The organism is Pseudomonas sp. B329, from assembly GCF_023127835.1.
Taxonomy (GTDB): Bacteria; Pseudomonadota; Gammaproteobacteria; order Pseudomonadales; family Pseudomonadaceae; genus Aquipseudomonas; species Aquipseudomonas synxantha_A.
In genome coordinates this window covers 171,753-227,610 of sequence record NZ_SPKP01000011.1, presented here as the reverse complement: position 1 = coordinate 227,610, position 55,858 = coordinate 171,753, and the positions used below count along the sequence as shown (strand labels likewise).

The window sequence follows — 55,858 nt, the reverse complement described above, 5'->3', positions numbered from 1 at the left end:
GCAATCAGCTGCCTTTGACGGCCTTACCGTCAACGGTGCCATCCTGCAGCATGATGTTGTATTCCTTGCCGTCGGTCTCAACCTGGCGCAGGGCAACCAGAATGCCGCCCTGGTCCTTGGCAAACCACATCTGCGTGATGCGCTTGCTCTGGGAGGGATCACGTACGCGTTCAACCTTGATCGCGTCAATGGAGCCTACCTTGGTCTGAACCTTTTCCGGGCCAATCACACGGAAGTCATAGGTATCGACATCAGTACCTTCGGCCACTCGGTAGCTCATGCTCTTCTTGCCGGCAGCCACGTCGCGCTGAAGGGCGAGCTGATACGTGGACTTGTCGAGCATGCCGCTTTCGAGGGTGACGTTGACCGGATCCTTGTTTTCAAAGCCGGTGATTTTCTTGTTCGCCTGGTCGAAATCCAGGTTGATCTTCTTGGCCTTGCCCAAACCGCCGCGCTCGAAGCTGTAGCTCTTGGGTTGCAGGGTGTCCTTGTCGAACAGGATCACGCTGGTTTCGGTCAGGCTGGCAATCATCATCGAGGCCTTGAAGTTCAATGTCCAGGTGCCGTCGCCGTTTTTGGTCAGGCTGCGTTCAGCCGAACCACTCATGGGCAGTTGCTTCCAGTCGGCGGTGTAGCTGACGGAGAAAGGGTGAAGGTCTGCCGCTTGTACGGCAGGCAAAGCGAACAGCGCAAAAGCGAAGAGCAGGGCGCGACGCATAAAATCTCCTAGGTTCGAATCAAGTGGCCGCTGGCCGCGAGTAACTGACCGTCCAATAATGCACCCTGGTCACCAAGAATCAACCGTCCCTCGGCAAACCAGCGAACAGCCAGCGGGTAAATCCTGTGTTCCTGGGTATGAACCCGTTGCGCAAGCGTCTGCGCCGAGTCGCCTGACTCTACCGGAACCACTGCCTGTACGACCAGAGGCCCGCCATCGAGTTCCTCGGTGACAAAGTGCACGCTGCAGCCATGCTCGCTGTCGCCGGCGTCGAGGGCGCGCTGATGGGTGTGCATGCCTTTGTACTTGGGCAGCAGGGAAGGGTGGATATTGAGCAGGCGCCCTTCGTAGTGCCGCACGAAATCAGCACTGAGGATGCGCATGAAGCCGGCAAGCACGACGAGCTTGGGTTTGAAGGCGTCGATCAGTTCGACCAGGGCGCGGTCGAAGGCCTCGCGGCCGTCGAACGCCTTGTGATCCAGCGAGCGGGTGTCGATACCCGCATCCCTGGCGCGTTGCAGGCCGTAGGCGTCGCTGCGGTTGGAAATCACCGCAGCGATGCGCACCGGGCTGTCGCCGCTGCGCGTGCTATCGATCAGGGCCTGCAAGTTACTGCCGGTGCCGGAGAGCAGCACCACGACATCACAGGTTGCAGGCATCAGTGCGCCTTAAGGTTCTTCAGTTCAACCTGGGCTGCGCCTTCTGGAGCAGTGGCGATCTGGCCGATGACCCAAGGTTGCTCGCCGGCTTCACGCAATACGTTCAGCGCGGTTTCAACGTGCTCTTGCGCCACGCAGATGACCATGCCCACACCGCAGTTCAGCACGCGGTGCATCTCGGTTTCGTTGACGTTGCCTTTCTCTTGCAGCCAATCGAAGACTGCCGGGCGCTGCCAGCTGGCCACGTCGACAATTGCCTGGGCGCCTTTTGGCAGGACGCGCGGGATGTTGTCCAGCAGGCCCCCGCCGGTGATGTGGGCCATGGCCTTGACGGCGCCGGTGTCCTTGATCAGCTTGAGCAGTGGCTTGACGTAAATGCGGGTCGGGGCCATCAGCAGGTCGGTCAGAGGCTTGCCGTCGAGCTGGATGTTCTCGATGTCGGCGCCGGACACTTCGATGATCTTGCGGATCAGCGAGTAACCATTGGAGTGCGGGCCGGACGATGGCAGGGCGAGCAGGGCGTCGCCGGCAGCCACTTTGGAGCCGTCGATGATCTCGGCTTTTTCCACGACGCCGACGCAGAAACCGGCCAGGTCGTAGTCTTCGCCTTCGTACATGCCTGGCATTTCAGCGGTTTCGCCGCCGACCAGCGAGCACCCCGACAGTTCGCAGCCGGCGCCGATGCCGGTGACCACCTGGGTTGCGGTTTCGACATTGAGCTTGCCGGTGGCGTAGTAGTCGAGGAAGAACAACGGCTCGGCGCCGCACACCACCAGGTCGTTGACGCACATGGCAACCAGGTCGATGCCGATGCTGTCGTGCTTGTTCAGGTTCAGGGCCAGGCGCAGCTTGGTGCCTACGCCGTCGGTGCCGGACACCAGTACAGGCTGCTTGTAGCCGGCCGGGATTTCGCAGAGGGCGCCAAAACCGCCCAGGCCGCCCATGACTTCAGGGCGCGCAGTGCGCTTGGCGACGCTCTTGATGCGTTCGACCAATGCTTCACCGGCGTCGATGTCTACACCGGCGTCCTTGTAGCTCAGGGAGGGTTGCTTGCTCATGATCCAGGCCTTTAGGGGGGGATTCAGGGGTAACGACCGAGCGGGCGGGCGCTTTTTAAAAAGGCCGCTGCCGTTGACGGTCTGCGAAGGCGCGCGATTTTATCAGGCTTGAAGGGCAGCGGCCATCCTCGGGCCGACGGGCAGGGCCATATAGATTAAAAAAGCCGGTTAAAAAATGCTGATCGGCTCTGCCAAGCGGCGTATTAAGGTATAGCCTTGAACCCGCTATCGTTATGACAGTACAAAAACTTACCGAGGCCCTGTGAATGTTTTGCCGGGTGCTGTGGTCACAGCCTGGCTAAACCGATTCACGCGGTCTGTTCCAGCCGCTAAATTTGTCGTTCGGGAATCTTCCATGCGTCTGTGTAAATTCTTCTTTGTGGGCTGTTTGTCGTTGGTCAGCCTGGCGTGTCATGCCGAAACCCTCAATGGCCTCTATCAAGTGCTCGAACCGGTCAGCAGCCAGTCGCCCCAGGAGCGTGACCAGGCCACCCAGCGCGCCGTGCAGACTCTGGTGATTCGCCTCACCGGCGACGCCAAGGCCGCCGATGGCCCGGGCCTGGCGGCAATCCGCAAGGACCCGCAACAAATCATCACCCAATATGGCTACGACGCGGGCCCGCCCGAGAGCCTGCAAGTGGACTTCGACCCGGTCAGCACCGATCGCGCCTTGCGTGATGCCGGCCTGTCGATCTGGGGCAGTAATCGGCCGTCGATTCTCGGTTGGTGGCTGAACGATTCCACCGAAGGCAGCAGCCTGGTCGGCGATGGCCAGGCGGTTGCCCAGACACTGCGCCGGGCCGCGCAACATCGTGGCTTGCCGTTGCGCCTGCCGCTGGGCGACCTGGATGAGCAAGTGGTTGCCACTGCACCGAATCTGGAAAGCGCGGACGCTGCGCCCTTGCGTGCAGCCTCCGAGCGCTACGGAGCCGATGCGTTGCTGGCTGTGCATGCGCGCCAGGAAGGTAATCAGTGGCAGGCCAAATGGCGTCTGTGGCTGGGCGATAAGTCTGAGCAAGGCACCGTCCAAGGCGCTGATACTGCCGCACTGGCAGATGCTGTATTGCTGGAGGTCAGCCAAAAGCTGGCGCCGCGCTTTGCGGTCAAGCCTGGTGTGAGCAGCGAGCAGCTGCTGGAAGTGCAAGGCATGAACCTGGAGCGATACGCCGCCCTGGGCCGGTTGCTGGAGCCCTTTGGCGGTCAGCCGCAGTTAGTGGATGGCAATCGCATTGTGTATCGCGTCAACGGCAGTGCCGAGCAGCTGCGTACCCAATTGAGCCTGGCCAAGTTGCAGGAAATTCCCGCAGGTGAAACCCCGGCCCAGCAACCTGTGGTCGATGGCACGCAACCGGCTGCTGTACCTGAGCCTCAGGCGCAACTGCGGTTTCGTTGGTAAATAGTGCTCCTTCTTCTATATAGAAGAAGGGCGTCGATAATAGATGGAGTGGTTTATGGCGGATACGCGTCGTTGGGTGTGGATTGGCGGGATAGTCCTGCTGTGCGGTTTTGTGTTCTTGCTGCATTCGATCCTGACGCCGTTTCTGGTGGCGCTGTTGCTCGCCTATCTGTTCGATCCCGTGGTGGATCGCCTGGAAAAAGCCGGTATGTCGCGTACTTTGGGCGTGGTCACGGTGTTCGCACTGTTCACGCTGATTATCACGGCGCTGGTGTTGATACTGGTGCCGATGCTGGCCAAGCAGCTGTTTCGCCTCTACGAGCTGGCGCCGCAGATGCTCGACTGGTTGCAGCACACGGCAATGCCGTGGGCCCAGTCCAAGTTCGGGTTGGCGGATGGGTTCTGGAAGTTCGACAAGGTCAAGGCGGCCATCAGCGAGCATATGGACAAGACCACCGATATCGTCACGGTGGTGCTCAGCCAGGCAACCGCTTCGAGCCTGGCGCTGATCGGCTGGTTGACCAACCTGGTGCTGATCCCGGTGGTGGCGTTTTACCTGCTGCGTGATTGGGACATCATGATGGCCAAGATCCGCAGCCTGCTGCCCCGTGACCGTGAAGAACGCATCGTCTCCCTTGCTGCAGAATGCCATGAAGTACTGGGGGCATTCGTTCGCGGTCAGTTGCTGGTGATGCTGGCGCTGGGGGTGATCTACGCAGCTGGCTTGATGGCCATCGGTCTGGAGCTGGGGCTGTTGATCGGCTTGATCGCAGGCCTGGCAGCCATCGTGCCGTATATGGGCTTTGTGATTGGTATCGGTGCGGCGCTGGTGGCCGGTCTGTTCCAGTTTGGCGGCGACCTCTACCCAATGCTGGGGATTGTCGCGGTGTTCATGGTCGGCCAGGCATTGGAAGGCATGGTGCTGACGCCGTTGCTGGTAGGGGATCGGATTGGCTTGCACCCGGTGGCGGTGATCTTTGCGATCCTGGCGGGTGGCGAGTTGTTCGGGTTTACCGGCATTCTGCTGGCGCTGCCGGTGGCGGCGGTGATCATGGTGCTGGTGCGTCATGTTCACGACTTGTACAAGGATTCGGACGTGTATACGGGCGTTGATGAGCCCGAGCTGTAATCGCAATGTCACAAACCCGGCCAAGGCCGGGTTTGTTGTTTCTGGCGGTGGTGCGTCAAACAATCCGCGTAAAACCGCCAAGTTAACGCAAACCTTTGATTTTGCTTGTGGTCTGCTGCATTGTGCACCCGGCGTCACGGGTATAAACTTTGCAAACTTTACACAGAGGCCACTAACGGTTCGATGGGAGCCGTTCAGTCAGCATGAAACCGATTCAGCTGCCCCTAGGTGTGCGTCTGCGTGATGACGCTACCTTTATCAATTACTACCCAGGCGCCAATGCCGCTGCACTCGGCTATGTGGAGCGGCTTTGCGAAGCCGACGCCGGGTGGACTGAAAGCCTGATCTATCTGTGGGGCAAGCATGGCGTGGGGCGTACCCACCTGTTGCAGGCCGCGTGCCTGCGTTTCGAACAGATGGGCGAGCCGGCAGTGTATTTGCCCCTGGCCGAGTTGATGGACCGCGGCATCGGCATCTTCGACAACCTTGAGCAATACGAACTGGTGTGCCTGGACGACTTGCAGGCGGTGGCCGGCAAGGCGGATTGGGAAGAAGCGCTGTTTCACCTGTTCAACCGCCTGCGCGACAGCGGTCGTCGTTTGCTGATCGCCGCTTCCACATCGCCTCGTGAGCTGCCGGTGAAGCTGGCCGACCTCAAGTCGCGCCTGACCCTGGCGCTGATCTTCCAGATGCGCCCGTTGTCCGATGAGGACAAGTTGCGTGCCCTGCAGCTGCGTGCTTCCCGACGTGGCCTGCACCTGACCGACGAAGTCGGGCACTTTATCCTGACTCGTGGCACCCGCAGCATGAGCGCGCTGTTCGATTTGCTTGAGCAGCTTGACCAGGCTTCCTTGCAGGCGCAAAGAAAATTGACGATTCCTTTTCTGAAAGAAACGCTGGGTTGGTAAGGCGTTGATTTGCCACTAATCGGCAATTTACGGGCGCCAGAAAACCTGCGTTTGAGCCCAGCGGGCCACGCAAGTGCAGCGATAATTGGAATTACGGCTTAGATGGCATAGTCCAAACAATAAGTCACATAGATCACGATTGAATTTGCAAATCGATGTGATAGAGGGCATAGTCTCGGCTTCTTTACACATCAGCCACGGTCGTGCCCATGCTAAATCGCTTCGCACCCCTCGTGCCTCTCGCACTCGTTACCCTATTGTTTGGTTGCGCCTCCCACCCTCAACAGGTGGCAGAACAGCCCAAACCACAGGTTCAAAATCAGGCCAAGTTCGTTGCTGCACAGTCTGCTTCTGTTTATGAAGAAGAGATGGCAACCGAAAAAGAACTCGCCGAGTTTTCAGACAGCAAGCCTTACCAGCTGCCCCTTCTGGCCGACAGCATTCTTGAACGCGGCAAGTCCCTGATCGGTACTCGTTACCGTTTTGGCGGCACCTCTGAAGCCGGTTTCGATTGCAGCGGTTTCATCGGTTATCTGTTTCGTGAAGAAGCTGGCATGAACCTGCCTCGCTCCACCCGCGAAATGATCAACGTGGATGCACCGTTGGTCGCACGCAACAACCTCAAGCCGGGCGATCTGCTTTTCTTTAGTACCAGTGGTCGTGGTCGTGTCAGCCACGCCGGTATCTACCTGGGCGATAACCAGTTTATCCACTCCAGCAGCCGCCGCAGCGGTGGTGTTCGGGTCGATAACCTGGGCGACAGCTACTGGAGCAAAACCTTCATCGAAGCCAAGCGCGCACTCGCCATGGCCCCGACTACGGTTACCGCTAGTAAGTAAAGTTAAAGTGATACTTGAAGTTTGACGTGTAAGCGCTAGAATCCCTGGACATTGTTGTTATCCGTTCGCGCGAGCTTTGCTTGCGCGTTCTGGTTTTCAACGTTCGGCAGCGAAAGCCGCATCCAGACCAGGATTGTTCTGCACATGTCGACCTCGGCCCGCCTGATGCTCATTGTTTGCGCCGCGCTGCTCAGCGCCTGCGCCAGCCGTCCACCGCCGCCCGCGCCTGTAGCGGTCAAGCCCAAGCCGGTATTCAACTACGCCACCCAGAATTTTTCGCCTGCTGCCGAAGACGTGCTCTTCCGTGCGCTGGGCCTGGTCGGCACGCCTTATCGCTGGGGCGGCAACACACCGGATTCGGGGTTTGATTGCAGTGGCCTGATCGGCTTTGTGTTCCGCGACGCCGCCGGCATTTCCCTGCCGCGCACCACCCGCGAACTGATCGTGATGCGTGGCCAGGACGTCAGCGAGCAGAACCTGCAAACCGGTGACTTGCTGTTCTTCGCCACAGGCGGTGGTTCACGGGTCAGCCATGCGGGAATCTATGTCGGGGAAGGGCGCTTTGTGCATGCGCCGCAAACCGGCGGTACGGTTAAGCTCGACACGCTATCCAAAGCGTATTGGCAGAATGCCTACCTGAGTGCCAAGCGGGTTTTACCGGGGAATCTGGCACGCAACCCTTGAGTCGTACATAGATCCAGTGTGGGAGGGGGCTTGCCCCCGATAGTGGTGTAACAGTCGGCACATACTCAGCTGACAGACCGCAATCGGGGGCAAGCCCCCTCCCACATTATTTGCAATGCTCTTGAGATGGGTTACTTGGCTGCAGAAACCCGCCACACCTTATTGCCCACATCATCAGCCACCAGCAAATCACCCTGCTGATCAATCACCACGCCCACCGGCCGGCCCATGGCTTTCTCGTCGCTGTTGAGAAACCCCGTCAGCACATCCACCGGCTGTCCTTTCGGCTGGCCCTCTTCAAACGGCACAAAAATCACCTTGTAGCCACTATGCGGCTTGCGATTCCACGAACCATGCTGGCCGATAAACGCGCCGTTGCTGAATTGCGTAGGCAACTTGCTGCCCTCGGCGAAGGTCAGCCCCAGTGAAGCGGTGTGCGGGCCTACCGCGTAGTCTGGCGCGATGGCTTTGGCAACCAAGTCCAGGTTTTGCGGCGTGACGCGAACATCCACATGCTGGCCGTAATAGCTGAAGGGCCAGCCATAGAAGCCGCCATCCTTAACCGAGGTGATGTAGTCCGGCACCAGGTCGCTGCCGATTTCATCGCGCTCATTGACCGCCGTCCACAGCTTGCCGCTCTGTGGTTCCCAGGCCATGCCATTGGGGTTACGCAGACCGGAGGCAAAAATGCGGTGTTGGCCGGTGGCGCGATCGACTTCCCAGATTGCAGCTCGGCCTTGCTCGACGTCCAGGCCGTTTTCGCCAACGTTGCTGTTGGAGCCGACGCTCACATACAACTTGCTGCCATCCTTGCTGGCCACCACGTTTTTCGTCCAGTGGTGGTTCAAGGGGCCACCTGGCAACTCCACGACTGTTGTGCCTGGGGATGTGATTGCGGTTTCACCTGGCTGATAAGGAAAACGCAGCAACTTGTCCGAGTCCGCCACGTACAGGTCGTTGCCCACCAGTGTCATGCCAAACGGCGAATTCAGATTTTGCAGAAATACCGTACGCGTTTCGGCCACGCCGTCATGATCGGCATCGCGCAACAACGTAATGCGGTTCGGGCTCGGCACACCGGCACCGGCGCGGCCCATGACTTTTTCCATCACCCAACCCCGCACGCCTTTGGTGTCGTCTGGCTTGGGTGGCGCATTGGTCTCGGCCACCAACACGTCGCCGTTGGGCAGTACGTAGAGCCAGCGTGGATGCTCCAGGCCCTCGGCGAATGCGGCCACTTGGGTGCCGGCGGCAGCCGTTGGCTTGGCGCCTTCAGGCCAACCGATCGCCGGGGCGATGTTGACGGTGGGAATCAGCGTCTTGTTCGGCTCCGGCAGTTTGGGCGAGGGCCCGGTGCCATCGGAGACTTGCAAGGTAGAGCTTTCGCCGCAGGCGGCGAGGCTGCCGGTGAGCATGATCAGTAAGGCCAGTCGGGTTTTAGGCATGGTTTTCTCCTTGATACCTGTAAGGGTAGAGAAGCACGCTGTACGGATGGTTCAAGTACAAGGCCAGCTTTAATTGACGCTCCACCCCCAACCCACTAACCTTCGCGGCTTGTTCCAGGTGCTCTGTGGCGTGCGCGTCGACAGGGTGAAACAGGGAAGCCGGTGAGCGAGCGCACTTGTACACAGTGCTGCCGCGATTCCGGCGCTGCCCCCGCAACGGTAAATGAGTCAAGACGGTGCTGTTTGCCACTGTATCGCCCGCGATATGGGAAGGCGCGCCCTCGGCTGCTTCGACAAGACGCGCCACTCATGAGTCCGGAGACCGGCCTTGAACATTCAACAGCATCACGGTGGGCGATGCTTGGCTGTCTGTTTTTTCTTTTTCCTGCCCGCCGTTTTTGTCCAGCCCCAACGGAGAGCTGCCATGACCGATTCCCCCGACCGCGACGAACGCCACCTGGCGCGCATGTTGCGCAAAAAAGCCGTGATCGACGAGCGCATCGCCAATTCGCCGAATGAGTGCGGCTTGTTGCTGGTATTGACCGGCAACGGCAAAGGCAAGAGCAGTTCGGCCTTCGGCATGTTGGCCCGCGCCATGGGCCACGGCATGCAGTGCGGTGTGGTGCAGTTCATCAAGGGCCGCAACAGCACAGGCGAAGAGCTGTTCTTCCGGCGCTTCCCCGAGCAAGTTCGCTTCCACGTCATGGGCGAAGGCTTCACCTGGGAAACCCAGGATCGTCAACGCGATATCGCCGCCGCCGAAGCAGCTTGGGCGGTGTCGCGGGCAATGCTCAATGACCCTTCCATTGGCCTGGTGGTGCTGGATGAACTGAACATCGCTCTCAAGCACGGCTACCTCGACCTGGACCAGGTACTAAGCGACCTGCAAGCCCGCCCGCCGATGCAGCATGTGGTGGTCACTGGCCGTGGTGCCAAGCCTGAATTGATCGAAATGGGCGACACCGTCACCGAAATGGGCATGCTCAAGCACGCGTTCCAGGCCGGTATCAAGGCACAGAAGGGCGTTGAACTTTGAATCAGCCCCGCCAATGCCCAGCCGTCTTGATCGCCGCTCCGGCGTCCGGCCAAGGCAAAACCACGGTCACCGCTGCGCTGGCCCGTTTGCATCGCAACCTGGGGCGCAAGGTGCGCGTGTTCAAATGCGGGCCGGACTTTCTCGACCCGATGATCCACGAGCGCGCCAGCGGTGCGCCGGTGTATCAATTGGACATGTGGATGGTGGGCGAGCAGGAAAGTCGTCGTTTGCTGTGGGAGGCGGCGGGGGAGGCCGACCTGATCCTGATCGAAGGCGTGATGGGGCTGTTCGACGGCACCCCCTCCAGCGCCGACCTGGCGCGGCACTTCGGCGTGCCAGTGCTGGGGGTGATCGACGGGACTGCCATGGCCCAGACCTTTGGTGCCCTGGCCCTGGGCCTGGCGCGCTATCAGCCCGACCTGCCGTTCGCCGGCGTGCTGGCCAACCGTGTCGGCACCCTGCGCCATGCCCAGTTGCTCGAAGGCAGCCTCACGGAGGGCTTGCGTTGGTACGGCGCGTTATCCCGCGAGACCGGTATCGAACTGCCGAGCCGCCACCTGGGCCTGGTGCAAGCCAGCGAACTCAATGACCTCGATGTACGCCTGGATGCCGCCGCCCAGGCATTGGGCAGCAGCTGCGAAGTGGCCCTGCCGCCCCCCGTGACCTTTGCCGCGCCCGAAGTGATCAAGGCCGAACCGTTACTTGCCGGTGTGCGTATCGCCGTCGCCCGTGACGAAGCCTTTGCCTTTACCTATGGCGCCAGCCTGGATTTGCTGCGGGCCATGGGCGCAGAGCTGACATTCTTCTCACCTATTCATGATCGCCAACTGCCGCAGGCAGACAGCCTTTACCTGCCAGGCGGGTACCCGGAGCTGCACCACCAGGCGCTGTCGGCAAACACCTCGATGCTGGAGGCCATCCGTGCTCATCACGCCGCCGGCAAGCCACTGCTCGCCGAATGTGGCGGCATGCTCTATCTGCTCGATTCGCTGACGGATGTAGAGGGCGCCCGAGCCGAACTGCTTGGCGTGCTGCCAGGCGATGCGGTGATGCAAAAGAAACTCGCGGCACTGGCCCTGCAAAGTGTCGAATTGCCGGAAGGTACGTTGCGCGGGCACACTTATCACCACTCCTTGACCAGCACCGCATTGGCGCCGATCTCCCGTGGCCTGAGCCCTAACGGCGGGCGCGGGGCTGAAGCGGTTTACCGACAAGGGCGGCTGACCGCTTCCTACGTGCACTTTTATTTTCCGTCGAATCCTGGCGCGGTGGCCGCGTTGTTCGCGCCAGACCTTGAGACCGCTATCGCAGGCAAGCCAGCTCCCACAGTTGACCGAGTTGAAACCCAATCCAATGTGGGAGGGGGCTTGCCCCCGATGAGGCCATGACTGACAACGCCTTCCCCGAGGCCGACCGCCAGGCCGTATACCGCGCCATCGCCGAACGCCGCGACATGCGCCACTTCACCGGCGGCAGCGTCACCCCGGAACTGTTGCACCGCCTGCTCCAGGCCGCGCACCAGGCACCCAGTGTAGGCCTGATGCAACCGTGGCGTTTTATCCGCATCAGCGACCGCTCATTGCGCAGGCAGATTCAACAGTTGGTGGAAGAAGAGCGCGCGCGCACCGCGCAGGCCCTGGGCGAGCGCTCCGATGACTTCATGAAGCTCAAGGTCGAAGGCATCAGCGACTGCGCCGAGGTGCTGGTGGCTGCACTGATGGATGATCGCGAGCGCCACATCTTCGGGCGCCGCACCTTGCCGGAAATGGACATGGCGTCTCTATCTTGCGCAATCCAGAACCTGTGGCTGGCGGCGCGCGTGGAAGGCCTGGGCATGGGCTGGGTGTCGCTGTTCGAACCCCTGGCGTTGGCCGAACTGCTGGGCTTGCCAGCCGGCGCGAAACCCCTGGCCGTACTGTGCCTGGGGCCGGTGGCTGAGTTCTACCCGGCACCGATGTTGCAGCTCGAAGGCTGGACCGAGCCGCGGCCGCTGAGTGACATGCTGTATGAAAACAAGTGGGGAGTGAGTCAATGAGTGTGGCCTTGCTGTGTGTCGCTGCGGTGGCGCTGGATGCGCTGCTGGGTGAACCCAGGCGCTGGCATCCGCTGGTGGCGTTCGGCAACTTCGCCGGGCGCATTGAGCAGCGTTTCAATAGCGGTGGGCGTGGCTGGCGCAGCCATGGCGTGACCGCGTGGTTTATCGCAGTCGTGCCCCTGACCTTGCTGTCCACCGCGTTATCGTGGGCGCCATATATCGGCTGGCTCCTGGAAATCCTGGCGTTGTACTGCGCCTTGGGCATGCGCAGCCTGGGTGAGCATGTGACGCCGGTGGCCCAGGCCCTGCGCAGCGATGATCTGGATGAGGCACGCAAACGCGTGAGTTACCTGGTCAGTCGCCAGACCAGCGAACTGGACCGCACCGAAGTTGCGCGCGCCGCAACCGAGTCGGTGCTGGAGAACGGCAGCGATGCGGTATTCGCCGCATTGTTCTGGTTTGTGGTGGCGGGCGTGCCAGGCGTGGTGCTTTATCGCCTGAGCAACACCCTCGACGCCATGTGGGGCTATCGCAACGAGCGCTTTGAGCGTTTTGGCTGGGCGGCTGCAAAGATCGACGATGTGCTCAACTACATTCCTGCGCGGCTGGTGGCCTTGACCTACGCGCTATTGGGCAAAACCCGCCTGGCCCTCAAATGCTGGCGCACCCAGGGCCCGACGTGGGACAGCCCTAACGCCGGTCCGGTGATGGCTGCCGGTGCCGGTGCGTTGGGCGTTGAACTCGGTGGCGCAGCGATTTATCACGGCGAGGTGCATCAGCGCCCGCAGTTGGGCGAAGGCCCGCCGGCCGATGCCGACTCCATTGATCGTGGCTGGCACTTGGTGCAGCGCGGCGTATGGTTGTGGCTGCTGGTCTTGTGCGTAGGGGCGCAAATCTATGCTTGAACACGGTGGTCGGCTGCGAAAGGCCGCGATTGAATACGGGATTGCCGAAGCGGATTGGCTTGATCTGTCCAGTGGCCTGGCGCCCTGGCCGTGGCCGATTCCCGAGATCCCGCTGCGTGCCTGGGCCCGCTTGCCGGAAACCGATGACGGCCTGGAGAAGGCCGCCTGCGAGTATTACGGCGCCGCCCAGTTGTTACCGGTGCCGGGCTCCCAGGCCGCGATCCAGTTGCTGCCGCGCCTGCGCCGCTCCGGCAAGGTCGGCGTGCTTTCGCCTTGCTATGCCGAGCACGCCGAAGCCTGGCGCCGCGCCGGTTATGTGGTGCGTGAAGTGCAGGAGCAGGAGGTCGACTTCTTTCTCGACAGCCTCGATGTGCTGGTGGTGGTCAACCCCAACAACCCCACGGGCCTGAGCCTGTCCCCGCAACGCTTGCTGGACTGGCACGCACGGCTGGTCCAGCGCGGTGGCTGGCTGGTGGTGGACGAAGCGTTCATGGACGTGACCCCTGATTCAAGCCTGGCGAGCCATGCCGATCAGGTCGGTCTGATCGTACTGCGCTCGTTCGGCAAGTTTTTCGGCCTGGCGGGTGTACGCCTGGGCTTTGTGCTGGCCGAACGCAAGTTGCTCAAGTTGCTGGCCGAACAGGTCGGGCCCTGGGCAGTCAGCGGGCCAACGCGGGTATTGGGCCAAGTGTGCCTACGCGATACGGATGGGCACACCCGCCAGCGCAATCGATGCATCGAAGCGGGCCAGCGCTTGTTCGAACTGCTTGAGCGCAGAGGCTTTCAACCTCACGGCGGCTGCGCATTGTTCCAGTGGTTGATCACGCCTCATGCCGAGCGCCTGCACGAATTCATGGCCCAGCGCGGCATCCTGCTGCGCCTGTTTGTGCACGACAGCAGCGTACGTTTCGGCTTGCCCGACACCGAAGCCGACTGGTTGCGGCTGGACGAGGCTTTGGCCGCATACAAGGAAGCCACATGAGTACACTGATGGTGCAGGGCACAACCTCCGACGCCGGCAAGAGTACCCTGGTGACCGCGCTATGCCGTTGGCTGGTGCGCCAGGGTGTTGCGGTGGTGCCGTTCAAGCCGCAGAACATGGCGCTCAACAGCGCGGTGACGGCCGAAGGCGGCGAGATCGGCCGCGCCCAGGCAGTGCAGGCCCAGGCCGCCAACCTGGCACCCCACACCGATATGAACCCGGTGCTGCTCAAGCCCAACAGCGACACCGGCTCGCAAGTGATCATCCACGGTCGCGCCGTGACCAGCATGAACGCCGTGGCCTATCACGACTACAAAGCCATTGCGATGCAGGCGGTGCTGGCTTCCCACGCACGTTTGAGCCAAGCCTACCCGGTGGTGATGGTCGAAGGCGCGGGCTCCCCGGCCGAGATCAACCTGCGCGCCAATGACATCGCCAACATGGGTTTCGCCGAAGCGGTGGATTGCCCGGTGCTGTTGATCGCCGATATCAATCGCGGCGGCGTGTTTGCCCATCTGGTCGGTACCCTGGAATTGCTGTCGCCCAGCGAGCAGGCACGGGTCAAGGGCTTCATCATCAACCGTTTTCGCGGTGATATCACGCTGTTGCAGCCCGGCCTGGATTGGCTGGAGGCGCGCACCGGCAAGCCGGTTGTCGGCGTGTTGCCCTACGTGATGGACCTGCACCTGGAGGCGGAAGACGGCATCGACCAGCGCCAGATCGACAAGGCCGCCCACGTGCTCAAGGTGGTGGTGCCGGTGTTGCCGCGTATCAGCAATCACACTGACTTTGACCCGCTGCGCCTGCATCCTCAGGTGGATTTGCAGTTTGTCGGGCCGGGCCAGGCGATGCCTGCGGCTGACCTGGTCATCCTGCCTGGCTCCAAAAGCGTACGCAGCGATCTGGCCTTCTTGCGCGCCAATGGCTGGGATGCGGCCGTGGCGCGGCATCTGCGTTATGGCGGCAAGGTGCTGGGGATTTGCGGCGGTTTGCAGATGCTGGGTGAGCAGGTGCATGACCCGCTTGGGCTGGAGGGTGTGGCCGGGTCCAGTGCCGGCCTCGGGCTGCTGGCGTTTACCACAACGCTGGAGGAGCACAAGCAACTGCGCAATGTGCGCGGACGCTTGGTGCTCGAAGATGCTGAAGTGAGTGGGTATGAGATTCACGCGGGTGTGACATCAGGCGATGCCCTGCTCAGCGCTGCGGTGCTGCTGGAGGATGGTCGCAGCGATGGCGCGCTGAGTGCTGATGGGCAGATTCTCGGCACCTACCTGCACGGGCTGTTCGAAACACCGGCGGCGTGCAGTGCCTTGCTGCGGTGGGCCGGATTGCAGGAGGTGCAAGAGGTGGATTATCACGGGTTGCGCGAGCGTGATATCGAGCGGTTGGCGGACTTGGTGGAGAACCACCTGGATACGGATTTATTGCGTCGATTGTGCGGGATTTGACGGCATGTATAGGACGCAAATGTGGGAGGGGGCTTGCTCCCGATAAGTGCTTCACAGTCACTGAGGTATCGACTGATACACCTTAATCGGGAGCAAGCCCCCTCCCACAATGGATGGTATCAATCGCAATTTTTTCGGCTGGCTGGAAAAGGTATTTGCTCATGTATCAATTAATCCTCGGCGGTGCCCGTTCGGGCAAGAGTCGCCTGGCTGAAAAGCTCGCCTGCGACAGCGCTTTGCCGGTCACTTATATCGCCACCAGCCAACCGCTGGATGGTGAAATGAATCAGCGGGTGGCGCTGCATCGCGAACGTCGCCCGGATCATTGGGGGCTGATTGAAGAACCCATCGAGCTGGCGCATGTGCTGCGTGAAAACGCCGCTACCGACCGCTGCCTGTTGGTGGACTGCCTGACGTTATGGCTGACCAATCTGCTGATGCTCGACGATAGCGATCGTCTGGTGTTCGAGCGCGATCAACTGCTGCAAACCCTGGCCTCGCTGCCGGGTGAAATCATTTTTGTCAGCAACGAGACCGGTCTGGGTGTCGTGCCGCTGGGCGAATTGACTCGCCGCTATGTGGATGAAGCCGGTTGGCTGCATCAAGCCTTGGCCGAGCGGTGTCAGCGTGTGGTGTTGACGGTTGCCGGCCTGCCCCTGACTTTGAAAGGTACTGCGTTATGACGGACTCCTGGTGGCTCAACCCCTGCAAGGCCATTGATACTGCGGCCCATGAACAGGCGCTGGCGCGTCAGCAACAATTGACCAAGCCCGCCGGTTCCCTCGGCCAGATGGAAGCGCTGGCGGTGCAGCTGGCGGGTTTGCAGGGCCAGGTCAAACCGTCGGTGGAGCAACTGTGGATCGCGATTTTTGCCGGCGATCACGGTGTGGTGGCTGAGGGCGTATCGGCGTTTCCCCAGGCGGTCACCGGGCAGATGCTGCAAAACTTCGTCACCGGTGGTGCGGCGATCAGCGTGTTGGCGCGGCAACTGGATGCGCAGTTGGAAGTGATTGATCTTGGCACGGTGACGCCCTCGCTGAACTTGCCCGGCGTGCGTCATGTGAATATCGGCGCGGGCACGGCCAACTTCGTCGATGGCCCGGCGATGACCCAGGCTCAAGGGCTGTTGGCATTGCAAGCCGGCCGAGACAGCGCGCACCGCGCTCTGGAACGCGGTGCGCAGGTGTTTATCGGCGGCGAGATGGGTATCGGCAATACCACCGCGGCCAGCGCGTTGGCGTGTGCATTGCTGGATTGCCAGGTGAGCGACCTGACTGGCCCGGGCACAGGTTTGAATGCAGCGGGCGTCAGCCACAAGGTCGCGGTCATCGAGCGCGCTTTGGCGCTGCATGCCGGGCAACGGGGTGATGCGTTGCAAACGCTGTTCAATCTCGGCGGTTTTGAAATTGCCGCGTTGGTTGGCGCTTACCTGGCCTGTGCGCAGGCAGGTATCGTGGTGCTGGTGGATGGGTTTATCTGCAGCGTTGCCGCGCTGGTGGCGGTGCGCTTGAACCCGGCGTGCCGCGAATGGCTGGTGTTCGGGCATCGCGGTGCCGAGCCGGGCCATCGCCATGTGTTGCACAGCCTGGATGCCGAACCGCTACTGGAACTGGGCTTGCGCCTGGGCGAAGGCAGCGGCGCGGCGCTGGCGGTGCCGTTGTTGCGTTTGGCCTGTGCGTTGCACGGGCAGATGGCAACCTTCGCCGAAGCGGCCGTGGCAGATCGCCCCGCATGACCTTGCACCTGGACCTGCTGCGCCACGGCGAAACCGAGCTGGGCGGCGGCCTGCGCGGCAGCCTGGACGATGCCTTGACCGCCAAGGGCTGGGCGCAGATGCGAGCCTCGGTGGTGGGGCAGGGGCCATGGGATCGGTTGATCGGCTCACCGTTGCAACGCTGCGCCTTGTTTGCCCAGGAGCTGGGAGCACAGCTCGGCCTGCCGGTCAGCCTTGAGCCGGCTTTGCAAGAACTCCACTTCGGTGCCTGGGAAGGCCAGAGCGCCGCGGCGCTGATGGAGACCGATGCCGAAGGGCTGGGTTTGTTCTGGGCCGATCCCTACGCGTTCACGCCGCCCCAAGGCGAGCCTGTCAGTGCATTTTCCGAGCGGGTGCTCGGCGCAGTGTCACGCCTGCATCAGGCTTACGCCGGCCAGCGCGTGTTGTTGGTCAGCCATGGCGGCGTGATGCGCCTGCTGCTGGCCCGGGCGCGTGGGATGCCGCGCGAGCAACTGCTGAACGTCGAGGTCGGCCACGGCGCGCTTTTCAGCCTGCAGGTCGGTGCCGACGGCGTACTGAAAGAAGGATCGTGACGATGTTGCCGTTCTGGATCGCCCTGCAATTTCTCAGCTGCCTGCCGATCCGCTTGCCGGGTATGCCGCAGCCTCAGGAGCTAGGCCGTTCGTTACTGTTTTATCCGCTGGTGGGACTGCTGTTCGGTCTATTGCTGTGGGGGTTGAACCTGGTATTGATGGGCGCGCCCTTGCTGCTGCACGCCGCGCTGTTGCTGACGGCCTGGGTGCTGCTCAGCGGTGGCCTGCACCTGGATGGCCTGGCGGACAGCGCCGATGCCTGGTTGGGTGGCTTTGGTGATCGCGAGCGCACCCTCAGCATCATGAAAGATCCGCGCAGCGGGCCGATTGCGGTGGTTACCCTGGGCTTGGTGCTATTGCTCAAGTTCAGCGCGTTGGTGGCCTTGATCGAGCAGCATAATGGCGCCGCCCTGATCCTGGCGCCGTTGATCGGACGGGCTTCGATGCTGGCGCTGTTTCTTACCACGCGCTATGTGCGGGCAGGAGGGTTGGGCCAGGCCTTGTCGGACTACTTACCGCGGATTGTCGGCCAGCAGGTGCTGATCCTCAGCGGATTGACCTGCATCCTGATCGGTGGTTTCAACGGCGGTATTGCGGTGTTGCTGGCGGCGCTGTGCTTTATGGGGCTGCGTCACTTGATGATCAGGCGCCTTGGCGGTACCACGGGCGACACGGCAGGCGCGCTATTGGAACTACTGGAAGTCGCTGTCCTGGTCGGGTTGGCGCTGTAACGCTTTCTTGCAATTCCTTAACTCCGGGTATATACACGCTCTATGCTTGCTTCCCAATGTTTATGCACCAACCTGCGACGCGCCGCCCGTGGCGTCAGCAGGCATTACGACGGCGCTCTCGACGGCTTCGGGATCAACGTCGCCCAGTATTCTTTGCTGTGTAACCTGCAGCGCCTTGACCAACCGAGCATTTCCAGCCTGGCCGAAGCCATGGGCCTGGATCGCAGCACCCTGGGGCGCAACCTGCGTGTTCTGGAGGGAGAGGGGTTGGTGCAATTGGTCGAGGGCGATGACCTGCGAAACCGCCTTGTGCTGTTGACTGAAAGTGGCCAGCAGCGATTGGCCGCCGCGTTGCCGGCATGGGAAGCGGCGCAACAGAAACTGATTGATAAGCTCGGCGCTGAAAAGCGCGAAACCTTGTTGGCCTTGCTGGATGAACTCGCCTGAACGGCGGTTTGTTCGACTACAAGCGGGTATATACCCGCGAGCGGAGAATAAAAAATGACCTCGATGTGGCGCACCAGCGGTTGGATCCTTGTGGGGAGTGCGCTGATCCTGGCGTTGTCCTTGGGCGTACGGCATGGCTTCGGCCTGTTTCTGGCGCCGATGAGCAGCGAATTCGGCTGGGGGCGTGAGACCTTCGCCTTCGCCATTGCCTTGCAGAACTTGATCTGGGGCCTGGCGCAGCCGTTTACCGGCGCCTTGGCCGACCGTTTCGGCGCAACCAGAGCGGTGTTTGTCGGCGGCGTGTTGTACGCCGTGGGCCTGGTGCTGATGGGGATGTCCGACTCCGCGTGGTCATTGTCCCTGAGTGCAGGCTTGCTGATTGGCATCGGCCTGTCCGGTACCTCGTTTTCAGTGATTCTCGGTGTGGTCGGTCGCGCCGTACCGCCGGAAAAACGCAGCATGGCCATGGGCATTGCCAGCGCCGCCGGGTCCTTCGGCCAGTTCGCCATGGTGCCCGGCACTCTCGGCTTGATCGGTTGGCTGGGCTGGTCCGCAGCGTTGCTGGCGTTGGGCTTGATGGTGGCGTTGATCCTGCCGCTGGTTGCCATGCTCAAGGACCGGCCGTTGCCGGTCACGGTCGGTCAGCAAACCCTGCGCGAAGCGTTGAAGGAAGCCTGCTCTCACTCCGGGTTCTGGCTGCTGTCTTTTGGTTTTTTTGTGTGCGGGTTCCAGGTTGTGTTTATCGGTGTGCACTTGCCGGCGTACCTTGTCGACCAACATCTGCCGGCCACGGTGGGCACCACGGTGCTGGCCTTGATCGGTCTGTTCAATGTGTTCGGCACCTATACCGCTGGCTGGCTGGGCGGGCGCATGTCCAAGCCGCGCTTGCTGACCGGCCTGTACCTGCTGCGGGCGGTGGTGATTGTGTTGTTCCTGTGGGCGCCAGTCACTGAAGTGACGGCCTATCTGTTTGGCATGGCGATGGGGTTTCTGTGGTTGTCCACCGTGCCGCTGACCAACGGCACCGTCGCGACGTTGTTTGGCGTACGCAACCTTTCGATGCTCGGCGGGATTGTGTTCCTGTTCCATCAACTCGGTTCGTTCCTCGGCGGTTGGCTGGGCGGGGTAGTCTATGATCGAACCGGCAACTACGATTTGATCTGGCAGGTGGCGATTCTGCTCAGCCTGCTCGCCGCGGCCTTGAACTGGCCGGTGCGTGAGCGGCCAGTGGCGCGTGTGCAGGCGCAGATGGAGGCGGCATGAGGGTAGCGGTGCGCTTGATGGTGATGGCGGCAGGGTTGCTTCTGTTGCTACTGGCCTGGTGGGGTTGGCAGCAAGGTGGCCTGGCGTTGATGCAACTGGGCATGGCGATCTGTTAAGTTCAATGCCTGAACTGACTCAAGGACTTTGATCATGTTGATGCGCTGGCTCGCTGTACCCGTCCTCATGGCTGTTGGCAGCGTGGCCATGGCCGCCAGCTGCCCGTCGCTGCTTACGGGCCAATTGCCCAAACTGCGGGCCAAGGAATCCATTGACCTGTGCCAGCAATTCGCTGGCAAACCCTTGGTGATCGTCAATACGGCGAGCTTCTGCGGCTTTGCCCCGCAGTTCAAGGGCCTGGAAGGCTTATATCAACGCTATAAGGGCGAAGGCCTGGAAGTGATTGGCGTGCCGTCCGATGACTTCAAGCAGGAAGCCAAGACCGGGGAGGAGACCGCCAAGGTCTGCTACGTGAATTATGGCGTGACCTTCACCATGACCGAGCCGCAGAAGGTCAAGGGGCCGGATGCGGTGCATCTGTTCAAGGTCCTTGCCGAGCAGGCCGACGCGGCGCCGAAGTGGAACTTCTACAAGTACGTGGTTGACCGCCAGGGCAATGTTGTCGCCAGCTTTTCCAGCCTGACCAAGCCGGACAGCCCGGAGTTGATCAAGGCGGTCGAGCAGGCGATAGCATCCAAACCCTGATAACCAGCCACTGAAAAGCCCCGCCTCCTTCACAGGAGAGCGGGGCTTTTTTATACGGTCGCGGTTTAGAACTTGTAGGTCATGCCCAGGCCGAAACCGTTGGCACTGTTTTCATACTTGGCGTTGTAGCTGGCCAATTGGTTGGAGCGCGAAACCTTGACGTCTTCTTCCTTCAGGTAGGAGTAGGCCAGGTCGATGGTCATGTTCGGCATGACCTCGTAGCCCAGGCCCAGGCTGAAGATCGTGCGGTCGCCGGTCGGGATGCGTGGCGAACGATCCGTGTTGTTGGTAGGCGACTGGTCGAAAGTCAGGCCGGTACGCAACACCACTTGCTTGGTGAGCTGATACGAAGTACCCACGGCATAGGCCCAGGTATCGTGCCAGTTCTGGTCTTCCTTGATAGTGCCTACCAAGGCAGGGGCGAGCGCGCCGCCTGTTGCGCCGGACACGCCGTCGTTCTTGACGGTGATGTCTTTCAAGCGGCTCCAGCGTGTCCAGGTTGCACCTGCATACAGCTTCCAGGCGTCGGTCAGGTCTTGGGTCACCGACAGGTCGTAGGACTCAGGCGTATCGATCTTCAGCGACGCATCGTAGCGATTGCTGCGCAGGGCGGCAGCGGTCGCGGCTGGTGCGGTGACTTCGGTGTGGCCGTCCAGCTTGTAGCTGACCTTGGAGTGATAGGTCAGGCCGACGCGGGTGGTATCGGTGGCTTGTACCAGCACGCCGATGTTGAAGCCCAGCGCGGTGTCGTCACCCTTGATCTTGATGTTGGTGTCTGGCGCGAGAGCGTTCAGCGTCAGGTCTGATTCCAGGGTGCCGGCGATGCGGTTGATGGTCGGGCCAAAACCAACGGAAACACGGTCGTTGAAGGCGTAGCTGACCGTTGGCTGGAAGGTGATGACTTTCACTTCACTCTTGCTGCCAAAGCCACGGCCCTGGAAGCCGCTTTCGTAGTCGGTTACCAGGCCGAACGGTGCATAGACACCGAAGCCGACAGCCCACTGATCGTTGAGTTTATTGGTGTAGAAACCGAAAGGGACGGCGGTGAATGGCACCATGTCGCCTTTGTTGCTGCCGCGGGAGCGGCCGCTGACGTCGCTGATATCAGTAGAAGCATCAATGGCTGCAACGCCGCCGGTGATCTGTTGACCTTCCAGGCGTGCCATACCGGCAGGGTTGCCGAACACAGTGCTTGCATCATCGGCAGAAGAAGATCGACCTGCAAAACCAGTACCCATCCCGCTGACGCTCTGTTCGTTCAGGGCAAAGCCGCTGGCGAATAGTTGGGAGGATGCCATGGCAACGGCGAGGCTAAGTGTGGTCTTGAGCATTACTTTTTTCATTATTAGAACTCCGAGGTGATCACCGCAGCGGAAAGTAACAATAAATTTGCGATCGCGCTATAGGGTGTAATGCAGGAGATAGAGCGGTTTTGTAGGACAATCCGACCAGATTCGCTGTTTTTTGCCGAATCTTGCAATTTACCCGGTCAGCAGATCACCTGTTTCATGGCTGGAACACAGGTTTGCCAGGCTTGGGTGAAATCCCGCAGCCGACCTTGAGGGTGGAATATTTCTTTCCAGATACGCGCCATGGCCAATACGTCGCCTGGGGCGGGGAGTGCTGGGCGATGTTGTTCTACCAGCAGCCAGGCGATTGCCGTGGCGTATCGCAGGTTTACCGTCAACTCCAACTGGGGCGCACTCAGAAACGCATGTTGGCTGGCCAGCCCGCGCACCAGGCTTGCGCGTTCCGGGTCCAGCGCCAGGTATTCGTCCCAGAGGGCACGGTGGCGGGGTTCAGTGATGCTATAGAGGCCATGGCCGCGCCGATCATGCAGGGCCGACCCCAGTTCTGACTGGCTGGCGGCGATCCCCAGTAACAAGGACTCGGCTGTTGGGTTATGGCAGCCGAGGTAGGTCAAGGTCGGCCTGATCACATAACGACACAATTCGCTGGCGGCAATACCCATACAAGCCTCAGTCCATAAATGGGGTTGACGAGCCTGAGAAGGAGGGCTTGGCAGCGGTGAATCGGATCTCAGGCCCGTCGCAAGCGGACGATGCCGCTTGAGTTGAAGTGTAGTGTCATATTCATGATGTAAAGGACTGTTTTTAAAACATCTTATCTATTCAGTTATAACGTTTATATCTATCGGTGCTTAGTAAATACCGGCCCGCGCCAAATTTCAGGCAATAAAAAACCCTGTTTTTCAGACAGGGTTTTTGTTTTCAGCGACTCGGTCGATCAGGCAGTCAGTGCCTGACGGGTACGCTCGATCACGGCCTGCAGCGGTTCTGCGCTGGAGTATTGATCGGGGTACAGGCGTTCGCTGTGACGAGCGATACCGTGTTCATTGACCAGGGTGAAGCTGAAGCAGCCTTTGCGAGCGGCCATGATCAGGCAGTTCATTGGGGCAAAAGCGTTAGTGAGGGTGCGAATGGCATCCTGAGTGTGGATTTGAGCGTTCATATTATTGGTGTTCCTACAAATGACACGGATAAGAACCGTGCAACGTTAAAACGTTCCAGTAACGCTGATCACCATTGATCAAACGAAGAACCTGACTGGAACAAAGCAGCCAGTTTGAAGCGCTAATAATTTAGGCGCGCTTGGGCTGGCAGGTAGGTACTTAGGAGGGCAGGCAACACAACAGGGGCAAAGGTTCTGGGCCCGGGGTGAAGATCCTGATCAATTTGCAGGTTGGTTCGGTCAGAGTATGTAAACTTCGCGACACCCTTTGCTTGTTCAAAGGCAGTGTCGTCGCAAGCGATACCTGGAAACCATCGAGGTGGTCGATCCCGTGTGGTTCAGGGGACTTGTTCGACCAGAATTGACTTTCAGCTTGGTACTAACGCCGCGGATAGTAACGGAATGAAGCAGGGAAGGGAAGGGGGTTGGTAAAAAATTTTAATCAGCCGCCGAGCAGTCCACGATAGACCAATACGGTCATAGACGCAGCCAGGGCGCAGCCCAGTGCGTAAGCGGCGAGCGTCAGGCGCAAGGACTGGCCGGTCTCGATCAGTTTCATGACCTCGTGAAGATCATTGATCCGGCCGTCACTCAGTTCGATGCACAGGCTCGCGGCGGTAAAGGCGGCCGAGAGCAAAATCGCGATAGCGAACAACGCGCCGTCCGGAGAGGGTAGCGCTGCATTGATTCCCAACGATGTCGCGCAGATGGCCAACAGCAGCATGGCGAAAAGCAGAATTCCTTTCATCGGCCCTACAGAGTTGCGTTGACGGTGGCGCAGTGTGGCGAGCCGGGACAGATTTGAAAAGCCCCCGGGTTTGTCCTGGCAGTAACATGTTTAACGCGTGTTGAATCAAAAAACGCCGGCGATATAACCCTTGAATAGTTACTTGTGCACATTGGTTGCGGCATGTGTAACCCTCCTGCCACTCACCGCGAAGGGCGCCCATTTGCCTGTAATCAAAATTTAAGTCAATGAAAAATCTGGCTTTTTTTTATTGGTGAAAAAATCGTCAGTTTGACCGGGGGCCCCGTTCCATGGGCCTTTGCGCGAGTTCAAGGAGGGTTGTCCACTGAGTTATCCACAGCTTCTGTGGATTGTCCCAAGCGCTTGCTCTAGGACGGGCGTGCAGGTTTTTTTCAGCTTTACCTGTACGAAAAAAAGAGTAGAGTGGCGCGCCTTCCGTTCTGTCCCACAGTGCTTTATGAAGTTTCGCTCAGTATCACCTTCTGTTACCGACACTACTCAAACTGTTACCGCACCCAAGCGTTTTTCCTTGAAGGTCGCTCTGTGGCTGCTCGACAGCCCGCGTCTGGGCCAGAGCCGCAACGTCAAGCACTTCGCTGGGCGTTTGCTCAAGCAGCCTGCCCGGGAAGGCGTGGTGGCCGCACAGAGTCGTCTCGGCCAGCTGATGTGCCGCGAGTGCGGAAACGCACGTGACCGGCGCATTGGTCATGATCTATTACGCTCGGCCGCTCGCGCCGGCGATCGTCGCGCCCAGAGTGAACTGCGCCAGGTCGAAGACTGAGCTGTCTTCGGGCCCTGTGCTTGGTTACCCTTGATCTTTTTTGGTGATGGCAGAAATGGCTATGGTTTTTGACTGGACCAGTATTGCCTTGGGGCTCGTTGGCGCAGCCGTACCGTTACTGGCGCTGTGCTGGCAGATTCAGCGGCGCTTGAACGCGCGCAACACCGGGTGGGAACTGCTGGAAGAACGCCTGGCAAACGCGCAACTGGCCCAAGAGGGGCTCGCCGCCCAGCTGGATGCCAGTCGCGATGAAATCAGCGACCTGAGCCAGGCCAACGCCGCCAAACAAGCCGACCTGGCGGCACTGGGTCGCGAAGTCGAACTGTTGCAGATCGACCGCGATAACGCCCGCGATGCCGCCCATGCCTGGAACCTCGATCGCAGCGCCAAGGAAACCGAACTGCGCCGTCTCGACGCCTTGGCCGCAGCCCTGAGCGCGGAATTGCGCGAGCAACAGGAGAGCCATCAGCAGCGCCTCACTGACCTGCAAGGCTCACGGGACGAGCTGCGTGCGCAGTTCGCCGAGCTTGCCGGTAAAATCTTCGACGAGCGTGAACAGCGCTTCGCCGAAACCAGCCAGGAACGCCTGGGCCAGTTGCTCGACCCGCTCAAGGAGCGCATCCAGTCCTTCGAGAAGCGCGTTGAAGAAAGCTATCAAAACGAAGCCCGTGAGCGGTTCTCCCTGGCCAAGGAGCTTGAGCGCCTGCAGCAACTGAACCTGCGCCTGTCGGACGAAGCCACCAACCTGACCCGCGCCCTCAAGGGGCAGAAAACCCAGGGCAACTGGGGGGAACTGATTCTTGAGCGGGTGCTGGAACACGCAGGCCTGGAAAAAGGCCGCGAATACCAGACCCAGGTCAGCCTCAAGGGCCCGGATGGCGAGCGCTTCCAGCCGGACGTGCTGATCATGTTGCCGGGTGACAAGCAGGTGGTGGTCGACTCCAAGGTCAGCTTGACCGCCTATCAACAGTACGTGGCGGCGGATGACGAAGTGATTGGCCAGGCGGCGTTGAAGCAGCATGTGCTGTCTTTGCGCAATCACGTCAAGGGCTTGGCCGGCAAGGACTACAAGCGCCTGGAAGGTTTGCACAGCCTGGATTTCGTTCTGCTGTTCGTACCGATCGAGGCGGCTTTTTCCGCGGCCTTGCAGGCTGAACCGAATTTGTTCCAGGAAGCCTTCGATCGCCATATCGTGATTGTCAGCCCCACCACCTTGCTCGCCACCCTGCGGGTGATCGATAGCCTGTGGAAGCAGGAGCGTCAGAGCCAGAACGCCCGGGAAATCGCCGAGCGTGCCGGTTGGCTGTACGACAAGTTCGTGTTGTTTATCCAGGACCTGGACGAAGTGGGCAACCGGCTGCAGCAGTTGGACAAGGCTTACAGTGCGGCGCGCAACAAATTGACGGACGGGCGTGGGAATCTGGTCAGCCGTACCGAGCAGTTAAGGTTGCTCGGCGCCCGAGCCAGCAAGAGCCTTCCGGCGGATTTGCTGGAGCGAGCGATGACAGATTCGGATGGCGTGGCGCATCTCCCCGAATAGACTTGGGGCCAAATGTGGGAGTGGGCAAGCCCCTCCCACATTTTGACCACGCACGACCCTTTTACAAGGGCAGGTGCCTGCTCAACAGTGCCCTCAACGCCGCCGGCTTCACCGGCTTGGCCAGGTAGTCCAGCCCCGCCCCATGCACCTGCGCCACCATCTCCGGGCGCCCGTCGGCACTGATCACCACGCCGGGAATAGGCTCGGCCAATTGCGCTCGCAGCCAGCCCATCAGTTCGGTGCCGGTTTCGCCGTGGTCCAGGTGATAATCCACCAGCGCCAGTTGCGGTCGCATACCGTCGGCCAGCAGCGCTGCGCACTGGGCCTGGTCGGTGGCGGTCCAGACTTCGCAGCCCCAGCGTGTCAGCAGGCTGCGCATACCGATCAGGATGCTTTCCTCGTTATCCACGCACAGCACCCGCGCACCGCTCAGGGGCAGGCCGTTCTCCACGGCGGCTTTTGGCTGCGGGCTGGCCTGGTTGCGCGCCAGCGGCACGCACACGCTAAACACGCTGCCCTTGCCCGGCCACGAGCGCACGCTCAGGCGATGGCCCAACACGCGGCACAGGCCGTCGGCAATCGCCAAGCCCAGGCCCAGGCCCTTCTCGGCGCGGGTCTGGTGGCTGTCCAGGCGCTTGAATTCTTCGAAGATCACTTTTTGCTTGTCCGGCGGAATGCCCGGGCCTCGGTCCCATACTTCCAGGCACAGTTCGCCCTGACGTCGACGTACGCCCAGCATTACGGGCCCGTCGGCATAACGGAAGGCATTGGTCAGAAAGTTCTGCAACACCCGCCTCAGCAACTTGATGTCGCTGTCCACTCGCAGGCGGCTGCCGCGCCAACGGAAGCGCAAGCCTTGCTCATGGGCCAGCGCCTTGAATTCTGCGCCCAGGGTGTCAAATAGCTCATTGAGTACAAAGGGCTGGCGTTGTGGATTGATCTTGCCGTTTTCCAGGCGCGATATGTCCAGCAAGTCGCTGATCAGGTCTTCGGCTGAGCGCAACGAGCTGTCCAGATGCTGCACCAGTTGCCGCGCCTCGTCGGACAGGCCGTCGTGCTGGTGGGAGAGGGCGGCGGAGAACAGACGTGCGGCGTTCAGCGGTTGCATCAGATCGTGGCTCACCGCCGCCAGGAATCGCGTCTTCGATTGGCTGGCAGATTCGGCCACGCCTTTGGCGTCGGTCAGCGCCACGTTGAGCTGCGACAACTCATGGGTGCGCTCGGTCACTCGCTGTTCCAGGCCCTCGTTTGCCTCGGTCAGTGCCTGTTCGGCTTCGCGGAACGCGGTGATGTCGGTGAAACTCATGACAAAACCGCCACCGGGCATCGGGTTGCCGATCAACTCGATCACCCGGCCATTGGGAAACAGGCGCTCGGAGGTGTGCGCGCGGCCCTGGCGCATCCAGTGCAGGCGTCGCGCCACGTGCACTTCGGCTTCACCCGGCCCGCACAGGCCGCGCTCGGCGTTGTAGCGAATAATGTCGGCAATCGGCCGGCCGACGCTGATCAAACCGTCCGGGTAGTTGAACAGCTCCAGGTAGCGCCGGTTCCAGGCCACCAGCTTGAGCGACTGGTCCACCACACTGATGCCTTGGGTAATGTTCTCGATAGCGCCTTGCAGCAGGGCGCGGTTGAATTGCAGCACCTCGGAGGCTTCGTCGGCGATGCGTACTACGTCCTCCAGCTGCATTTCCCGGCCTTCAATCGCGGCTTTCACCACTGCCCGCGTCGAGGAGGCGCCGAGTACGCCGGCCAACAAACGCTCGGTATGGGCGATCCAATCGTTGTCGGCATTCTGGTTGGGGTTGAAGCCTTTACCCTGGCGATAGGCAAAGCGAATGAAGCTCTGCTGGGCACGTTCTTCGCCGACGAAACGTGCAGCCAGGCTGAGCAGGTCGCTGATCTGCACCGACAACATGGAACGAGCATTGGCGCGCTGGTTGATTTCCTGGCCGATAAACCGGCCGGCCTGCCAGTGCTCGGAAACTCGCGTGCGCGACAGCATCGATACCCAGACGAAGAGGGTGAAGTTACCCGCCAGGGAGAACACTGTACCCAAGGTCAGCGACGTCACCGACAGCCCGAATGGGTGGGAGTGCATCCAGGTCAGGCCGGGGAAAAGGCTGAGCGACCAGCCAAGGCTTTTCGCCGTCACCGGTAGGACCAAGGTGTAGAACCACAGGAATGTACCGGCGGCCAGGCCGGCAAATACACCGCGCCGGTTGGCCTGCTTCCAGTAGAGCGCACCGAGCATCGCCGGGGCCAGTTGGGTCACGGCGGCAAAAGCGATCTGGCCGATGGTGGCCAGGCTGGCAGTCGAGCCCAGCAGACGGTAGCTCACATACGCCAGCAGCAGAATGATCACAATGCTCACCCGGCGTACCGAGAGCATCCAGTGGCGGAACACTTCGAACGGCCGCTCGGCGCTGGAGCGGCGCAGCAACCACGGCAACAGCATGTCGTTGGAGACCATGGTCGACAACGCGATGCTGGCCACGATGACCATGCCGGTGGCTGCCGAAGCCCCGCCGATGAACGCCAGTACGGCGAGGGCCGGGTGGGCCTGGGCCATCGGCAGGCTGATCACGTAGGAGTCGGGCAGCACCGAACCGGGCAACAGCATTTTTCCGCCCAGGGCGATCGGTACCACGAACAACGCGGCGAGGATCAAGTACGCCGGAAATACCCACTTGGCCAGGCGCAGGTCCTGCGGGTCAATGTTCTCAACGACAGTCACATGGAATTGCCGGGGCAGGCAGATGATCGCCATCATGGCGACGCCAGTCTGCACCACCATTGATGGCCAGTTGATCGTTTCTTTCCAGTATTCCTCCAGGCGCGGCGCGAGCATGGCCTGGCTGAACAGATCGCCGAAACCGTCGTACAAGCCGTAGGTCACAAACGCGCCGACCGCGAGAAATGCGAACAGCTTGACCAAAGACTCAAAGGCAATCGCCAGCACCATGCCCCGGTGGTGTTCGGTGGCATCGAGGTTGCGCGTACCAAACACGATAGTGAACAGCGCCAGCACCAGCGACACGATCAAGGCGGTGTCCTGAGCCCGGGTACCGGTGGTGTCGGGGCCTGCGCCGATCAACAGGTTTACGCCCAGCACGATGCCTTTGAGTTGCAGCGCGATATAGGGCAGCACGCCGACCAGACAGATCAGCGCGACCACCACCGCCAGGGATTGGGATTTGCCATAGCGAGCGGCGATAAAGTCGGCGATGGAGGTGATGTTTTCCTGCTTGCTGATCAGGATCATCTTCTGCAGCACCCAAGGCGCCAACACCAGTAACAGCACCGGCCCCAGGTAGATCGGTAAAAATGCCCACAGCTGCTCGGCGGCTTGGCCTACCGCTCCGAAGAACGTCCAACTGGTGCAGTACACCGCCAGCGACAAGCTATAGACCCACGCACGCACCCGGGGTGGCAGCGGCGCATGGCGGCGGTCACCGTAAAAAGCGATGGCAAACATAATGGCCATATAGGCCAGGGCAACGGCGGCGATCAGCCCGCTGGACAGCGTCATGGTAACTCCGAGCATAAGAACACCCGGGCATTCCGGGCCCGGTTGGACAGTCTCGCATGATGCCTGTTGTTAGTCAGTGTCGACCAAGGTCGCGTGGGATCTAATGTCGCAGGTGCGTTCAGCGCGGGGGCAGGGTTTTCTGGCGCAGGATGTAGATCGTCACCAGCACGGCGCTGGTCAGCATGAAGCCGCGAGCCCACGGCAAGGGCACCAGGTAACATGACAGCGCGATGCTCAGCCACATCAGGCCGATGGCGTAGACCTTACCCTTGAGTGGAATGCCGTTGCCATCCAGGTAATCACGAATCCATGGGCCCAGCCGTGGGTGTTCCACCAGCCAGTGATAGAACCGCGGGGAGCTTCGAGCGAAGCAGGCGGCGGCCAGCAGTAGAAAGGGCGTGGTCGGCAATACCGGTAGGAAAATGCCAATCACTCCCAGCGCTACGCTCAGCCAGCCGATGGCCAGCAGTACGTAGCGCAGGAGCAGTGAGCGGTTGCCCATGGGTGCCACGGGCAAGCGACTCAGTGGTGACGTGGCTTGAGGATCGCCGGTTTTTCGTCAGGCGCGTTGCACAGCAGGTACAGCGCGGTCAGGGCTTCCGGGATCTGCACGATCATGTCGTCCATCAGGTTGGCATCGGCGGCGATGTCGGAGAACTCTGCTTCTTCTTCGAACAGGCCCGAACCGACCATGATCGGCAGGAGCATTTCGCTGACTTCTTCTTCGGCGGTTTCGAACCAGGCGGCTTCACGCAGGAACACGCCTTCCATGAAACCGATGCACCAGCCGCGCAGGTCGGAGTCATCCGGGTCGTCGCCCAGGTCGAGGTCGCATGGCAGCTCGAACTCTTCGTCGGAGGCCAGTTGGCGCGCAATGTGGGCCTTGAGGGCGATCAGGGTGGATTCGATTTCTTCGCGCTGGGCGGCGTCGCTGTAATGAGGCTCTTCAGCGAACAGCGCGTCGATCCATTCACGGTCCGGGACGGTTTCGGAGCAGATCGACAGGGCGGTCAGGTAGCCGTGGGCGGCCACGTAGTCCAGCGCCTCGTCATGCAGCTCATCGGCGTCGAGGAAGGCTTGCAGGCGGGTTAGTTGCTCAGCGAAGGACATTGAAGGGCTACCTTGGGAATAAACGATGCTGAATTCTAGGCTTTCTTGAGCGCCCAGGCCAGCCGCACGGCATATTTGCCCGGTTTTAGAGCGGGCGTCTATTCGTCAGTCGCGCCCTTTGGCCGATGACGCTCGGGTATACTGCCGCGTTTTGTGATGCCCCTGCAGGCTTAGCGCCAATCCGGGAAAACTTCGCTTACGGATTATTTTCCGTGAAAGCGTATTTTTTCGGCCAGCCTGTACAGAGGGATTTCGGCACCATTTTGGAGTTTTACATGCTCGAGCAGGCTCAACGCGTCCTCAAGGACATCTTCGGCTACGACAGTTTTCGTGGCCGCCAGGGTGCGATCATTGAGCGTGTGGCCAGCGGCGGCGATGCCCTGGTGCTGATGCCTACCGGTGGCGGCAAGTCGCTGTGCTTCCAGGTACCCGCGCTGTTGCGCAACGGCCTGGCGGTGGTGGTGTCGCCGCTGATCGCGTTGATGGACGATCAGGTTGCCACCCTCGAAGAGCTGGGCGTCGCCGCCGCTTCCCTGAACTCCACTCTCAGCGCCGAGCAGCAGCGCGACCTGGCCGCACGAATCAAGCGCGGTGAAGTGAAGATGTTGTACCTGGCGCCGGAGCGTCTGGTGCAGCCACGCATGTTGGACTTTTTGCAGAGCCTTGAAATCGCCCTGTTCGCCATCGACGAAGCCCACTGTGTATCGCAGTGGGGCCACGATTTCCGCCGCGAATACCTGCAGCTTGGTCAATTGGCGGAGCTGTTCCCCGACGTGCCGCGCATCGCCCTGACCGCCACCGCCGACAAACGTACCCGTGAAGAGATCGTCGAGCGCCTGCATTTGCAGAATGCCGAGCGCTTCCTGTCCAGCTTTGACCGGCCGAATATCTTCTATCGCATCGTACCCAAGGAGCAGCCACGCAAGCAGTTGCTCGCGTTCCTGTCCGAGCGGCGCAGCGATGCGGGTATTGTCTACTGCCTGTCACGCAAGAAGGTCGATGAAGTCGCTGCGTTCCTGTGCGAGCAAGGCTACCCGGCGCTGCCTTACCACGCCGGCCTGCCCAATGAAACGCGCTCTGCGCACCAGAAACGCTTCCTCAACGAGGAAGGCCTGATCATGGTGGCGACCATCGCCTTCGGCATGGGTATCGACAAATCCAACGTGCGTTTCGTGGCGCACATGGACCTGCCCAAATCCCTTGAGGCCTATTACCAGGAAACCGGACGTGCCGGCCGTGATGGCCTGCCGGCGGATGCCTGGATGGTCTACGGCCTGCAGGACGTGGTGATGCTCAAGCAGATGCTGCAGAACTCCGAAGGGGACGAGCGTCACAAGCGTCTGGAGCAGCACAAGCTCGACGCCATGCTTTCGTTGTGCGAAGAAACCCGCTGCCGCCGTCAGACGCTGCTGGCGTATTTCGACGAAGACATGCCGCAACCCTGCGGCCACTGCGACAACTGCATCGACGGCGTGCAAACCTGGGACGCTACCGAGCCTGCGCGCCAGGCGTTGTCGACGATCTATCGCACTGGCCAGCGCTATGGCGTGGGCCATCTGGTGGATGTGTTGCTCGGCAAGGACAATGAAAAAGTTCGTAGCTTCGGCCACGAAAAACTGTCGGTCTATGGCGTCGGCAAGGCCCGTGCCGAGGGCGAATGGCGTTCGCTGTTTCGCCAGATGGTTGCCCGTGGCCTCGTCGACATTGATATCGAAGGCTATGGCGGGCTGCGCCTGAACGACAGTTGCCGGCCGTTGCTCAAGGGTGAAGTCAGCCTGGAACTGCGCCGCGACCTAAAGCCGCAGGCCAGCGCCAAAAGCAGCAGCACCAGCCAGGCCAGCCAGTTGGTGCGGGGCGAGGAGCGCGAGCAGTGGGAGGCGTTGCGTACCCTGCGGCGCAAATTGGCGCAGGAACACAGCGTGCCGCCCTACGTTATCTTCCCCGACTCCACGTTGCTGGAAATGCTCCGCGAGCAACCAACCACCATGGCCGAGATGGCTCGGGTCAGTGGCGTGGGTGCGCGCAAGCTGGAGCGTTACGGCCAGGCCTTCCTCGAAGTGCTCGGCGGCCAGGCAGAAGCGCCGAAGGAAATCGCCGATATTCGCCACGAACTGATCAGCCTGGCCCGCGCTGGCATGACCCCGATCCAGATCGCTGGCCAATTGCAATGCTCGGAAAAAAATGTGTATACCCTGCTCGCCGAAGCCATTGGCAAGCAACAGTTGTCGCTGGAGCAGGCCCTTGATTTGCCTGAGGATTTACTCGGCGAAATCCAGGATGCCTTCCTCGACGGAGAAGGCGAATTGCCACCTGTAGTGGAGATCGCTCCGTTGTTCACCGGGCGTGTTCCCGAGGGTGTTTTGTACTGCGTGCGTGCCGCTTTGCAGTCGGAATTCGAAATTTAGTGTGGCAATTACGACAATGTAACGAATCAGTACATACCGGGCCTTGCCTACTGGCATGGCTCATGCTTAGCTGACTAATAATTAGCCACACTTTATTTTCAGTCTTAAACATGAGTTTTTTATGCCGTTAACCGATCAACACCGTTTTGGCATGCAGTTGGCGCAAATGTCCCGAGGTTGGCGCGCCGAGCTGGACCGTCGTTTGGCGGGGCTAGGGTTGTCCCAGGCGCGCTGGCTGGTGCTGCTGCATCTGGCCCGTTTTGTCGAAGCACCTACCCAACGTGAACTGGCACAAAGTGTCGGCGTCGAAGGGCCGACCTTGGCGCGCCTGCTCGACAGCCTGGAAGGCCAGGGCCTGGTGCAACGCCAGGCCGTGGTGGAAGACCGCCGCGCCAAACGCATTTTGTTGTGTGATACCGCTCAACCGCTGATCGACCAGATCGAGACCATCGCCACGGCCTTGCGCCATGAGCTGTTCGTTGGGGTGAATGAAGAGGATCTGCGCGTGTGCATGCGTGTGCACGAGCACATTCTGGCGAACCTGGAAAAGTCCTGACTCCCAATTCGCCGAGAACCAAATGTGGGAGGGGGCTTGCTCCCGATTGCGGTGGGCCAGCTACAGAATTGTTGACTGATACCCCGCCATCGGGAGCAAGCCCCCTCCCACATTAGTTCTGTGCTGTGTCAGAAGGTCTGGCCCAGGTTCAGGTACACCGCCTTCTGATTATCATCATTGAACCCATAGCTGAAATTCAGCGGCCCCAGTGGCGTATCAAACCCCAGGAAAATACTCGCGGCATTGATATACCCGCTGTCGAATTCGTTGTCGTTGTTCCACGCCCGGCCCCGTTCCAGTGAGGCACCCAGGTACAACGGGAAGTCCAGTGGCAGGTACGAGCGTGGGGTCAGCCGGCGGAAGTACACCGCGCGCATCAGGCTGACGTTCTGGCCCGAAATCGCATCCTGGCGAAAGCCCGACAATTGCCGCGCCCCACCCAGCAGGAAGCTGGAGATCACCACATCGGAATTATCCAGCGTGCGTCCATAGCGACCGCCGAGTATCAGAGTGTCCGGGCCATGGCTCATGGCCTTGTCCAGTTTGAACTCCCATTGACGGTAGCGCTGGTCCGAACCCAGTCCGGGTTCGAATTCGCGAAAGGCCAGGCCTATGTCTTCGCCGCTGTGCGGGAAGTAGACGTTGTCGAGGGAGTCGAAGGAATATTTAAGCTCATAGAACCCTTCGCTGAAACTCACGCTCGGCAGGTCGCGCTCGCCGATACGCACGTCCGCCTTGCCCCACGCCTCACCTACGCCGAAGCGGATCTCGCCGCTGTTGCCGATCTGGCGTCCTACGTTCAAGCCAAAGCCATAGCGTTCCAGGCGATATTCGGAGATGGGGTCGTTGTCCAGGATCAGCTCAACGTTCTGCGCCTCGGCTCTGATGTAAGGCGCGACGAAGTAGCGCGACCCGGTGTCCATCGGTTGGTAGAACTCGCTGTACAGCTCCTGTCGATCACCGATCTGCACCCGAGTCAGCCATTCCGCGCCGAGGCGGTTGATGCCGTTCACTCGATAGCTGGCGCCAAGGTTGAAAGCGCTGTCGCCGCGCATGTCATCCGACAGGTTCAAGCCCAGGCGCAGGTAGTCGGTGCCGCTGCGCTTGCCCCGCGCGCTGATCACCAGGGTGTTGTCCTGGCCCTTTTTGACCACGCGGTATTGCACCTGCTCGAAGTAATCCAGGCCGTACAGTGTGCCCATGTCCGATTGCAGGCGCCCCAGGTTCAGCGGTTCTCCCAGCCCCTGACGGATGTAATAGCGGATCACGTCGTCGCTGACTTTGGAGTCGTTCTCCACCTTGATAGCGGTGATCACCGGGGTGCGCTCGCCCGGCGTGCGTGCAGCCACCAGTTGCGCGTCGATGGGCTCGACCGGACGCAGGTTCGCCAGGCGCACATCCAGGGCGCGGGTGGCGCGGTAACCGGCGTCGATCATGTCTTTGGCGCGGCCGAAGTCGGTCACGCCATAGGCGGCCAGAGGCGGTTGGATCAGCACATCCTTGGGGTTCAGAGCCTTGAGTTGCTCCTCGGAATTGCGCCGGGTCATCAGGGTGATGGACTGGTTGAGCACGTCCACCACGGTCGCCAATTGCTTGCGCGAGCGCAGCGGGGTGCCGATGTCGACCACGATGGCAATATCGACGCCCATCTCCCGCGCCACATCCAACGGGATGTTGTCGGTCATACCGCCGTCCACCAGCAGGCGGCCGTCCAGTTCCACCGGGGCGAACACGGCGGGGATCGACATGCTGGCGCGTATCACCTGGGGCAGGTGGCCCTTGCTGAACACGACTTTTTCGCCGGTGGTAATGTCGGTGGCCACTGCGCGGAACGGGATCGGCAGCTTGTCGAAGTTACGCGTGTTGCTGCTGTGGGCAAACATGCTTTCCAGCAGCAGCGCCAGGTTCTGGCCCTGGATCACACCCAGTGGCAGGCCGAGGCTGCCGTCGTCGCGGAAACTGAGTTTCTGCTTGACCAGGAAATCCCGGTCGTCCTGTTTGCGCCGAAATGGTACGTCTTCGCGTGGTGGGGCGTCCGACAGGGCCTGTTGCCAGTCGATGCCCAGCGCCAGCTTCTCCAGTTCGTCGATCTTGTAGCCCGATGCGTACAGCCCGCCAATTACCGCACCCATGCTGGTGCCGGCAATCGCATCAATATGGATGCCCTGTTCCTCAAGGGCTTTGAGCACACCGATATGCGCCAGGCCACGGGCGGCACCACCGGACAACACCAGGCCGATTTTAGGGCGGGGTGCTTCCAAGGCTTCGGCAAGCAGGGGGACTAGGCACAGGAACAGGCAAGACAGCAGGCGGCGCATCATCAATCTCGAGGCTGGGCGATAAAGGCCGCTATTATAGCCACTCGATTCGCTGGGCCCGTCATGTCAGGAGCCGCTTAAATTATGTCTGCAAGCAAACCCGAGATCGTTATCACTTATTGCACCCAGTGCCAGTGGTTGCTGCGCGCCGCGTGGCTGGCCCAGGAGTTGCTCAGTACATTTGCCGATGATCTGGGGCGCGTGGCGCTGGAGCCGGCCACCGGTGGCGCCTTTCGCATCACCTGTGATGGCGTGCAGATCTGGGAACGCAAAGCCGACGGCGGCTTTCCCGAGGCCAAGGTACTAAAACAGCGGGTACGCGACCAGATCGACCCGCAGCGCGATCTGGGCCATAACGATCGTACGCAATGAAAGTCACCGCCACAGAGGGGCGGTGACCCTACCGCTACTTGGCAGCGAGCTTTTGTTTGATAAAACCGACGGCCCACGTCAATACCAACCCACCGACGCCACCGCCGACAATATTGCTGCCGATCGCGGCAACATCCAGCGCTTCGCCGCTGGTGGTGCCCGTGAGTGCGGCGACAATCTGGCCCAGCACCAAGCCGCCGACTCCGCCGAGAAAGGTATTGAGCCCTGTCCCCAGGCTCTGTTTGGTCATGCCGGCGATGTTGCCACCGACGGCACCGCTGATGATCTGGACCAGCAAGCTGATGAGCATTTCCATGATGAAACTCCTGCATCGCATTGAGGGGTGACCACTCGCTTGCAGCAACTTCAGAAAGCACCATGGCTGTCGTCGAGGAGTCTTTATCCGTTGAACGACTACAGACTGTTGCGGACGTTTAAAGTATAGATCAGGCTGTGGTTGCCGGTTGTTTGGCCTGGCTGGCGCTGCCCATCAGGCCGGAAAGCACGATGGCGAGGATGATCAAGGCGCCGCCCAGCAACATGCGTAAGGTCGGGGTTTCGGCAAACAACAGCCAGGCCACGGTGATGCCGTAGACAGGTTCCATGGCAAACACCACCGAGGCGGTGCGCGCCTTGATCACGGCAAGGCTGGCGACAAACAGGCTATGGGCAAGACCAGTACAAAACACTCCCAGCAACCCGATCCACAGCCAGTCAATCCCACGTACATCCGCCAGCCCTGGTGCGGCCACCGGCAGCAGGCAGGCCGCGACCACCACGTTCTGGCACAGCGCGGCCTGTACCGCAGGAATGCGCCCGGAGCTGGCGCGATTGTTCAGCGATAACAACGAGAACAACAGCCCCGAGGCGATCCCCCACAGTAGGCCGCTGGTGGCCTCGCTGGCGAGGTTGAAATCCGGGGTCACCAGCACCAGGCCAACGGTGACCAGGGCCACTAGCAGCACTTCATTGGCGCGAATGCGCTCGCGGAAGATCAACCCTTCAAGGATCACGGTAAAGGCCGGAAAGGCGGTAAACCCCAGGGTCGCCACGGCCACGCCGGCGACTTTGACGGCAATAAAGAACGTCACCCAATGCGCGGCCAGCAACACACCGCTGACCAGCAGGCGGCGCCAGTCGCGCATCTCCAGTGTCTTCCAGGGCGCGTTGCTGGCAAAGCGGGCAAACACCGCCAGGGCGAGCACAGCAAACGCGGCGCGACCAAACACGATGATGGCAGGGGAGGCCGCCGCCAGCTTGCCGAATACGCCGGTGAGGCCAAACATCAATGCGCCGATATGCAGGGCGCCAAGGGCTGAACGGGGAGTCATTGCGATCCTTGAAGCAACGGGGGTAACAGCCTCGCAGTCTAGAGGCATGGTTTGCGGGCGTCTGTCGCCGGCCTCGCGATTTTTAGCGTGGGGCTCTTGTCAGTCGGCCCGACGCAGGGCGCTGGGCGTGGCGCCAAACTCGCGCAACATGGCGGCACTGAATGCGCTTTGCGAGGCGTAGCCGACGCGCTCGGCAACCTCACCAATGGCAAGCGGTGTGCCGCGCAAAAGCCCCAGCGCCATGTGCAAGCGACGACTGCGAAGATAATCCATCGGCGTTTGCCCGCATTCGGCCATGAAGCGTGCATGCAGGCGCGCCACGGAAAGCCCGGCGATGCGCGCCAGGTCGGCCACCTGCAACGGGCGCGCAGCATGGCGCTGGATATGGGCATTGAACGCTGCATAAGGCAGGCGCCGGCCAGGCTGCGATTTAGCCTGGGGATGATTGAGGCTGGCCAGTAACAGCACCGCACCTTGCTGGACGATCAGCGGGTCGTCCACCGGGCTGTGCGCCAGCCACTGCACCAGTTGGCTTTGCCGCGGATCCAGCGTCAGTCGCGCCGGTTGCCCCAGCAAGCGGCGACTGGCATCGGCATGCTCGCCCAGGGATTGCACCACCCAATGCTCGGTCGGCACATCCAGCACCAGGCAGCGGCTGCCATCGCGGCTGCCACAGGCATGATGGGTGGAGAAGGGCAGCACCATCACACTGCTCTCGCGCACTTGGCTGCCACGGCCATCGACTTCCAGCTCCAGGTGCCCGGACAGGCCGAACACCAACTGCGCATGGTCATGGCTGTGGGCGATGGGGGCTTCGAGGTAGTGGCGTAGCGTGAGGCTCGGGCTCATCGCAATCTCCAGGGCGGCAAGGCGCCAGTCTACAACGCTTTGCGGGCATTTAGCGCTGTCATCAGACTGACGCACAGCTGTCATGGGCTATTAATCGCCAAGGCGCAAGCTCGCGAAAACAGCGTCGAGGGATGCCCATGACCCATGCCGAGTTCACCCAGCCCAGCCGCAAGCAACGGGTGCGAACCCTGTGGATTTCCGACGTGCATCTAGGCACCCGGGATTGCCAGGCCGAGCACTTGTCGCAGTTTCTCAAGGGCTACCACGCCGACAAGGTCTACCTGGTGGGCGATATTATCGATGGTTGGAAAATGCGTGGCGGCATGTATTGGCCCCAGGCCCACACCAATGTGATCCGTCGACTGCTGACCATGGCCAAGCGCGGCACCGAGGTGATCTACGTCACTGGCAACCATGATGAATTTTTACGACGCTATTCCAAGCTGATCCTGGGCAATATCCAGTTGGTCGATGAGGCAGTGCATGTGACCGCCGACGGTCGGCATCTATTGGTGATCCATGGCGACCAGTTCGATGTGATCACCCGTTATCACCGTTGGCTGGCGTTCCTCGGCGACTCGGCCTACGAATTCACCCTCACGCTTAACCGCTGGCTCAACCATTGGCGCGCGCGCTACGGTTATGGCTACTGGTCGCTGTCGGCGTACCTGAAACACAAGGTGAAAAGCGCCGTGAGCTTTATCAGCGATTTCGAAGAAGCGATTGCCCACGAAGTCACCAGGCGCGAACTGCATGGGGTGGTGTGCGGGCATATCCACCATGCCGAGATTCGCAAAGTGGGCGAGGTGGATTACCTCAATTGCGGGGATTGGGTAGAGTCGTGCACCGCGCTGATCGAGCACTGGGATGGGCATATCGAGTTGTATCGGTTGGCGGACGTCCAGGCCAGGGAGGCGCAGCTCAAGGCTGAAATGGTCGCTGGCTAAAAGCCTCGCCTCGGTAAAAATGTGGGAGGGGGCGTGCCCCCTCCCACATTTTTGATCCCGCAGTTTTCAGTTGGAAACGTCGGCGATAGCTTGGGCCAGCAGCGTCAAACGTGTCGCATCCACCCCGGCCACGTTGGCCCGGCCTGAACTGACCATATACACGCTGTGCTCCTCGCGCAGTTGCTTGACCTGCTCGGCACTCAAACCGGTATAGGAAAACATCCCGCGCTGCGCGCCGATATGGGCAAACTTCTCGGCCAAGCCATGGGGCTTCAAGGCTTCCACCAACCCGGAGCGCAAGTGCGCGATCCGCGAGCGCATGGCCTCGACTTCCTCGCTCCACAGTTTTTTCAGCTCGGTATCACCGAGGATGGTCGCCACCACGGCAGCGCCATGATCCGGCGGCGTCGACCACAGGTTGCGGGCGATATTCGCCAGTTGGCTGCGCACATCGGTGAGCTTTTCGGCATCCGCAGCACACACGATCAGTGCGCCGACCCGGTCGCGATACAGACCGAAGTTCTTCGAGCAGGAACTGGTGACCAGCACTTCCGGCAACTCGGCTGCAAACAGGCGCACCGCCCACGCGTCCTGCTCCAGGCCATCACCAAAGCCCTGGTAAGCAAAGTCGATCAGCGGCAGCAACTGGCGTTCCCGCACAATCTGCAACACCTGGCGCCAGTCATCCTGGGTCAGGTCGAAGCCGGTCGGGTTATGGCAGCAGGCATGCAGCAGCACCACGTCACCCTTGGGTACCGTGGACAGGGTCGCAAGCATCGCCGCCACATCCAGGCGATTGTCGCTGCCTACGTAAGGGTAGTGACTGACCTTAAGCCCGGCCTTGGCAAAAATGGTCTCGTGGATCGGCCAGGTCGGGTTGCTCAACCACACGCCACGGCCAGGCAGGCTCTGGGCGATAAAGTCAGCGCTCAGGCGCAGGGCGCCGGTGCCGCCTGGGGTCTGGGTGGCGCCGGCGCGGCGTTCGCGCAACAAGGCCGAATCGGCACCGAGCACCAGCTCACTGATCAGGGTGCCGAAAGCCGCGTCACCATGACCACCCATGTAGGTCTTGGTCACCTGGGTATCAACCAGGCGCTGTTCCGCCAGCTTCACCGAGTGGGGAATCGGCGTCAGGCCCTGGTCGTCCTTATACACGCCCACGCCCAGGTCGAACTTGTTCGGGTTGGCATCCTGGGCATACAGGTCCATCAGCCCGAGGATCGGGTCACCGGGCACGCGGCCAATCGCATCGAAGTGCATTACTTGCGGCCCTCGGCAGTCTTGGCCACTTCGTCGGTGCGCGCAGCCATGATGAAGTCGTTGCGGTGCAGGCCCTTGATGGAGTGGCTCCACCAGGTCACGGTGACTTTGCCCCATTCGGTGAGCAGGCCAGGGTGATGGCCTTCGGCTTCGGAGATTTCACCCATGGCGTTGGTGAAGGCCAGGGCGAACTTGAAGTTCTTGAACAGGAAGACCTTTTCCAGCTGCATGACGCCGTCGCGCACTTCGATGTTCCAGTCAGGGATCTGCTTGAGCAGCACCGGCAGTTCTTCATCGCTGACTTGCGGGGCATCGGCGCGGCAGGCTTCGCAGTGGGCTTGGTTCAAGGTGGTCATGGGAGGTGTCCTGAATTCGAATGTTTGAAGGTCAGTGGCGTTACCCTAAAGCAACGCGCGGCCAGGGAACAGACTCACCTGGCCTAAAAAGGCACAGCTCAAGCAGCCTTGGGCTTTGGCGGGAATTTCGGTGCGTGCAAGCCCAATTCCATACCGCGCTCGACCATGCCCATGATGTCTTCCTGCGCCACGTCGAACAGGCGCTTGAGTTCGGGCAATACGAAGTACAGCGGTTGCAGGATGTCGATACGATAAGGGGTGCGCATCGCTTCCAGCGGATCGAAGGCTTGGTGCTCGGGCTCATCCGACAGGCAATACACGCTTTCTTTAGGCGAAGACAGAATGCCGCCACCGTAGATGCGCCGCCCTTGGGGCGTGTCCACCAGGCCGAACTCGATGGTCATCCAGTACAGGCGCGCCAGGTACACCCGTTGCTCCTTGGTGGCCGCCAGGCCGAGCTTGCCGTAGGTGTGGGTGAATTCGGCGAACCAGGGGTTGGTCAGCAGCGGGCAGTGGCCAAAGATCTCGTGGAAAATATCCGGTTCTTGCAGGTAGTCCAGCTCTTCACGGGTACGAATAAAGGTCGCCACCGGAAATTGCTTGCTGGCGAGCAATTCAAAAAAGGTCTGGAAGGGAATCAGTGCGGGTACACGCGCGACTTGCCAGCCGGTGGTTTCGGCCAGCACCTTGTTGATTTCGCCCAACTGGGGGATGCGATCCAACGGCAGGCCGAGCTTGTCGATGCCGTCCAGGTATTCCTGGCAGGCACGGCCTTCGATCACTTTGAGTTGGCGAGTGATCAGCGTGTTCCATACCGCGTGTTCTTCTGGCGGGTAATGGATAAAACCTTGCGCATCGGGCTCGCGGGCCACGTAGTGCGTCTGCTTCATACGGCTCTCCTGCTAGGCATTCGTTCTTGTTATGTCCTGCGATGCACCTATTGATAACCCGAACAGCGCCGGATTCCATCGCGGTCTTGCCTGGGTGCGTAGGAAAAACTACCCGTTTTCGTAAAGTATTCGTTACGGGTGTAGGCCTTATCTGTGTCTTGGGCTGTGAAAAGGTGACGCGCTGTCACATAATCTTGACGACTATCTGCGCCCAGCGGCAAAAAGACGCGGTGCCTCCCTACTTTTCGAGCCTTTCATGCGTATCAAAGTGCACTGCCAGAACCGCATCGGCATCCTGCGGGACATCCTCAACCTGTTGGTGGAGTACGGCGTCAACGTCGCCAAGGGCGAGGTCGGCGGTGAGCATGGCAATGCCATCTACCTGTTTTGCCCGAACCTGGTGAACATGCAATTCCAGGCATTGCGCCCGCAGTTCGAGGCGATTGCCGGCGTATTCGGCGTCAAAAGGGTGGGGCTGATGCCGAGCGAGCGGCGGCATATGGAACTCAATGCGCTGCTTGGCGCCCTGGAATTTCCGGTGCTGTCCATCGACATGGGCGGTTCTATCGTCGCTGCCAATCGTGCAGCGGCACAGTTACTCGGTGTGCGGGTGGATGAGGTGCCGGGTATTCCACTGTCGCGCTATGCCGAGGACTTCGATTTGCCGGAACTGGTGCGTGCCAGCAAATCGCGGATCAACGGCTTGCGGGTCAAGGTCAAAGGTGACGTGTTTTTGGCGGATATCGCCCCACTGCAATCCAGTGAGCATGACGACAGTGAGGCCATGGCCGGTGCCGTGCTGACCTTGCATCGCGCTGACCGTGTGGGTGAGCGCATCTACAACGTGCGCAAGCAAGAGCTGCGCGGCTTTGACAGCATCTTTCAAAGCTCCAAAGTGATGGCTGCGGTGGTCCGAGAAGCACGGCGCATGGCACCGCTGGATGCGCCGCTATTAATAGAAGGCGAAACCGGCACCGGCAAAGAACTGCTGGCCCGTGCGTGTCACCTGGCCAGCCCGCGAGGGCAGTCGCCTTTGATGGCCCTCAATTGTGCGGGGTTGCCCGAGTCGATGGCTGAGACTGAACTATTCGGCTACGGCCCCGGTGCTTTTGAGGGGGCGCGAGCGGAGGGCAAGCTCGGGCTGCTGGAGTTGACGGCGGGCGGTACCTTGTTTCTTGATGGCGTTGGTGAAATGAGCGCGAGATTGCAGGTGAAGTTGCTGCGCTTCTTGCAGGATGGGTGTTTCCGTCGGGTCGGCAGTGATGAAGAGGTGTATCTGGATGTGCGGGTGATCTGTGCGACCCAGGTGGACTTGTCGGAACTCTGCGCCCGGGGTGAGTTTCGCCAGGATCTCTATCACCGACTGAACGTGCTGTCGCTGCACATTCCACCCTTGCGTGAATGCCTGGACGGCCTGGCGCCCTTGGTCGAGCATTTTCTTGACCAAGCCAGTCGGCAGATCGGTTGCCCGCTGCCCAAGTTGGCGCCCGCTGCCATGGAGCGTCTTAGCCACTACCACTGGCCAGGCAATGTGCGGCAGTTGGAAAACGTGTTGTTTCAGGCGGTATCGTTGTGTGAGGGCGGCACGGTCAAGGTCGAGCATATTCGTCTGCCGGATTACGGCGTGCGTCAGCCGCTTGGGGATTTTTCGTTGGAAGGCGGTTTGGAGGATATCGTGGGGCGGTTCGAAAAGGCCGTGTTGGAAAGCCTTTACGCCGAGCACCCAAGCAGCCGGCAACTGGGTAAGCGCTTGGGTGTATCGCACACCACCATTGCGAATAAGTTGCGCGACTATAAGGTGATCAAGTAAGGGTATCGCGATGCTGGACACTGCGTCTTGTGAACGCAGTGTCCGATCTGACAACTGTCCAGTGTGTCAGCCGTAGACAATGTTGTACTGGCCTATTTCTTCAATCTTGCCTGTACTTTTGTCCCTCCAGGCCAGCGTTGTGTTTTCGTTGTCAATTTTAAAGAGCTCAATCAGGCTGTAGTTCTTGTCATGTTCCAAGTTGCTCAAACTTTTTTGAATCTCGGGAGAGAGTTTTCCGTACTTGCCGTTTTTCAGGTCCTTGGCAGTTACGCCGTAATCCTTGAATTGTTGGGCTTCGGAATTCGAATTCAACAGCTTTAATAAATCCGTACCGCTCGTTGGCGTCATATAGCCGTTTTCTGGCTGTTCAATAAATACAGGCCTGCCACCGTCGACGGGTGCCCAGAGGTAGGTCAATGCGTATCCGTTAAACTGAGTCACCATCCGGTAGTCCCTATGTTCATCCAGTTTCCCCAGTTCCTTGGTAATACTGGGGGAGAGTGGCCCATATTTGCCGCCAAGCAGATCCTTGGTGGTGATATCCATGTCCATACGGATCATGGCCTGTGGCAGTGTGTCGATAAGTTTATCCAGCGCCTTTACGGCCGGGTTCCAATGTTGATTTATTGGTGCGAATTCGTCTGCGAGCCTTGGAGAGACAAGATAACTTGGCCGCTGATCAGCATACCTGTCAGTAGGGTAGTTCCAGTCACGGCGCATGTCTGGTACGCGCCGCTCGGGAAGGTAGTCCCAGTCGCGACGCATTTGCGGCAAATCCCGGCCAGGGCGATAGTCCCAGTCTGGTTGCATGTCCGAGATGCGTCGGTCGGGGTAATAGTCCCTGGCACGGTGCATCTCTGGAAAGTATCGGTCAGGACGATAGTCTGAAACATCGGCCCTGTGCTCGTGGGTGCACGCGTGATAATGGGGCGCGGCCGATGGGTAGTTAGGTCGGTATACATCATGGTCCGGTCTGCCACCCGCTCTTGTAGGGAAGTAAGGAACACTGAAAGGCAGGGTGGGTACTTGTGAAATAGTGGACATGATACTGATCCTGTAGTTAGTGATAGGTGTGTCGCAAACACGCAACTTTAAATACTCGGGGTGGTGATGTTGCGATGGGCAGAATTTACGCAGGCAGTAGGGTGTGTTCAAGTTGTCGTTGTTTAGTAATTGTAAGCGTGTGTCGAGACGTTTTAATTTGGTGTAAGTGTCGTGAGATGTCCGAGAAAGCAAGCGTAAAAACATGTATTAACTAAATGCTCAAGCGCCTGATAAAGATGGGTTTCACTCGCTGTACGTGAATTTGAAATAATAAGTCTGGTAGTCACCGCGTGTGTATTAATAACCCATCGCAACATTTCCCTCGATAAGAGCGGCCCAGGAAGCTGAAATGGCGACGCACCGGCGTAATTCAGGCATGGGGAGGGCTTCGGGCGTCAGGTCTTGCCGCAAGCGGCATAAGTCCGCCGTTTTTTCGACTCTTGAGAGTGGGTCTGCTCGACGCTCCAGCCCTCAACCCCCCGTATTCAGGGGGCTCCTTCGTTTTTTTTAAAGTTGGTTCGCAAATTGCTTAAGCCTCCTCAGTACAGCGGTGGGCGGCAAGCGTCCGTCAGAAAGAGGAAAGAGCGTGGACAAGTACCTTTATGTGGCAATGACCGGCGCCAGCCAGAATGCACTGGCGCAGAAGGCCCATGCCAACAACCTGGCGAACATTTCCACCAACGGTTTCCAGCGCGACCTGGAGCAGGCGCGTTCGATGCCGGTGTTCGGTGACAGCTTTCCGGCGCGGGCATTTGCCATGACCGAGCGGCCGGCCACTGACTTCTCCCCGGGCGCGATGATCGAAACCGGTCGCGACCTGGATGTGGCCGTCAGCGGCGACGGCTGGATGGCCGTGCAAACCCCCGATGGCGGCGAAGCCTACGTACGCAGCGCCAGCATGAACGTGGATGCGCTGGGGGTGCTGCGTGCTGGCAATGGTATGCCGATCATGGGTAACGGTGGCCCGATTGCCGTGCCGCCCCAGCAGAAAATCGAAGTCGGTGCCGACGGCACCATCAGCATCCGCGCCATGGGCGAAGGCCCGCGGGTGATGGCGGAAGTGGACCGGATCAAGATGGTCCAGCCCGACCTCAAGAACATGACCAAGGGCCTGGACGGCACCATCCACACCAAGGATGGCCAGCCAGCCCAGGCCGATGCGAACGTCAAGCTGACTTCGGGCTTCCTGCAGGCGAGCAACGTCAATGCCGTGGAAGAAATGACCGCGGTGCTGGCGCTTTCCAAGCAGTTCGAGCTGCACATCAAGATGATGAACAGCGCTAAAGAAGACGACCAGGCCATGACGCGCGTCATGCAGATGAGCTGATTCAAGCCCATTAACTAATTTGCAACGTAGCGCCCACCACCCGGCGCACGAAGGAGAACAGCATGCTTCCGGCTCTATGGGTTGCCAAGACAGGCCTGTCCGCCCAGGACACCAACCTGACGACCATTTCCAACAACCTGGCGAACGTGTCGACCACGGGCTTCAAACGTGATCGCGCCGAGTTCCAGGACCTGCTCTATCAGATCAAGAAGCAGCCAGGTGCCCAATCGACCCAGGACAGCGAATTGCCGTCGGGCCTGCAATTGGGTACCGGTGTGCAGATCGTCGGCACCCAGAAAAACTTCAGCGCCGGTAACCTGCAGCAAACCGGCCAGCCGCTGGACATGGCCATCAATGGCCGTGGCTTCTTCCAGATCCTGCAACCGGATGGGACTACCTCCTACACCCGCGACGGTACTTTCCACCTGGACTCCAACGGCCAGATCGTCACCGCCAACGGTTTCGCCCTGGAACCGGCCGTGGTGGTTCCGGCGGATGCCAAGACCTTTACCGTGGGCAACGACGGCACCGTGTCTATCACTGTGGCCGGCAACCCGGCGTCGCAAGTGATCGGCAACCTGCAAACCGCCGACTTCATCAACCCGGCCGGCTTGCAAGCGATGGGCAATAACCTGTTCCTGGAAACTGCCTCCAGCGGCGCGCCGCAAATCGGCACCCCGGGCCTGAACGGGTTTGGCACCACGCTGCAAAGCACCCTGGAAACCTCCAACGTCAGCACCGTTGAGGAGATGGTCAACATGATCACCACCCAGCGCGCCTACGAGATGAACTCCAAGGTGATTTCCACCGCCGACCAGATGCTCTCGTTCGTCACGCAGAATCTGTAATCACGTTTATGGGGCGCTCTTGACGGCGCCTGCAACACCATGAGGTAAGGGTCATGAATCGCTATGTTTCCGTTTTGGCATTGAGTGGGATCGCCGTGCTCGCGGGCTGTGTTGCCCCAACGCCAAAGCCCAATGACCCGTACTACGCGCCGGTGTTGCCACGCACGCCGCTGCCGGCGGCGGCCAATAACGGCTCGATCTACCAGGCTGGTTTCGAACAGAACCTGTACAGCGACCGCAAGGCCTTCCGGGTCGGTGACATCATCACCATCACCCTTAACGAGAAGACCCAGGCCAGCAAGAACGCCAACTCGCAGATCGGCAAGAACAGCAAGACCAGCATCGGCCTGACGTCGCTGTTCGGCGGTGGCCTGAACACCAACAACCCGCTGGGCGGTGGTGACCTGAGCCTGGACGCCGGCTACAGCGGCGACCGTGCCACCAACGGCAAGAGTGCGGCGGGGCAGGGCAACAGCCTGACCGGTTCGATCACCGTGACCGTGGCCGACGTATTGCCCAACGGCATCATCGCCATACGCGGTGAAAAGTGGATGACCCTCAACACCGGCGACGAGCTGGTGCGCATTGCCGGGATGGTCCGTGCCGATGATATTTCCACCGACAATACCGTGCCGTCGACGCGCATTGCCGATGCGCGCATCACCTACTCGGGGACGGGTTCGTTTGCTGATGCAAGCCAGCCGGGCTGGTTCGATCGTTTCTTCCTTAGCCCGCTGTTCCCTTTCTAGGTGGCCATTTTGAATTTCAAACAGCTGATGGCGACGGCGCTCTTGCTGGCCTTGAGCACTGTGGCCCAGGCCGAGCGGCTCAAAGATATCGCCAGTATTTCCGGCGTGCGCTCCAACCAGTTGATCGGCTATGGCCTGGTGGTGGGGCTCAATGGCACGGGTGACCAGACCACCCAGACGCCGTTCACCCTGCAGACCTTCAACAACATGCTGTCCCAGTTCGGTATCAAAGTGCCGCCAGGCTCGGGCAACGTGCAATTGAAGAACGTTGCCGCGGTGTCGATCAGTGCCGATTTGCCGCCATTCGCCAAGCCGGGCCAGGTGGTGGACATTACCGTTTCGTCCATGGGCAACTCCAAAAGCCTGCGTGGCGGCACCTTGCTGATGACGCCGCTCAAAGGTATCGACGGCAACGTCTACGCCATTGCTCAGGGCAACCTGGTGGTCGGCGGGTTTGATGCTGAAGGCCGCGATGGTTCGAAGATCACTGTCAACGTACCGTCGGCCGGGCGCATTCCCGGTGGCGCGACGGTTGAACGCACCGTGCCGAGCGGTTTCAACCAGGGCAACAGCCTGACCCTGAACCTCAACCGCTCCGACTTCACCACTGCCAAGCGCGTGGTCGACAAGATCAACGACATGCTCGGCCCAGGTGTGGCCCAGGCCATCGACGGCGGTTCGATTCGCGTCACCGCGCCACTGGACCCCAGCCAGCGTGTGGACTACCTGTCGATCCTGGAAAACCTGGAGGTCGACCCTGGCCAGGCGGTGGCAAAAGTCATCATCAACTCGCGTACCGGCACTATCGTGATCGGTCAGAACGTCAAGGTCTCGCCGGCAGCGGTGACCCACGGCAGCCTGACGGTGACCATCACCGAAGACCCGATCGTCAGCCAGCCGGGCCCGTTGTCCAACGGCCAGACCGCCGTGGTCCCGCGCTCGCGGGTCAATGCCCAGCAAGAAGCCAAGCCGATGTTCAAGTTCGGCCCCGGCACCACCCTGGACGAGATTGTCCGTGCGGTGAACCAGGTGGGCGCAGCGCCCGGCGACTTGATGGCTATCCTCGAAGCTTTGAAACAGGCCGGCGCCTTGCAAGCCGACCTGATCGTGATCTGAGGCCATGGCCATGGATATGCGCAAGAGCGGCATCAGCAGCACGGCGGACTCGGGGTCTTACTCCGACCTGAATCGGCTTAACCAGCTGAAGGTCGGTGATGACAAGAACAGCGAAGGCAACATGCGCAAGGTGGCGCAGGAATTCGAATCGCTGTTCTTGAACGAGATGCTCAAGTCCATGCGCTCGGCCACCGATGCCCTGGGCAAGGACAACCCGTTGAACACCCCGGCGGCCAAGCAGTACCAGGAAATGTACGACCAGCAACTGGCGGTGTCGATGTCCCGCGAGGGCGGTGGTATCGGCCTGGCCGACGTGCTGATGCGCCAGATGCAAAAGAACAAACCGGTGGAGGCCCAGGCCGCCACCTTGCAAGGCCCGGCAGCGGATGGGCCGGTGAGAAAAGTCGATGTGCCGACCGAGATTGCTGCCGGTACCCAGGCTGAGGGCCCGTTGGGGCGCTCCAATGGCCAGCGTCCATTGTGGGCCTATCGCGTGGCCGAGCCGCAGGCCGGGGCCGTTGCGTCTCACAGCAACGACATGGAGCTGATGAACCAGCGCCGTATCGCCTTGCCCAGCAAGCTGACTGACCGTTTGCTTGCCGGCATCGTGCCCAGTACCCAGGTCGAGGCCAAGGCCGCGCCGCTGCGCAACAGTGCCGCCGATGACAACGTCATCAACAGCAGTGCGCGCACCTTTGCCGTACCGAGCGGGCGCATGCAGGTGTATGGCCGCGCCATTGCCCAGCCACCGCTGGCACCGGCGAAGAAAGCCTTCAGCTCCCAGGACGAATTCGTTGCCACCATGCTGCCGATGGCCAAGGCCGCCGCCGCACGGATTGGCATCGATCCCAAGTACCTGGTGGCCCAGGCAGCGCTGGAAACCGGTTGGGGCAAATCGGTCATGCGTGCCGAAGACGGCAGCAGCAGCCACAACCTGTTCGGCATCAAGGCCGGCCAGAGTTGGCAGGGCGGCCAGGCCCGTGCGATCACCAGCGAGTTTCGCGATGGGGCGATGGTCAAGGAAACGGCGCAGTTCCGTTCCTACAGCTCCTACCAGGACAGCTTCCACGACCTCGTGACCCTGCTGCAAAGCCATGATCGCTATAAAGAAGTTGTGAAATCAGCCGACAACCCGGAACAGTTTGTACGCGAGTTGCAAAAAGCCGGTTATGCAACCGACCCGGATTACGCCAGCAAGATTTCGCAGATCGCAAAAACCATGAACAGTTACCAGAACTACGCTGCCGCTGGCGCAACCACACATTTATAAGGTCTGAACCATGAGTTTGCTCAGTATCGGGATGTCAGGGCTCAACGCCGCTCAAGGATCGCTGTCGGTCTTGAGTAACAACATCGCCAACGTGAACACCCCGGGGTATTCGCGTCAGCAGACCACGCAGAATACCAACGCGTCGAACCCGTTCGGCGGTGTGTTCATCGGCACTGGTACCACCCTGGCCGACGTGCGCCGGGTGTACAACGAATACCTGGACACTGCCTACCAGAACAGCACGGCCCTGAACAACGATGCCAAGGCGTATCTGGATCAGGTCGGCGCCGTCGACAAAGTGCTGTCGGACAAGACCACTGGTCTGTCATCGGTGCTCAGCTCGTTCTTCGCTACCCTGCAAACTGCAGCGTCCAACCCCAGCGACCTGTCGGCCCGCCAACTGCTGGTGACCAACGCCCAGACCCTGAGCAGCCGTTTCAACGCGATCTCGACGCAGTTGACCCAGCAGAAAGAGACTATCAACAACCAACTGAGCAGCATGAGTGAGCAGGTCAATCAATTGACCGGCTCGATTGCCTCGCTCAACAAGCAGATCTCCCAAGTGCAAGGCGCGTCTGGCAATGCACCGGCCAACCTGCTGGACTCGCGTAACGAGGCGGTACGCTCGCTCAATGAGCTGATCGGCGTAACGGCCACCGAGAAGAACGGCCAGTTCAGCGTGACCACCGGCAGCGGCCAGTCCCTGGTGGAGGGCGGGATCTCCAATACGATTTCCGCAGTGCCGAGCAAAACCGATAACAGCCAGTACACCATTCAGCTGGACATGAACGGCACCACCATGGACCTGGGCGGCGTCATCAGTGGCGGCAGCATCGGCGGCCTGTTGCGTTATCGCAGTGATGCCTTGATGCCGGCTATCAACGACCTGGGCCGTATAGCCATCGCAACCGCAGACACCATCAATAACCAACTGGGCCAAGGCCTGGACCTCAATGGTGACTTTGGCGTTTCGCTGTTCAAAGACATCAACAGTGCCGCCGCCATTGCGTCGCGCAGCCAGGGCGCCTCGGGCAACAGTGCCGGGGCCGGCAACCTGAATGTGACGATCAAGGACAGCAGTAAGTTGTCCACGTTTGACTACACCGTGACCTTCAGCGACAAGACCGACCCCAACAAGGTCACGGTACTGCGTTCGGACGGCAAGGCAATGGGCACCTTTGACATGGGCTCCACACCGCCGCCGACCATGGATGGCTTTACCCTGGCGCTGGACGGCAAGGGCGCCATGGCGTTTGGCGACAGCTTCAAAGTCAGCCCGACCGCCACCGGCGCAAGCGGTATGGGTGTAGCGCTCACCGATGCCAACAAGCTGGCGTTTGCCGGCCCGCTGGCGGGTACCAGCAGCAAGACCAACAGCGGCACAGGCACATTTACCCAGCCGTCGTTGACGGTGCCGCTGGACATCCATGGCGGCACCGACACCGCACAGTTGCGCGCCGGTATTGAAAACTCGATGCCGGTGAAGATGGTGTTTGGCAAGCCCGCCGCTGACGGCACGCAGTCGTATACGATCAGCGATTCCAAGGGCAACCCGATTGGCACTGGCTCAATCATCCCGGGGCAGGGCAACAAGATCACCGTCGACGTACCGATGCGCGACGCCAGCGGTGCAGCCATCCCCGGCAAGAGCTTCAAGTTCGACACCACCGTCAATGGCTCCCCGGCAGACGGCGACAGCACTACCTTCGCCTTCAACAGCGGCGGCAAATCCGATGGCCGAAACGCCCAGGAACTGCTGAACCTGCAAACCAAGGCCACCGTTGGCATGGGCGAGGGCAACGGGGGCACCAGCCTGGTGGGGGCCAATAGCAAGCTGGTCTCCACTGTCGGCGCCAAGGCCAGCCAGGCCGGGGTCGACAGCGCCGCCACCGGTGCGTTGCTGAGCGCCAATAAAGATGCGCGCAACTCGGTGTCAGGGGTCAACCTGGATGACGAAGCCGGCGACATGATCAAGTTCCAGCAGTACTACACCGCGTCGTCGCAGATCATCAAGGCTGCGCAGGAAACCTTCACCACACTGATGAATGCTCTTTAAGGGAGGCTGGGACGATGCGTATTTCTACACAGCAGTATTTCGAGACCAGCTCTGCCAAGTACCAGAGCAACTATTCCAGCGTGGTCAAGGCCCAGGACCAGGCCAGCACCGGTGTCCGTGTGCAAACCGCCGCGGATGATCCGGTAGCGGCGGCGCGGTTGCTGATGCTGCAACAGCAGAAAGATATGCTGGCGCAATTCAACGGCAATATCGACACGTTGAAGAACTCGCTGACCACCCAGGACGGCGTGCTGGAAAACATCAATATCGCGATTCAGCGGGCCAGTGAGCTGGCGTTGAAGGCGGGTAACGTTGGTATCAGCGACGCTGACCGCAAATCGACTGCCGCCGAGATCGGCGCCATTGAAGATCAGGTGCTGGGCCTGCTCAATACCAAGGACGCCAGCGGTAATTACCTGTTCTCCGGGAGCAAGACCGACACGCCTCCCTACACCCGCAACAATGACGGCACCTATAGCTACCAGGGCGATGACACGCCATTGAGCCTGAAGGTGGCTGAGAACCTGTCGGTCGCCATGGGCAATACCGCCAAGAGCATGCTTGAAAGCTCGGCGAATACGGGCCGTACGCAAACAGCACCGATCCTCGTGCCGCCAGCGGTCGATGATGGCAAGGTCACCGTGTCTGCCGGGTTGATCGCGGCCAACACCAGCTATAACAGCAGTTTTTCCGACGGCCAGCCGTACAAGCTGACCTTCACCAGCAGCACCCAATATGTCGTAACGGACAATGCCGGCAAGGACATCACCTCGGAGATTCCGGGCAACGGCACTTTCGATGCCACCAAGGAAGGCGGTTCGAGTATCAATCTGCGCGGGGTCAAGTTTGACATCGGCTTGAACCTGGGCAAGGACGCACTGGGCAAAGACATACTGCCCGGCGCGCCATCGGACGCCATCGTCAAGGATCGCGAGTTCAGCTTGTCGGTCAAGCCGGACACCTTCAGTGTTTCACGCACCCCGAGCAATCCGTCCACTGCGCAACTGAGCGGCGGCACGGTGAGCGATCCGGCGGCATACGCCAGCACCTTTCCCAACTCGGGTGTCGTCGTCAAGTTTGGCGCGGCCGGTGCCTATGATCTGTATGCGCAGCCGTATACCGCAGACAGTAAATCCATTGCCAGTGGCACCCTGGCAGCTGGTGCAACGTCAATCACGGCGGCGGGCGTGACCTTCGATGTCACCACCGCACCGGCGCCGGCAGCCGGCGACCAGTTTTCGATCAGTGCCACCAGCAACAAGAACGAGAATGTCCTCGACACCTTGAGCCATTTGCGCAAAATCCTGGAAACGCCGTCAGACGGCAACCCGGCGGCGCAGAAGGAGCTCAAGGATGTGGTGGCCAAGTCCATTGGCAACCTGACCAATGCCTACAGTCAGATCGACCAGGCGCGCGGTTCCCTGGGTGCGCGCCTCAATGGCCTGGATATTCAGTCCAAGGAAAACGTCAGCCTGGACCTGGCCAATACCACCACCATGAATGCCCTGGGCAATGTCGACTTCGCCGAGGCCGCCATCAACCTGAGCTTGCAGCAGACCATGTTGCAGGCTTCGCAGTTGGCCTTTGTGAAAATCTCGCAGTTGAGCCTGTTCAACAAGATGTGATCGGCGCTGTGCACGACGGCCCAGCCTGGAAACAGGCTGGGCCGTCGTCGTTTCCGTGGCGCAATTGTTGAAACGTTTTGCATAAACCACGCAAAATTGAGTGACCTGTGAGTCATAAAGCGCATCTTCACTGTATCGTGTGAAAAGGATAAGTCGTCACAGGGCCTTCATCGGGCGGCTTTCACCGGGATTTTTATGGGGTTATCCCCTTTATTGTCAGCACTTCCGGCATAGCCCGAGGGGTGTTCTCCAGCTATTTAGTATTGGGAAGCCACAATGATTGGCATAAAAAGCATCGCCAGTTACGTGCCGGCGGACGGGATCGATAACTACGCCCAGGGTGCCAAGTTCGCCAAGGATGAAGAATTCATCATTGGCAAGATCGGCTCGGCGTTCCTGCCGCGCAAGGAAGCTGCACAGGAGACTTCCGATCTGTGCGTCGAAGCAGTCAACGCCTTGTTTGCCAACAACCCCGAATTGAAGCGTGAGTCCATCGACGCGCTGATCGTCGTCACCCAGAACGGCGATGAAGAGGGCCTGCCTCATACCGCCGCCATTGTTCAGGACAAACTGGGCCTGCCTACCCACGTTGCCGCCTTCGATATTTCCCTGGGCTGCTCCGGCTACGTCTACGGCATCTACGCGATGAAGGGCTTCATGGAAGCCGCCGGCCTGAAAAACGGCCTGCTGATCACTGCAGACCCGTATTCGAAGATCGTCGACCCGGAAGATCGCAACACCACCATGCTGTTCGGCGATGCCGCCACCGCCACCTGGATGGGCGAAGATGCGCCGTGGTTGCTCGGCAAGTCCAAGTTCGGCACCGACGGTTCCGGCGCGCCGCACCTCAAAGTCAGCGACGGCGTGTTCTTCATGAACGGCCGCCAGGTGTTCAACTTCGCGCTGCTGAAAGTGCCGGCGCACTTGCACGAGTTGCTCGCAGAGTCGGACCTCAAGGCCGATGACATCGATGCGTTCTGCATCCACCAGGGCAGTGCGGCCATCGTCGATGCCGTGGCGCGTCGCTTTGAAGAGGCGCCGGTGGACAAGTTCATCAAGGACATGGTCGAGACCGGCAACACCGTGTCGTCGAGCATCCCGTTGCTGCTGGAAAAGCACGTGATGGACGCTACCTGGAAGCGCGTGGCAATCAGCGGGTTTGGTGTGGGCCTGTCGTGGGGCTCGGCGATTCTCTATCGCCCGTGATGTTTTAGCCGCTGCATAAAAAACGCCGATGATCCTTCGATCATCGGCGTTTTTTTATTGGCGCCAGAAAAGCCAATGAAACCGGGGTTTTGTGCCGGTGTAAGCCTTTGAAATGCAAGGGCTGGCACAGGGCTACTAAAAAAAATCAAAAAAATCCTCAAGCAACCGGCTACCACGACGATAACTATTACGTAGGTTCTCTAGGCCACACCCGGCGGTCGCCAGGGCCGGAAGCCGCAGTATCCAAACCACGAGGATTTCGTCATGGCATTATCAGTAAACACCAACATCACCTCCCTGGGTGTCCAGAAGAACCTGAACAAAGCTTCCGACGCCCTGAGCCAGTCGATGAACCGTCTGTCCTCCGGCCTGAAAATCAACAGCGCCAAAGACGACGCTGCCGGCATGCAGATCGCCAACCGTCTGAACAACCAGGTCAAAGGCCTGAACGTTGCCATCGCCAACGCCAACAACGGCGTGTCGATTGCCCAGACCGCTGAAGGCGCGATGCAAGAATCCACCAACACCCTGCAGCGTCTGCGTGAACTCGCCCTGCAAGCGTCCAACGGTGACAAAAGCGACGCTGACCGTGTTTCCCTGCAGCAAGAATTCACCGCTAAAGTGGGCGAGCTGAACCGTATCGCCAGC

General features: G+C 60.4%; 53 protein-coding genes and 1 riboswitch (1 of these 54 running past the window's edge). Of the genes, 34 read left to right on the top strand and 19 right to left on the bottom strand.

The features are described from left to right. Positions 1-4: 4 nt before the first annotated feature. Genes E4P00_RS07475 through purM form a run of 3 tightly spaced genes read right to left on the bottom strand, consistent with a single transcriptional unit; the run spans position 5 to position 2,435 of the window. A complete protein-coding gene (locus E4P00_RS07475; RefSeq protein WP_032880017.1) occupies positions 5-718 on the bottom strand; it encodes a DUF3108 domain-containing protein in 714 nt (237 codons plus the stop codon). A gap of 8 nt (positions 719-726) precedes the next feature. Next, positions 727-1,377, bottom strand: a complete 651-nt coding sequence (purN, locus tag E4P00_RS07470) for a phosphoribosylglycinamide formyltransferase (protein WP_032880020.1) — start codon at positions 1,375-1,377, stop codon at positions 727-729. After that, on the bottom strand, positions 1,377-2,435 hold the full coding sequence (gene purM / locus E4P00_RS07465) for a phosphoribosylformylglycinamidine cyclo-ligase (RefSeq protein ID WP_005790182.1): 1,059 nt from the start codon (positions 2,433-2,435) through the stop codon (positions 1,377-1,379). The genes purN and purM overlap by 1 nt, the downstream gene beginning before the upstream one ends. A gap of 355 nt (positions 2,436-2,790) precedes the next feature. Between purM and E4P00_RS07460 the strand changes: the two genes are divergently transcribed. From E4P00_RS07460 to E4P00_RS07440, 5 genes are all read left to right on the top strand, one after another. Beyond that, a complete protein-coding gene (locus E4P00_RS07460) occupies positions 2,791-3,831 on the top strand; it encodes a DUF2066 domain-containing protein (protein ID WP_248131061.1) in 1,041 nt (346 codons plus the stop codon). Between the two features lie 55 nt (positions 3,832-3,886). Continuing rightward, complete coding sequence (locus E4P00_RS07455) at positions 3,887-4,960, top strand: AI-2E family transporter (protein ID WP_078821990.1); 1,074 nt, start codon at positions 3,887-3,889, stop codon at positions 4,958-4,960. Positions 4,961-5,163: 203 nt separating this feature from the next. Beyond that, positions 5,164-5,868 (top strand): DnaA regulatory inactivator Hda, encoded by a 705-nt coding sequence (hda, locus tag E4P00_RS07450; RefSeq protein ID WP_027603798.1) that lies wholly within the window; start codon positions 5,164-5,166, stop codon positions 5,866-5,868. A gap of 209 nt (positions 5,869-6,077) precedes the next feature. Further along, on the top strand, positions 6,078-6,707 hold the full coding sequence (locus E4P00_RS07445) for an NlpC/P60 family protein (protein WP_005790175.1): 630 nt from the start codon (positions 6,078-6,080) through the stop codon (positions 6,705-6,707). A gap of 144 nt (positions 6,708-6,851) precedes the next feature. Next, positions 6,852-7,391, top strand: a complete 540-nt coding sequence (locus E4P00_RS07440) for a C40 family peptidase (protein ID WP_005790173.1) — start codon at positions 6,852-6,854, stop codon at positions 7,389-7,391. A gap of 131 nt (positions 7,392-7,522) precedes the next feature. Here the strand turns inward: E4P00_RS07440 and E4P00_RS07435 are convergent, their stop codons facing one another. Beyond that, the gene (locus tag E4P00_RS07435) at positions 7,523-8,836 is read right to left on the bottom strand and encodes a sorbosone dehydrogenase family protein (protein ID WP_216091917.1); all 1,314 of its coding nucleotides are present in this window, start codon (positions 8,834-8,836) and stop codon (positions 7,523-7,525) included. A gap of 99 nt (positions 8,837-8,935) precedes the next feature. After that, positions 8,936-9,182, top strand: a riboswitch (cobalamin riboswitch). A 78-nt stretch (positions 9,183-9,260) separates the two neighbouring features. Between E4P00_RS07435 and cobO the strand changes: the two genes are divergently transcribed. From cobO to E4P00_RS07370, 13 genes are all read left to right on the top strand, one after another. Then, positions 9,261-9,872, top strand: a complete 612-nt coding sequence (cobO, locus tag E4P00_RS07430; RefSeq protein WP_005790169.1) for a cob(I)yrinic acid a,c-diamide adenosyltransferase — start codon at positions 9,261-9,263, stop codon at positions 9,870-9,872. Further along, positions 9,869-11,260, top strand: a complete 1,392-nt coding sequence (locus tag E4P00_RS07425; RefSeq protein WP_032880028.1) for a cobyrinate a,c-diamide synthase — start codon at positions 9,869-9,871, stop codon at positions 11,258-11,260. The genes cobO and E4P00_RS07425 overlap by 4 nt, the downstream gene beginning before the upstream one ends. After that, positions 11,257-11,907: a 5,6-dimethylbenzimidazole synthase gene (gene bluB, locus E4P00_RS07420; protein ID WP_078821987.1), complete on the top strand. Its 651-nt coding sequence runs from the start codon at positions 11,257-11,259 to the stop codon at positions 11,905-11,907. The genes E4P00_RS07425 and bluB overlap by 4 nt, the downstream gene beginning before the upstream one ends. Beyond that, the gene (cbiB, locus tag E4P00_RS07415) at positions 11,904-12,812 is read left to right on the top strand and encodes an adenosylcobinamide-phosphate synthase CbiB (protein WP_248131059.1); all 909 of its coding nucleotides are present in this window, start codon (positions 11,904-11,906) and stop codon (positions 12,810-12,812) included. The genes bluB and cbiB overlap by 4 nt, the downstream gene beginning before the upstream one ends. Further along, entirely contained in the window at positions 12,805-13,794 is a 990-nt protein-coding gene (gene cobD / locus E4P00_RS07410) for a threonine-phosphate decarboxylase CobD (protein ID WP_216091916.1), read from the top strand. The genes cbiB and cobD overlap by 8 nt, the downstream gene beginning before the upstream one ends. After that, positions 13,791-15,242: a cobyric acid synthase gene (locus E4P00_RS07405; protein WP_248131057.1), complete on the top strand. Its 1,452-nt coding sequence runs from the start codon at positions 13,791-13,793 to the stop codon at positions 15,240-15,242. The genes cobD and E4P00_RS07405 overlap by 4 nt, the downstream gene beginning before the upstream one ends. A 161-nt stretch (positions 15,243-15,403) precedes the next feature. Further along, positions 15,404-15,925, top strand: a complete 522-nt coding sequence (cobU, locus tag E4P00_RS07400; RefSeq protein WP_032880036.1) for a bifunctional adenosylcobinamide kinase/adenosylcobinamide-phosphate guanylyltransferase — start codon at positions 15,404-15,406, stop codon at positions 15,923-15,925. Next, positions 15,922-16,977, top strand: a complete 1,056-nt coding sequence (gene cobT, locus E4P00_RS07395; protein ID WP_248131055.1) for a nicotinate-nucleotide--dimethylbenzimidazole phosphoribosyltransferase — start codon at positions 15,922-15,924, stop codon at positions 16,975-16,977. The genes cobU and cobT overlap by 4 nt, the downstream gene beginning before the upstream one ends. Beyond that, the gene (gene cobC, locus E4P00_RS07390) at positions 16,974-17,549 is read left to right on the top strand and encodes an alpha-ribazole phosphatase family protein (RefSeq protein ID WP_032880038.1); all 576 of its coding nucleotides are present in this window, start codon (positions 16,974-16,976) and stop codon (positions 17,547-17,549) included. The genes cobT and cobC overlap by 4 nt, the downstream gene beginning before the upstream one ends. Before the next feature lie 2 nt (positions 17,550-17,551). Next, a complete protein-coding gene (locus E4P00_RS07385) occupies positions 17,552-18,280 on the top strand; it encodes an adenosylcobinamide-GDP ribazoletransferase (protein ID WP_078821983.1) in 729 nt (242 codons plus the stop codon). Between the two features lie 42 nt (positions 18,281-18,322). After that, positions 18,323-18,727, top strand: coding sequence for a MarR family transcriptional regulator (locus E4P00_RS07380; protein ID WP_005790150.1), 405 nt, complete (start codon positions 18,323-18,325; stop codon positions 18,725-18,727). Positions 18,728-18,790: 63 nt separating this feature from the next. Then, positions 18,791-19,990: an MFS transporter gene (locus tag E4P00_RS07375; RefSeq protein ID WP_164365808.1), complete on the top strand. Its 1,200-nt coding sequence runs from the start codon at positions 18,791-18,793 to the stop codon at positions 19,988-19,990. Between the two features lie 150 nt (positions 19,991-20,140). Beyond that, the gene (locus E4P00_RS07370) at positions 20,141-20,692 is read left to right on the top strand and encodes a redoxin domain-containing protein (RefSeq protein ID WP_005790144.1); all 552 of its coding nucleotides are present in this window, start codon (positions 20,141-20,143) and stop codon (positions 20,690-20,692) included. 65 nt (positions 20,693-20,757) lie between these two features. On the opposite strand, the gene E4P00_RS07365 is transcribed toward E4P00_RS07370, so the two are convergent. The 4 genes from E4P00_RS07365 to E4P00_RS07350 form a co-directional block, all read right to left on the bottom strand. Beyond that, positions 20,758-22,035, bottom strand: coding sequence for an outer membrane protein transport protein (locus E4P00_RS07365; RefSeq protein ID WP_005790143.1), 1,278 nt, complete (start codon positions 22,033-22,035; stop codon positions 20,758-20,760). Positions 22,036-22,181: 146 nt separating this feature from the next. Beyond that, positions 22,182-22,664, bottom strand: coding sequence for a hypothetical protein (locus tag E4P00_RS07360; RefSeq protein WP_078821982.1), 483 nt, complete (start codon positions 22,662-22,664; stop codon positions 22,182-22,184). 275 nt (positions 22,665-22,939) lie between these two features. Beyond that, positions 22,940-23,164, bottom strand: a complete 225-nt coding sequence (locus E4P00_RS07355; RefSeq protein ID WP_005790139.1) for a hypothetical protein — start codon at positions 23,162-23,164, stop codon at positions 22,940-22,942. 442 nt (positions 23,165-23,606) lie between these two features. Continuing rightward, a complete protein-coding gene (locus tag E4P00_RS07350) occupies positions 23,607-23,912 on the bottom strand; it encodes a hypothetical protein (RefSeq protein WP_216091913.1) in 306 nt (101 codons plus the stop codon). 457 nt (positions 23,913-24,369) lie between these two features. On the opposite strand from E4P00_RS07350, the gene E4P00_RS07345 reads away from it, so the two are divergent. Continuing rightward, positions 24,370-24,693 carry a hypothetical protein gene (locus E4P00_RS07345; protein ID WP_032880044.1) on the top strand — a complete coding sequence of 108 codons (324 nt, stop codon included), beginning with the start codon at positions 24,370-24,372 and terminating at the stop codon, positions 24,691-24,693. Positions 24,694-24,868: 175 nt separating this feature from the next. After that, complete coding sequence (rmuC, locus tag E4P00_RS07340) at positions 24,869-26,233, top strand: DNA recombination protein RmuC (RefSeq protein ID WP_177464428.1); 1,365 nt, start codon at positions 24,869-24,871, stop codon at positions 26,231-26,233. Positions 26,234-26,294: 61 nt separating this feature from the next. On the opposite strand, the gene E4P00_RS07335 is transcribed toward rmuC, so the two are convergent. From E4P00_RS07335 to E4P00_RS07325, 3 genes are all read right to left on the bottom strand, one after another. Next, the gene (locus tag E4P00_RS07335) at positions 26,295-29,765 is read right to left on the bottom strand and encodes a PAS domain-containing hybrid sensor histidine kinase/response regulator (protein ID WP_248131053.1); all 3,471 of its coding nucleotides are present in this window, start codon (positions 29,763-29,765) and stop codon (positions 26,295-26,297) included. A 118-nt stretch (positions 29,766-29,883) separates the two neighbouring features. Beyond that, positions 29,884-30,267 (bottom strand): YbaN family protein, encoded by a 384-nt coding sequence (locus E4P00_RS07330; RefSeq protein WP_032803663.1) that lies wholly within the window; start codon positions 30,265-30,267, stop codon positions 29,884-29,886. Between the two features lie 20 nt (positions 30,268-30,287). Continuing rightward, positions 30,288-30,875 (bottom strand): YecA family protein, encoded by a 588-nt coding sequence (locus E4P00_RS07325; protein WP_005790129.1) that lies wholly within the window; start codon positions 30,873-30,875, stop codon positions 30,288-30,290. Positions 30,876-31,150: 275 nt separating this feature from the next. Here E4P00_RS07325 and recQ point away from each other — a divergent pair, with 275 nt between their 5' ends. Together recQ and E4P00_RS07315 are read left to right on the top strand one after the other, a co-directional pair. After that, entirely contained in the window at positions 31,151-33,280 is a 2,130-nt protein-coding gene (gene recQ / locus E4P00_RS07320) for a DNA helicase RecQ (RefSeq protein WP_248131051.1), read from the top strand. A gap of 121 nt (positions 33,281-33,401) precedes the next feature. Then, positions 33,402-33,836 carry a MarR family transcriptional regulator gene (locus E4P00_RS07315; RefSeq protein WP_003193007.1) on the top strand — a complete coding sequence of 145 codons (435 nt, stop codon included), beginning with the start codon at positions 33,402-33,404 and terminating at the stop codon, positions 33,834-33,836. Between the two features lie 128 nt (positions 33,837-33,964). Here the strand turns inward: E4P00_RS07315 and E4P00_RS07310 are convergent, their stop codons facing one another. Beyond that, the gene (locus E4P00_RS07310) at positions 33,965-36,154 is read right to left on the bottom strand and encodes a patatin-like phospholipase family protein (protein WP_005790125.1); all 2,190 of its coding nucleotides are present in this window, start codon (positions 36,152-36,154) and stop codon (positions 33,965-33,967) included. 84 nt (positions 36,155-36,238) lie between these two features. On the opposite strand from E4P00_RS07310, the gene E4P00_RS07305 reads away from it, so the two are divergent. Beyond that, a complete protein-coding gene (locus E4P00_RS07305) occupies positions 36,239-36,526 on the top strand; it encodes a SelT/SelW/SelH family protein (protein WP_043049661.1) in 288 nt (95 codons plus the stop codon). A 34-nt stretch (positions 36,527-36,560) separates the two neighbouring features. Here E4P00_RS07305 and E4P00_RS07300 read toward each other — a convergent pair whose 3' ends face one another. From E4P00_RS07300 to E4P00_RS07290, 3 genes are all read right to left on the bottom strand, one after another. Then, complete coding sequence (locus E4P00_RS07300) at positions 36,561-36,842, bottom strand: hypothetical protein (protein WP_003193002.1); 282 nt, start codon at positions 36,840-36,842, stop codon at positions 36,561-36,563. 130 nt (positions 36,843-36,972) lie between these two features. Beyond that, complete coding sequence (locus tag E4P00_RS07295; RefSeq protein ID WP_032880046.1) at positions 36,973-37,857, bottom strand: DMT family transporter; 885 nt, start codon at positions 37,855-37,857, stop codon at positions 36,973-36,975. A gap of 99 nt (positions 37,858-37,956) precedes the next feature. After that, positions 37,957-38,706 carry an AraC family transcriptional regulator gene (locus E4P00_RS07290; protein ID WP_032880047.1) on the bottom strand — a complete coding sequence of 250 codons (750 nt, stop codon included), beginning with the start codon at positions 38,704-38,706 and terminating at the stop codon, positions 37,957-37,959. Positions 38,707-38,843: 137 nt separating this feature from the next. Here E4P00_RS07290 and E4P00_RS07285 point away from each other — a divergent pair, with 137 nt between their 5' ends. Further along, positions 38,844-39,653, top strand: a complete 810-nt coding sequence (locus tag E4P00_RS07285; RefSeq protein WP_078821980.1) for a UDP-2,3-diacylglucosamine diphosphatase — start codon at positions 38,844-38,846, stop codon at positions 39,651-39,653. A 66-nt stretch (positions 39,654-39,719) separates the two neighbouring features. On the opposite strand, the gene E4P00_RS07280 is transcribed toward E4P00_RS07285, so the two are convergent. From E4P00_RS07280 to phhA, 3 genes are all read right to left on the bottom strand, one after another. Further along, the gene (locus tag E4P00_RS07280; protein ID WP_248131049.1) at positions 39,720-40,913 is read right to left on the bottom strand and encodes an amino acid aminotransferase; all 1,194 of its coding nucleotides are present in this window, start codon (positions 40,911-40,913) and stop codon (positions 39,720-39,722) included. After that, the gene (locus E4P00_RS07275; protein WP_005790113.1) at positions 40,913-41,269 is read right to left on the bottom strand and encodes a 4a-hydroxytetrahydrobiopterin dehydratase; all 357 of its coding nucleotides are present in this window, start codon (positions 41,267-41,269) and stop codon (positions 40,913-40,915) included. The genes E4P00_RS07280 and E4P00_RS07275 overlap by 1 nt, the downstream gene beginning before the upstream one ends. A gap of 98 nt (positions 41,270-41,367) precedes the next feature. Then, positions 41,368-42,159, bottom strand: a complete 792-nt coding sequence (gene phhA, locus E4P00_RS07270) for a phenylalanine 4-monooxygenase (RefSeq protein ID WP_043049667.1) — start codon at positions 42,157-42,159, stop codon at positions 41,368-41,370. Between the two features lie 256 nt (positions 42,160-42,415). Between phhA and E4P00_RS07265 the strand changes: the two genes are divergently transcribed. Then, entirely contained in the window at positions 42,416-43,969 is a 1,554-nt protein-coding gene (locus E4P00_RS07265) for a sigma-54-dependent phenylalanine hydroxylase transcriptional regulator PhhR (protein ID WP_005790109.1), read from the top strand. A gap of 66 nt (positions 43,970-44,035) precedes the next feature. Here the strand turns inward: E4P00_RS07265 and E4P00_RS07260 are convergent, their stop codons facing one another. Then, positions 44,036-45,013 (bottom strand): hypothetical protein, encoded by a 978-nt coding sequence (locus E4P00_RS07260; RefSeq protein WP_143508474.1) that lies wholly within the window; start codon positions 45,011-45,013, stop codon positions 44,036-44,038. A 586-nt stretch (positions 45,014-45,599) separates the two neighbouring features. Between E4P00_RS07260 and E4P00_RS07255 the strand changes: the two genes are divergently transcribed. The 9 genes from E4P00_RS07255 to E4P00_RS07215 all read left to right on the top strand — a co-directional run. Continuing rightward, complete coding sequence (locus tag E4P00_RS07255) at positions 45,600-46,340, top strand: flagellar basal body rod protein FlgF (RefSeq protein ID WP_032880052.1); 741 nt, start codon at positions 45,600-45,602, stop codon at positions 46,338-46,340. Between the two features lie 62 nt (positions 46,341-46,402). Then, complete coding sequence (gene flgG, locus E4P00_RS07250) at positions 46,403-47,188, top strand: flagellar basal-body rod protein FlgG (RefSeq protein WP_005790105.1); 786 nt, start codon at positions 46,403-46,405, stop codon at positions 47,186-47,188. A 53-nt stretch (positions 47,189-47,241) separates the two neighbouring features. Further along, positions 47,242-47,937: a flagellar basal body L-ring protein FlgH gene (flgH, locus tag E4P00_RS07245; RefSeq protein ID WP_005790104.1), complete on the top strand. Its 696-nt coding sequence runs from the start codon at positions 47,242-47,244 to the stop codon at positions 47,935-47,937. 27 nt (positions 47,938-47,964) lie between these two features. Beyond that, on the top strand, positions 47,965-49,053 hold the full coding sequence (locus E4P00_RS07240; RefSeq protein WP_164699565.1) for a flagellar basal body P-ring protein FlgI: 1,089 nt from the start codon (positions 47,965-47,967) through the stop codon (positions 49,051-49,053). Positions 49,054-49,057: 4 nt separating this feature from the next. After that, positions 49,058-50,323, top strand: coding sequence for a flagellar assembly peptidoglycan hydrolase FlgJ (gene flgJ / locus E4P00_RS07235; protein WP_032880054.1), 1,266 nt, complete (start codon positions 49,058-49,060; stop codon positions 50,321-50,323). A gap of 10 nt (positions 50,324-50,333) precedes the next feature. Beyond that, positions 50,334-52,379, top strand: coding sequence for a flagellar hook-associated protein FlgK (gene flgK / locus E4P00_RS07230; protein WP_248131047.1), 2,046 nt, complete (start codon positions 50,334-50,336; stop codon positions 52,377-52,379). A 14-nt stretch (positions 52,380-52,393) separates the two neighbouring features. Continuing rightward, positions 52,394-54,004 carry a flagellar hook-associated protein 3 gene (locus E4P00_RS07225; protein WP_032880055.1) on the top strand — a complete coding sequence of 537 codons (1,611 nt, stop codon included), beginning with the start codon at positions 52,394-52,396 and terminating at the stop codon, positions 54,002-54,004. 276 nt (positions 54,005-54,280) lie between these two features. Then, positions 54,281-55,210: a ketoacyl-ACP synthase III gene (locus E4P00_RS07220; RefSeq protein ID WP_005790096.1), complete on the top strand. Its 930-nt coding sequence runs from the start codon at positions 54,281-54,283 to the stop codon at positions 55,208-55,210. A gap of 264 nt (positions 55,211-55,474) precedes the next feature. Continuing rightward, positions 55,475-55,858, top strand: the beginning of a protein-coding gene (locus E4P00_RS07215) for a flagellin (RefSeq protein ID WP_078821975.1). It continues 1,329 nt past the right edge of the window; only the first 384 of its 1,713 coding nucleotides appear in the window; it begins with the start codon at positions 55,475-55,477; its stop codon lies off the right edge, out of view.

What these genes read in the sequence shown, in the direction of transcription:
- E4P00_RS07475 (WP_032880017.1), bottom strand. Translation starts at nt 718, where the DNA reads ATGCGTCGCGCCCTGCTCTTCGCTTTTGCGCTGTTCGCTTTGCCTGCC.
- purN (WP_032880020.1), bottom strand. Translation starts at nt 1,377, where the DNA reads ATGCCTGCAACCTGTGATGTCGTGGTGCTGCTCTCCGGCACCGGCAGT.
- purM (WP_005790182.1), bottom strand. Translation starts at nt 2,435, where the DNA reads ATGAGCAAGCAACCCTCCCTGAGCTACAAGGACGCCGGTGTAGACATC.
- E4P00_RS07460 (WP_248131061.1), top strand. Translation starts at nt 2,791, where the DNA reads ATGCGTCTGTGTAAATTCTTCTTTGTGGGCTGTTTGTCGTTGGTCAGC.
- E4P00_RS07455 (WP_078821990.1), top strand. Translation starts at nt 3,887, where the DNA reads ATGGCGGATACGCGTCGTTGGGTGTGGATTGGCGGGATAGTCCTGCTG.
- hda (WP_027603798.1), top strand. Translation starts at nt 5,164, where the DNA reads ATGAAACCGATTCAGCTGCCCCTAGGTGTGCGTCTGCGTGATGACGCT.
- E4P00_RS07445 (WP_005790175.1), top strand. Translation starts at nt 6,078, where the DNA reads ATGCTAAATCGCTTCGCACCCCTCGTGCCTCTCGCACTCGTTACCCTA.
- E4P00_RS07440 (WP_005790173.1), top strand. Translation starts at nt 6,852, where the DNA reads ATGTCGACCTCGGCCCGCCTGATGCTCATTGTTTGCGCCGCGCTGCTC.
- E4P00_RS07435 (WP_216091917.1), bottom strand. Translation starts at nt 8,836, where the DNA reads ATGCCTAAAACCCGACTGGCCTTACTGATCATGCTCACCGGCAGCCTC.
- cobO (WP_005790169.1), top strand. Translation starts at nt 9,261, where the DNA reads ATGACCGATTCCCCCGACCGCGACGAACGCCACCTGGCGCGCATGTTG.
- bluB (WP_078821987.1), top strand. Translation starts at nt 11,257, where the DNA reads ATGACTGACAACGCCTTCCCCGAGGCCGACCGCCAGGCCGTATACCGC.
- cbiB (WP_248131059.1), top strand. Translation starts at nt 11,904, where the DNA reads ATGAGTGTGGCCTTGCTGTGTGTCGCTGCGGTGGCGCTGGATGCGCTG.
- cobD (WP_216091916.1), top strand. Translation starts at nt 12,805, where the DNA reads ATGCTTGAACACGGTGGTCGGCTGCGAAAGGCCGCGATTGAATACGGG.
- E4P00_RS07405 (WP_248131057.1), top strand. Translation starts at nt 13,791, where the DNA reads ATGAGTACACTGATGGTGCAGGGCACAACCTCCGACGCCGGCAAGAGT.
- cobU (WP_032880036.1), top strand. Translation starts at nt 15,404, where the DNA reads ATGTATCAATTAATCCTCGGCGGTGCCCGTTCGGGCAAGAGTCGCCTG.
- cobT (WP_248131055.1), top strand. Translation starts at nt 15,922, where the DNA reads ATGACGGACTCCTGGTGGCTCAACCCCTGCAAGGCCATTGATACTGCG.
- cobC (WP_032880038.1), top strand. Translation starts at nt 16,974, where the DNA reads ATGACCTTGCACCTGGACCTGCTGCGCCACGGCGAAACCGAGCTGGGC.
- E4P00_RS07385 (WP_078821983.1), top strand. Translation starts at nt 17,552, where the DNA reads ATGTTGCCGTTCTGGATCGCCCTGCAATTTCTCAGCTGCCTGCCGATC.
- E4P00_RS07380 (WP_005790150.1), top strand. Translation starts at nt 18,323, where the DNA reads ATGCTTGCTTCCCAATGTTTATGCACCAACCTGCGACGCGCCGCCCGT.
- E4P00_RS07375 (WP_164365808.1), top strand. Translation starts at nt 18,791, where the DNA reads ATGTGGCGCACCAGCGGTTGGATCCTTGTGGGGAGTGCGCTGATCCTG.
- E4P00_RS07370 (WP_005790144.1), top strand. Translation starts at nt 20,141, where the DNA reads ATGTTGATGCGCTGGCTCGCTGTACCCGTCCTCATGGCTGTTGGCAGC.
- E4P00_RS07365 (WP_005790143.1), bottom strand. Translation starts at nt 22,035, where the DNA reads ATGAAAAAAGTAATGCTCAAGACCACACTTAGCCTCGCCGTTGCCATG.
- E4P00_RS07360 (WP_078821982.1), bottom strand. Translation starts at nt 22,664, where the DNA reads ATGGGTATTGCCGCCAGCGAATTGTGTCGTTATGTGATCAGGCCGACC.
- E4P00_RS07355 (WP_005790139.1), bottom strand. Translation starts at nt 23,164, where the DNA reads ATGAACGCTCAAATCCACACTCAGGATGCCATTCGCACCCTCACTAAC.
- E4P00_RS07350 (WP_216091913.1), bottom strand. Translation starts at nt 23,912, where the DNA reads ATGAAAGGAATTCTGCTTTTCGCCATGCTGCTGTTGGCCATCTGCGCG.
- E4P00_RS07345 (WP_032880044.1), top strand. Translation starts at nt 24,370, where the DNA reads ATGAAGTTTCGCTCAGTATCACCTTCTGTTACCGACACTACTCAAACT.
- E4P00_RS07335 (WP_248131053.1), bottom strand. Translation starts at nt 29,765, where the DNA reads ATGACGCTGTCCAGCGGGCTGATCGCCGCCGTTGCCCTGGCCTATATG.
- E4P00_RS07330 (WP_032803663.1), bottom strand. Translation starts at nt 30,267, where the DNA reads ATGGGCAACCGCTCACTGCTCCTGCGCTACGTACTGCTGGCCATCGGC.
- E4P00_RS07325 (WP_005790129.1), bottom strand. Translation starts at nt 30,875, where the DNA reads ATGTCCTTCGCTGAGCAACTAACCCGCCTGCAAGCCTTCCTCGACGCC.
- recQ (WP_248131051.1), top strand. Translation starts at nt 31,151, where the DNA reads ATGCTCGAGCAGGCTCAACGCGTCCTCAAGGACATCTTCGGCTACGAC.
- E4P00_RS07315 (WP_003193007.1), top strand. Translation starts at nt 33,402, where the DNA reads ATGCCGTTAACCGATCAACACCGTTTTGGCATGCAGTTGGCGCAAATG.
- E4P00_RS07310 (WP_005790125.1), bottom strand. Translation starts at nt 36,154, where the DNA reads ATGCGCCGCCTGCTGTCTTGCCTGTTCCTGTGCCTAGTCCCCCTGCTT.
- E4P00_RS07305 (WP_043049661.1), top strand. Translation starts at nt 36,239, where the DNA reads ATGTCTGCAAGCAAACCCGAGATCGTTATCACTTATTGCACCCAGTGC.
- E4P00_RS07300 (WP_003193002.1), bottom strand. Translation starts at nt 36,842, where the DNA reads ATGGAAATGCTCATCAGCTTGCTGGTCCAGATCATCAGCGGTGCCGTC.
- E4P00_RS07295 (WP_032880046.1), bottom strand. Translation starts at nt 37,857, where the DNA reads ATGACTCCCCGTTCAGCCCTTGGCGCCCTGCATATCGGCGCATTGATG.
- E4P00_RS07290 (WP_032880047.1), bottom strand. Translation starts at nt 38,706, where the DNA reads ATGAGCCCGAGCCTCACGCTACGCCACTACCTCGAAGCCCCCATCGCC.
- E4P00_RS07285 (WP_078821980.1), top strand. Translation starts at nt 38,844, where the DNA reads ATGACCCATGCCGAGTTCACCCAGCCCAGCCGCAAGCAACGGGTGCGA.
- E4P00_RS07280 (WP_248131049.1), bottom strand. Translation starts at nt 40,913, where the DNA reads ATGCACTTCGATGCGATTGGCCGCGTGCCCGGTGACCCGATCCTCGGG.
- E4P00_RS07275 (WP_005790113.1), bottom strand. Translation starts at nt 41,269, where the DNA reads ATGACCACCTTGAACCAAGCCCACTGCGAAGCCTGCCGCGCCGATGCC.
- phhA (WP_043049667.1), bottom strand. Translation starts at nt 42,159, where the DNA reads ATGAAGCAGACGCACTACGTGGCCCGCGAGCCCGATGCGCAAGGTTTT.
- E4P00_RS07265 (WP_005790109.1), top strand. Translation starts at nt 42,416, where the DNA reads ATGCGTATCAAAGTGCACTGCCAGAACCGCATCGGCATCCTGCGGGAC.
- E4P00_RS07260 (WP_143508474.1), bottom strand. Translation starts at nt 45,013, where the DNA reads ATGTCCACTATTTCACAAGTACCCACCCTGCCTTTCAGTGTTCCTTAC.
- flgG (WP_005790105.1), top strand. Translation starts at nt 46,403, where the DNA reads ATGCTTCCGGCTCTATGGGTTGCCAAGACAGGCCTGTCCGCCCAGGAC.
- flgH (WP_005790104.1), top strand. Translation starts at nt 47,242, where the DNA reads ATGAATCGCTATGTTTCCGTTTTGGCATTGAGTGGGATCGCCGTGCTC.
- E4P00_RS07240 (WP_164699565.1), top strand. Translation starts at nt 47,965, where the DNA reads ATGGCGACGGCGCTCTTGCTGGCCTTGAGCACTGTGGCCCAGGCCGAG.
- flgJ (WP_032880054.1), top strand. Translation starts at nt 49,058, where the DNA reads ATGGCCATGGATATGCGCAAGAGCGGCATCAGCAGCACGGCGGACTCG.
- flgK (WP_248131047.1), top strand. Translation starts at nt 50,334, where the DNA reads ATGAGTTTGCTCAGTATCGGGATGTCAGGGCTCAACGCCGCTCAAGGA.
- E4P00_RS07225 (WP_032880055.1), top strand. Translation starts at nt 52,394, where the DNA reads ATGCGTATTTCTACACAGCAGTATTTCGAGACCAGCTCTGCCAAGTAC.
- E4P00_RS07220 (WP_005790096.1), top strand. Translation starts at nt 54,281, where the DNA reads ATGATTGGCATAAAAAGCATCGCCAGTTACGTGCCGGCGGACGGGATC.